At 68.3% G+C, this 42688-nt stretch carries 45 protein-coding genes and 1 pseudogene; 18 read left to right on the top strand and 28 right to left on the bottom strand.

What is annotated here, in order from left to right:
• Window positions 1-487 precede the first annotated feature (487 nt).
• Both ACQ0O7_RS35890 and ACQ0O7_RS35885 read left to right on the top strand, forming a co-directional pair.
• On the top strand, window positions 488-730 hold the full coding sequence (locus tag ACQ0O7_RS35890; RefSeq protein ID WP_430789121.1) for a hypothetical protein: 243 nt from the start codon (window positions 488-490) through the stop codon (window positions 728-730).
• Window positions 723-1082 (top strand): hypothetical protein, encoded by a 360-nt coding sequence (locus tag ACQ0O7_RS35885; protein ID WP_430789119.1) that lies wholly within the window; start codon window positions 723-725, stop codon window positions 1080-1082. The genes ACQ0O7_RS35890 and ACQ0O7_RS35885 overlap by 8 nt, the downstream gene beginning before the upstream one ends.
• 277 nt (window positions 1083-1359) lie before the next feature.
• Here the strand turns inward: ACQ0O7_RS35885 and ACQ0O7_RS35880 are convergent, their stop codons facing one another.
• The 4 genes from ACQ0O7_RS35880 to ACQ0O7_RS35865 all read right to left on the bottom strand — a co-directional run bounded on the left by ACQ0O7_RS35880 (window position 1360) and on the right by ACQ0O7_RS35865 (window position 6049).
• Entirely contained in the window at window positions 1360-2181 is an 822-nt protein-coding gene (locus ACQ0O7_RS35880) for an SAM-dependent methyltransferase (protein WP_430789117.1), read from the bottom strand.
• Window positions 2182-2282: 101 nt separating this feature from the next.
• Window positions 2283-3845 (bottom strand): diguanylate cyclase, encoded by a 1563-nt coding sequence (locus ACQ0O7_RS35875; protein ID WP_430789115.1) that lies wholly within the window; start codon window positions 3843-3845, stop codon window positions 2283-2285.
• A gap of 157 nt (window positions 3846-4002) precedes the next feature.
• The gene (locus tag ACQ0O7_RS35870) at window positions 4003-5556 is read right to left on the bottom strand and encodes an MDR family MFS transporter (RefSeq protein WP_430789113.1); all 1554 of its coding nucleotides are present in this window, start codon (window positions 5554-5556) and stop codon (window positions 4003-4005) included.
• A 73-nt stretch (window positions 5557-5629) separates the two neighbouring features.
• Window positions 5630-6049: a MarR family winged helix-turn-helix transcriptional regulator gene (locus ACQ0O7_RS35865; protein ID WP_430789111.1), complete on the bottom strand. Its 420-nt coding sequence runs from the start codon at window positions 6047-6049 to the stop codon at window positions 5630-5632.
• A 105-nt stretch (window positions 6050-6154) separates the two neighbouring features.
• Here ACQ0O7_RS35865 and ACQ0O7_RS35860 point away from each other — a divergent pair, with 105 nt between their 5' ends.
• Window positions 6155-6760: a TetR/AcrR family transcriptional regulator gene (locus ACQ0O7_RS35860; protein ID WP_430789109.1), complete on the top strand. Its 606-nt coding sequence runs from the start codon at window positions 6155-6157 to the stop codon at window positions 6758-6760.
• On the opposite strand, the gene ACQ0O7_RS35855 is transcribed toward ACQ0O7_RS35860, so the two are convergent.
• On the bottom strand, window positions 6757-7317 hold the full coding sequence (locus ACQ0O7_RS35855) for a TetR/AcrR family transcriptional regulator (protein WP_430789107.1): 561 nt from the start codon (window positions 7315-7317) through the stop codon (window positions 6757-6759). The genes ACQ0O7_RS35860 and ACQ0O7_RS35855 overlap by 4 nt on opposite strands.
• Window positions 7318-7408: 91 nt before the next feature.
• On the opposite strand from ACQ0O7_RS35855, the gene ACQ0O7_RS35850 reads away from it, so the two are divergent.
• Window positions 7409-8170 carry a dienelactone hydrolase family protein gene (locus ACQ0O7_RS35850; protein WP_430789105.1) on the top strand — a complete coding sequence of 254 codons (762 nt, stop codon included), beginning with the start codon at window positions 7409-7411 and terminating at the stop codon, window positions 8168-8170.
• On the opposite strand, the gene ACQ0O7_RS35845 is transcribed toward ACQ0O7_RS35850, so the two are convergent.
• The 13 genes from ACQ0O7_RS35845 to ACQ0O7_RS35785 form a co-directional block, all read right to left on the bottom strand.
• The gene (locus tag ACQ0O7_RS35845; protein WP_430789103.1) at window positions 8163-8585 is read right to left on the bottom strand and encodes a VOC family protein; all 423 of its coding nucleotides are present in this window, start codon (window positions 8583-8585) and stop codon (window positions 8163-8165) included. The genes ACQ0O7_RS35850 and ACQ0O7_RS35845 overlap by 8 nt on opposite strands.
• A gap of 37 nt (window positions 8586-8622) precedes the next feature.
• The gene (locus ACQ0O7_RS35840; RefSeq protein WP_430789101.1) at window positions 8623-8985 is read right to left on the bottom strand and encodes a hypothetical protein; all 363 of its coding nucleotides are present in this window, start codon (window positions 8983-8985) and stop codon (window positions 8623-8625) included.
• Entirely contained in the window at window positions 8985-10574 is a 1590-nt protein-coding gene (locus ACQ0O7_RS35835; protein WP_430789099.1) for a DUF2334 domain-containing protein, read from the bottom strand. Before ACQ0O7_RS35835 ends, ACQ0O7_RS35840 begins: the two co-directional genes overlap by 1 nt.
• Window positions 10574-11764: a non-hydrolyzing UDP-N-acetylglucosamine 2-epimerase gene (wecB, locus tag ACQ0O7_RS35830; protein ID WP_430789097.1), complete on the bottom strand. Its 1191-nt coding sequence runs from the start codon at window positions 11762-11764 to the stop codon at window positions 10574-10576. Before wecB ends, ACQ0O7_RS35835 begins: the two co-directional genes overlap by 1 nt.
• Before the next feature lie 26 nt (window positions 11765-11790).
• A complete protein-coding gene (locus ACQ0O7_RS35825; protein WP_430789095.1) occupies window positions 11791-13119 on the bottom strand; it encodes a glycosyltransferase in 1329 nt (442 codons plus the stop codon).
• A 301-nt stretch (window positions 13120-13420) separates the two neighbouring features.
• Window positions 13421-14188 (bottom strand): hypothetical protein, encoded by a 768-nt coding sequence (locus tag ACQ0O7_RS35820; RefSeq protein ID WP_430789093.1) that lies wholly within the window; start codon window positions 14186-14188, stop codon window positions 13421-13423.
• Between the two features lie 124 nt (window positions 14189-14312).
• A complete protein-coding gene (locus ACQ0O7_RS35815) occupies window positions 14313-14939 on the bottom strand; it encodes a GTP-binding protein (protein WP_430789091.1) in 627 nt (208 codons plus the stop codon).
• Window positions 14917-15378 carry a DUF742 domain-containing protein gene (locus ACQ0O7_RS35810; protein ID WP_430789089.1) on the bottom strand — a complete coding sequence of 154 codons (462 nt, stop codon included), beginning with the start codon at window positions 15376-15378 and terminating at the stop codon, window positions 14917-14919. The genes ACQ0O7_RS35815 and ACQ0O7_RS35810 overlap by 23 nt, the downstream gene beginning before the upstream one ends.
• A complete protein-coding gene (locus ACQ0O7_RS35805; protein ID WP_430789087.1) occupies window positions 15375-15821 on the bottom strand; it encodes a roadblock/LC7 domain-containing protein in 447 nt (148 codons plus the stop codon). The genes ACQ0O7_RS35810 and ACQ0O7_RS35805 overlap by 4 nt, the downstream gene beginning before the upstream one ends.
• Entirely contained in the window at window positions 15818-18811 is a 2994-nt protein-coding gene (locus tag ACQ0O7_RS35800; protein WP_430789085.1) for a nitrate- and nitrite sensing domain-containing protein, read from the bottom strand. The genes ACQ0O7_RS35805 and ACQ0O7_RS35800 overlap by 4 nt, the downstream gene beginning before the upstream one ends.
• Window positions 18798-19937: a hypothetical protein gene (locus ACQ0O7_RS35795; protein ID WP_430789083.1), complete on the bottom strand. Its 1140-nt coding sequence runs from the start codon at window positions 19935-19937 to the stop codon at window positions 18798-18800. Before ACQ0O7_RS35795 ends, ACQ0O7_RS35800 begins: the two co-directional genes overlap by 14 nt.
• Before the next feature lie 477 nt (window positions 19938-20414).
• The gene (locus tag ACQ0O7_RS35790; protein WP_430789081.1) at window positions 20415-22085 is read right to left on the bottom strand and encodes a DUF885 domain-containing protein; all 1671 of its coding nucleotides are present in this window, start codon (window positions 22083-22085) and stop codon (window positions 20415-20417) included.
• Window positions 22086-22104: 19 nt separating this feature from the next.
• Window positions 22105-23160 carry a PHP domain-containing protein gene (locus tag ACQ0O7_RS35785; protein ID WP_430789079.1) on the bottom strand — a complete coding sequence of 352 codons (1056 nt, stop codon included), beginning with the start codon at window positions 23158-23160 and terminating at the stop codon, window positions 22105-22107.
• An 86-nt stretch (window positions 23161-23246) separates the two neighbouring features.
• Here ACQ0O7_RS35785 and ACQ0O7_RS35780 point away from each other — a divergent pair, with 86 nt between their 5' ends.
• Both ACQ0O7_RS35780 and mtnA read left to right on the top strand, forming a co-directional pair.
• Entirely contained in the window at window positions 23247-25094 is a 1848-nt protein-coding gene (locus ACQ0O7_RS35780) for a M48 family metalloprotease (RefSeq protein WP_430789077.1), read from the top strand.
• 4 nt (window positions 25095-25098) lie between these two features.
• The gene (mtnA, locus tag ACQ0O7_RS35775; protein ID WP_430789075.1) at window positions 25099-26064 is read left to right on the top strand and encodes an S-methyl-5-thioribose-1-phosphate isomerase; all 966 of its coding nucleotides are present in this window, start codon (window positions 25099-25101) and stop codon (window positions 26062-26064) included.
• A gap of 1 nt (window position 26065) precedes the next feature.
• On the opposite strand, the gene ACQ0O7_RS35770 is transcribed toward mtnA, so the two are convergent.
• The 3 genes from ACQ0O7_RS35770 to ACQ0O7_RS35760 are packed head-to-tail and all read right to left on the bottom strand — an operon-like array spanning window position 26066 to window position 28358.
• Window positions 26066-26638: a DinB family protein gene (locus ACQ0O7_RS35770; protein ID WP_430789073.1), complete on the bottom strand. Its 573-nt coding sequence runs from the start codon at window positions 26636-26638 to the stop codon at window positions 26066-26068.
• A 33-nt stretch (window positions 26639-26671) separates the two neighbouring features.
• On the bottom strand, window positions 26672-27607 hold the full coding sequence (locus ACQ0O7_RS35765; protein ID WP_430789071.1) for a prephenate dehydrogenase: 936 nt from the start codon (window positions 27605-27607) through the stop codon (window positions 26672-26674).
• Between the two features lie 10 nt (window positions 27608-27617).
• Complete coding sequence (locus ACQ0O7_RS35760) at window positions 27618-28358, bottom strand: M23 family metallopeptidase (protein ID WP_430789069.1); 741 nt, start codon at window positions 28356-28358, stop codon at window positions 27618-27620.
• A gap of 82 nt (window positions 28359-28440) precedes the next feature.
• Between ACQ0O7_RS35760 and ACQ0O7_RS35755 the strand changes: the two genes are divergently transcribed.
• On the top strand, window positions 28441-28842 hold the full coding sequence (locus tag ACQ0O7_RS35755; protein ID WP_430789067.1) for a hypothetical protein: 402 nt from the start codon (window positions 28441-28443) through the stop codon (window positions 28840-28842).
• Window positions 28843-29004: 162 nt separating this feature from the next.
• On the opposite strand, the gene ACQ0O7_RS35750 is transcribed toward ACQ0O7_RS35755, so the two are convergent.
• A complete protein-coding gene (locus ACQ0O7_RS35750) occupies window positions 29005-29346 on the bottom strand; it encodes an STAS domain-containing protein (protein WP_430789065.1) in 342 nt (113 codons plus the stop codon).
• A 186-nt stretch (window positions 29347-29532) separates the two neighbouring features.
• The gene (locus tag ACQ0O7_RS35745) at window positions 29533-29742 is read right to left on the bottom strand and encodes a hypothetical protein (protein ID WP_092551478.1); all 210 of its coding nucleotides are present in this window, start codon (window positions 29740-29742) and stop codon (window positions 29533-29535) included.
• A gap of 822 nt (window positions 29743-30564) precedes the next feature.
• Between ACQ0O7_RS35745 and ACQ0O7_RS35740 the strand changes: the two genes are divergently transcribed.
• Window positions 30565-31344 carry a DUF5677 domain-containing protein gene (locus ACQ0O7_RS35740; protein ID WP_430789063.1) on the top strand — a complete coding sequence of 260 codons (780 nt, stop codon included), beginning with the start codon at window positions 30565-30567 and terminating at the stop codon, window positions 31342-31344.
• Between the two features lie 121 nt (window positions 31345-31465).
• Here the strand turns inward: ACQ0O7_RS35740 and ACQ0O7_RS35735 are convergent, their stop codons facing one another.
• The gene (locus tag ACQ0O7_RS35735) at window positions 31466-33208 is read right to left on the bottom strand and encodes a hypothetical protein (protein WP_430789061.1); all 1743 of its coding nucleotides are present in this window, start codon (window positions 33206-33208) and stop codon (window positions 31466-31468) included.
• 257 nt (window positions 33209-33465) lie between these two features.
• Between ACQ0O7_RS35735 and ACQ0O7_RS35730 the strand changes: the two genes are divergently transcribed.
• Both ACQ0O7_RS35730 and ACQ0O7_RS35725 read left to right on the top strand, forming a co-directional pair.
• Entirely contained in the window at window positions 33466-33960 is a 495-nt protein-coding gene (locus tag ACQ0O7_RS35730) for a nucleoside-diphosphate kinase (RefSeq protein WP_430789059.1), read from the top strand.
• Window positions 33960-34295 (top strand): hypothetical protein, encoded by a 336-nt coding sequence (locus ACQ0O7_RS35725; protein ID WP_430789057.1) that lies wholly within the window; start codon window positions 33960-33962, stop codon window positions 34293-34295. The genes ACQ0O7_RS35730 and ACQ0O7_RS35725 overlap by 1 nt, the downstream gene beginning before the upstream one ends.
• Here ACQ0O7_RS35725 and ACQ0O7_RS35720 read toward each other — a convergent pair.
• The 4 genes from ACQ0O7_RS35720 to ACQ0O7_RS35705 form a co-directional block, all read right to left on the bottom strand.
• The gene (locus ACQ0O7_RS35720) at window positions 34292-34702 is read right to left on the bottom strand and encodes an NUDIX hydrolase (protein WP_430789055.1); all 411 of its coding nucleotides are present in this window, start codon (window positions 34700-34702) and stop codon (window positions 34292-34294) included. The genes ACQ0O7_RS35725 and ACQ0O7_RS35720 overlap by 4 nt on opposite strands.
• On the bottom strand, window positions 34699-35376 hold the full coding sequence (locus tag ACQ0O7_RS35715) for an NUDIX domain-containing protein (protein WP_430789053.1): 678 nt from the start codon (window positions 35374-35376) through the stop codon (window positions 34699-34701). Before ACQ0O7_RS35715 ends, ACQ0O7_RS35720 begins: the two co-directional genes overlap by 4 nt.
• 74 nt (window positions 35377-35450) lie before the next feature.
• Window positions 35451-35804 (bottom strand): GntR family transcriptional regulator, encoded by a 354-nt coding sequence (locus ACQ0O7_RS35710; protein ID WP_430789051.1) that lies wholly within the window; start codon window positions 35802-35804, stop codon window positions 35451-35453.
• 245 nt (window positions 35805-36049) lie between these two features.
• Window positions 36050-36391: a helix-turn-helix transcriptional regulator gene (locus ACQ0O7_RS35705; RefSeq protein WP_430789049.1), complete on the bottom strand. Its 342-nt coding sequence runs from the start codon at window positions 36389-36391 to the stop codon at window positions 36050-36052.
• Window positions 36392-36442: 51 nt separating this feature from the next.
• Between ACQ0O7_RS35705 and ACQ0O7_RS35700 the strand changes: the two genes are divergently transcribed.
• The 8 genes and pseudogenes from ACQ0O7_RS35700 to ACQ0O7_RS35665 form a co-directional block, all read left to right on the top strand.
• On the top strand, window positions 36443-36682 hold the full coding sequence (locus ACQ0O7_RS35700) for a DUF6284 family protein (RefSeq protein WP_430789047.1): 240 nt from the start codon (window positions 36443-36445) through the stop codon (window positions 36680-36682).
• A 13-nt stretch (window positions 36683-36695) separates the two neighbouring features.
• Window positions 36696-36920 (top strand): hypothetical protein, encoded by a 225-nt coding sequence (locus ACQ0O7_RS35695; protein WP_430789045.1) that lies wholly within the window; start codon window positions 36696-36698, stop codon window positions 36918-36920.
• Window positions 36921-36976: 56 nt separating this feature from the next.
• Window positions 36977-37513: a DUF2637 domain-containing protein gene (locus tag ACQ0O7_RS35690; RefSeq protein WP_430789043.1), complete on the top strand. Its 537-nt coding sequence runs from the start codon at window positions 36977-36979 to the stop codon at window positions 37511-37513.
• 17 nt (window positions 37514-37530) lie between these two features.
• Window positions 37531-37869 (top strand): hypothetical protein, encoded by a 339-nt coding sequence (locus ACQ0O7_RS35685; RefSeq protein WP_430789041.1) that lies wholly within the window; start codon window positions 37531-37533, stop codon window positions 37867-37869.
• A gap of 95 nt (window positions 37870-37964) precedes the next feature.
• On the top strand, window positions 37965-40139 hold the full coding sequence (locus ACQ0O7_RS35680; RefSeq protein WP_430789039.1) for a cell division protein FtsK: 2175 nt from the start codon (window positions 37965-37967) through the stop codon (window positions 40137-40139).
• A gap of 4 nt (window positions 40140-40143) precedes the next feature.
• Window positions 40144-41346 carry a YfjI family protein gene (locus ACQ0O7_RS35675; RefSeq protein ID WP_430789037.1) on the top strand — a complete coding sequence of 401 codons (1203 nt, stop codon included), beginning with the start codon at window positions 40144-40146 and terminating at the stop codon, window positions 41344-41346.
• Window positions 41347-41507: 161 nt separating this feature from the next.
• Complete coding sequence (locus tag ACQ0O7_RS35670) at window positions 41508-41747, top strand: helix-turn-helix domain-containing protein (protein ID WP_430789035.1); 240 nt, start codon at window positions 41508-41510, stop codon at window positions 41745-41747.
• 11 nt (window positions 41748-41758) lie between these two features.
• Window positions 41759-42553, top strand: a pseudogene (locus ACQ0O7_RS35665) (tyrosine-type recombinase/integrase); the annotation flags it as partial.
• Window positions 42554-42688 lie beyond the last annotated feature (135 nt).

The raw sequence follows: 42688 nt of genomic DNA, 5'->3' as shown, positions 1-42688 counted from the left end.
GCAACCTCGTCATCAGCCTCCTGCGCCTGGCCGGCGCCACGAACGTCGCCAAAGCTCTCCGCCACAACAGCAGAAAGCCGCACCGATCCCTACAACTCCTCGGAATCGCTTGAAACGGTCAAACCTCTACCTTGCAAAGGCCCTGGGGTTGCTCCGACCGCTCTTCTGCCAGGTCACTCCCTGGAGATCGCCGGCCGGCATGCCGTTGACCACGTAGGCCATGTGAAGCTCCCTAGATTTGCCCCGGATCGCCCATCGATCCGGGATCGGTGGTGGTCTCCGCGTGCCTAAATCGGGCGGCGATGCAAATGCACGTGCATCTGGCCTTGCGTAGTCACGGGATTCTGAGCATGATAACGCACGTACTACTCCCTTTGGGTGTCACTGAGGGTGACATCTTTAGGTGATGGGTCGGTCGCGGAGCGACAGTCTGCGGCCTCGGCGCGAGGCTCCCTGGCGGGGGCGTCCTTAGCGAGAGGTGACGAGTATGTCGGTACCAAACTTCGGCCCGGAACACCCCGAATCGGGTGGTCCCGGCGCGGTCGACAGCCCGCGCTGGGGCAACTCCCTGGTCTACCGTGGCGAGCCGGACGAAGTCTTCGCGGCCTCCACCCGGGCGACCATGGTCAGCCACCGGTTCGGCGGGGTCAGGTATGCGTTGAGCCGGCCCGGCGGGACGACCGTCCGGAGGCCGCCTGCCGAGGAGGATGAGTCCGACGCGCGTGATTGAGCTCGTTCGTTGTCACCGCAGGCAGCGACAGGCCCGAGACCCGCGGCCCCGCGGCCCGCACCTGCGCGACAGTCGTCTGCGGCAGAGCGGGCCGGACTGGCCGGTGTACGAGTTCGCGGAAGCGGACTACTGCTACGGCGTCGGCCCCATCCGTTTCCGGCTGGAATGGGTGAACTGGGCGCAACCCATCCCGCACGAGGGAGACACCTGGCTGGCCGTGCGGGGAGTGGTCATCGATCGAGCCGGTCGTGACGGCGTCGTCCGGGAGATGCTGGTGCGCGCGTCCCGCGTGCCGCTCCCGCCGGCCAGCCGCCGCCCACGGATGAGGGCGCTGCGAAGCACGCCCGTCTGACACCGGGTGGGCGGCGCGGTTCCCCGTGCTGGGCCGCCCACCCGGCTCCACCCCCGCGGCCCGCGCCAAGCCGCAACAGTCCACGCAAGGTACCCCCACCCCGCGTGGACATCTGCGGCCCATTTCGGGCCGAAAGTGTCCACGCGGGGTGGCGCCGGGGTTTGCGTGCCGATTTGTGGGGCGTTTCGGGCTGTAAGTGTCCACGCGGTGTGGCCGCCACGCGGGGCGGCGGCGACGTTCGCGTGCTGAGTTGTGGCGCGGTTTGGACCGTGGGTGGTCAGGGTTTGCGGGCCACGCCTGCCCAGTAATATGCCGCCTGCGGATCGGCGACCGGCGCGTCCGGGCGCCACGCCGACACCGGCGACAAACCCGGCTCGAGCAGCTCCCAGTCACCGAAGAAGCGGCTCACCGCCTCCTTCGTGCGAGCCACCAGCGTCATCCCGGCCCCGGTGGCCGCTGCCACCGCCGCGTTGACCTCGTCGGGGTTGAAGTCCGCGGTCGGATGGGTGATGGCCAGGCAGCTGCCCGACGGCAGGGCGTCACGCAACTCGGCGACCAGCGACCACGGGTCGTCGGCGTCGGACAGCAGCATCAGGATGGCGATCAGGGTGAGGCCGACCGGCTGTTTCAGGTCGAGCGTGTCACGCAGTGCCGGATCGTCCAGGATGGACCGGGGTTCGCGGATGTCGGCCGCGATGTACTCACTACGGCCGGCCGGGTTGCTGATCATCAGGGCGCGGGCGTGGACCAGCACGATCGGATCGTTGTCCACATAGACCACTTTGGCGGACGGCTTGTGGCCCTGGGCGATCTCGTGCAGGTTGGGCCGGGTGGGGATGCCGGTGCCGATGTCCAGGAACTGGGTGATGCCCTCGTTGACGACCAGGTCGCGGGCGACCCGGTGGACGAACTTGCGGTTCTCGCCGGCCATGTAACGCATCCCGGGGATGGCTTTGATCATGGCCTCGCCGACCTGCCGGTCGATGGCGAAGTTGTCCTTGCCGCCGAGCCAGTAGTCGTAGATGCGGGCGGAGTGGGGCACGTTGATGTTGACGCCGGGTGGCGCGACCTCGGTGGGTGCGGAATTGCCGTCTGCCACGACCGCCTCCTAGCGTTCGACCCCTCGGCCAAGACCGATCCAGATTAGCCGGAACGATCGACCGGCTTCACCCCCGGCGACCGAATCCAGCCGGACGGCTGTCAGGCTGCCGAGGCGTAACCTCGGGAGGCTGTCGAGACGACACGGTCGCGGCCGGCATGTTTAGCAGCGTACAGGTGACTGTCCGCTGTGGACAGGAGTGCCGGTTGGGTGACCGCCGGAACGTCGGAGCAGGCGGCCACCCCGACACTGACGGTGACCGGCAGGCCGCGGGTGATGTCGCGCCAGTCGTGGTCGCGGATGGTGCGGCGGATGCCGTCGAGCAGCGCGGTGGCCCGGCCGGGGGTGGTGCCGGGGAGCACGATCAGGAACTCCTCACCACCCATCCGGGCGGCGAACCCCTCCGGGCAGGCGGCCGCGACACCCTCGGCCAGGAGCGCGGCGACCCGGATCAGCACCTGGTCGCCGACGTTGTGCGAGAGCCGGTCGTTGACCTGCTTGAAGTGGTCGAGGTCGATCAGTGCCACGGTCAGTGCCGGGTCGGTCTCGATCAGGTGGGGCAGGCTCTCGTCGACGAAGCGGCGGTTGTGCAGGCCGGTCAGCGGGTCGCGGCGGGCCTGCTCGCGGAATCGCTCGGCCTCCTGCCGGGCCTCCATCGTCTCGAACATCGCCTGCCGGGTCCGGGTCCGTGCTTCGCGCTGGAGCGAGTGCAGATTCTGGTACGCCGTGAAGAAGGTCTTGTGCACGGCGAACGCCTCGGCGAACTCACCCCGGGCGGCGTGCAGCTCGGCCTGCTCCTGGTGCAGCCGGACCAGCATGTCCAGAAGGTGGCGGTCGACGCACAGCTCCCGGCACTCGTCGAGGCTCTGCTGCGCGGCGTCGTAGGCTTTCAGGCCGCGCTGGGCCTGGGCGATGGTGAGCAGATAGCCCGCCAGCGCGTCGGCCCGGTCGTGTTGACCCTCGCCGTGTCGTGCGATGCAGAGCCGCATGGTGTCCTCGGCCTCGGCGTAGCTGCCGTTGCCGACCTGAATGGAACCGATCGTGTCCAGGTAGTCCGGCTCGAGAAGGATGTCCCACTCGGCGGCGAGACTCTGCAGCCGGTTGGCGACCTGCTCGGCACGCTGCCGGTTGCCGGTGTCGAACTCGGCGAAGGCCTGGTTGTTGAGCAGGCAGAGCAGGGCCGGCGAGCCGGTCATCACGGCCAGCTCCTCGGCCTGGGCGTAGCGCACCCGGGCGGCGTCCATCGAGCCGGCCGCCCAGAACGAGTCGGCGAGCTTGGTGCGGTGCCAGATGTGCATGTGGGTGGTGGCGTCGTCGTCGAGCAGCTCGACCGAGAGCAGCGCGTGCTCCAGGGCCTGCTCGGCGTCGCCGAGATGCTGATGGATGTAGGACCAGAGGACGTGCATCCGGGCCATCAGGACCCGGGCGTCGTTGGCCACCGCCCACTCGTGGACCTGCCAGATCTGCTCGGTGGCGGCGGCGATGTCGCCGTCGCGCATCCGCATGTTGGCCTGGCAGAGCCGTGCTCGTGCGATCAGCAGCGGATCGCCCAGAGCCTGGGCGGCCTGCTCCAGCAGGATCGCCCGCGCCAACTCGGCGCGGGCGTCCCAGGAGCGCTGATCCTCGATGTCGAGCAGGGCAGCCGAGAGCGTGTCGGCATCCACCGGCAACTCCATCAACCGCCTCCAACTCCGAGTGTGTGTCATCCCTCAGTGAGTCGTCATCGGCTCGGGGGAGCCGAGGTTGAGGGAAACCACCCGGACCCCCGAGGCTAGCTCTGTGTGAGCGGCCGACCCCAGGGAGTGCGAGGTGATGTCCGCCCTATTCGACCGAGACCTTCTCGGAGGGCGACGAGACCGGCGGCTTGATGTCGACCGTCGACCGCAGTGCGGCCGGCCGCATCGCGATCGCCGCGATCACACCGATCACGGCCACCGCGGCCGAGATCAGGAAGATGTGCCCGGTGGCGTCGCCGTATGCGATCCGGACCACGTGCTGGATCGCCTCCGGCATGGCGCTCAGGTTGAGGCTGCTGCCGCTGCCGGCCGCGTCGGCGGGCACCCCCATCGCGCTGAGCTGCGAGGTCATCGAGTCGGCGACGTGCCGGGCGAGGACCGCGCCGAGCACCGAGACGCCGATCGTGCCGCCGAGCGAGCGGAAGAAGGCGACGGTGGAGCTGGCCGCGCCGATGTCCCGGAGCGAGACGGTGTTCTGCACGGCGAGCACCAGGTTCTGCATCGACATGCCGACCCCGACGCCGACCAGGGCCATGCAGGCGCCGATGTACCACAGGGAGGTGTCGTGGTCGAGGAAGGAGAGCCCGGCGAACCCGGCGACCAGGATGATCGTGCCGGCCACCACGTACGGCTTGATCCGCCCGGATTTGGTGATCGCCTGCCCGGCCAGGGTGGAGGAGACCAGGACGCCGGCCATCATCGGGATCATCAGCAGGCCGGCCTCGGTGGGGCTGTAGCCGCGGCCGATCTGGAAGTACTGCCCGAGGAAGACCGAGCCGCCGAACATGGCCATGCCGACCGCGAGGCTGCCGATGATCGCCAGGGCGGTGGTGCGCTCCTTGAGGATGGGCAGCGGGACCACCGGCTCGGCGACCCGGGACTCGACCCAGACGGCCAGCGCGAGCAGCACCAGGCCGCCGCCGACCATGGCGAGGGTCTGCCAGGAGATCCAGCCGAACGCGTCGTCCACGAAGGAGACCCAGATCAGGATGACGCTGACGCCGGCCGCGATGAGGGACGCGCCCAGGTAGTCGATCTTCACGTCGTCGCGGCGCATCACCGGCAGGTGCAGAGTCTTCTGGAGGACGAGCAGGGCGATCACCGCGAACGGCGCGCCGATGAAGAAGCACCAGCGCCAGCCGAGCGCGTCGGTGTCGACGATCAGGCCGCCGAGCAGCGGGCCGCCGACGGTGGCCAGGGCCATCACGCCGCCGAGGTAGCCGTTGTAGCGGCCGCGCTCCCGGGGCGGGATCATCGCGGCGATGGCGACCTGCACCAGCGCCTGCACGCCGCCCATGCCGAGGCCCTGGAAGGCGCGGGCGGCGATCAGCTGCTCGGTGTTCTGGGTGAAGCCGGCGATCAGCGAACCCACGATGAAGATGATGATCGAGATCTGGACCAGCAGCTTCTTGCTGTAGAGGTCGGCCAGCTTGCCCCAGATCGGGGTGGACGCGGTGGCGGTGAGCAGGGTGGCGGTGACCACCCAGGTGTACTGCGTCTGGGTGCCGTTCAGATCGCCGATGATCTTCGGCAGTGCGGTGGAGACGATGGTGGAGCTGGCCATCGCCACGAAGAGCACGAGCAGGAGGCCGGATAACGCCTCCAGGATCTCGCGATGGGTCATCGGGCGCTCGGTCATCGCGCCACCTCCGCTGCGCTCCGGCGCCGCGATGACCTGCAAACGGTGCTGGATGGTTCGCTCGCAAGCTCGCTCACTGCGTGACCTCTTCCTGGGTGATCAGATCGTGGGCCATCCGGCTCAGCGAAGTGGTGAACGTGTTGATCTCCTCGGGTGTCCAGTCGCGCAGTGCCGCCGCGATCCGGGCCTCGTAGAAGGTCTCGGTCTGGTCGAGAAGGGCATGGCCGGTCTCGGTCACGTGCAGGATGCTGGCCCGGCCGTCGGTGGGGTCGGCGATGCGTTCCACCAGGCCGGACCGGACCAGTGAGGCGACCGCCCGGCTGATCGTCGAGGGGTCGAGCGCGTGGGCGCTGGCCAGCTCCTTCATGTGGCAGCCGGCCGACTCGCGGCGACGGATCGCGGCCAGCACGCCGATCGGCGCCTGCACCGGGTGGGCCTGTTTAAGCAGCCGGACCGCCTTGATGGCGTCGTGCAACGCCTCCACCAGCGTCATAGCCGCCTCCTCGCAATGCTTGGTGCATACAACTATCTTCCCAAAATTGCCCAGTGCGCAAGTTTGCTCATTGGGAACTCAGTCACACGCCGGTACGCTCAGATCATGAGTGCGGCGACCGAGCAGGGGCTTCGCGAGCGGAAGAAGGCGGCGACCCGGCAGGCCCTGCACGACGCGGCGCTGCGGCTGGCCCTGGAGCACGGCCCGGAGCGGGTCACCGTGGAGGCCATCGCCGACGAGGTGGGTGTCTCCCGGCGGACCTTCTCCAACTACTTCGCCAGCAAGGAGGAGGCGCTCTTCTACGGCGACCAGCGCCGGATGCGCCTGCTCGCCGACCGGGTCCGGGACCGGCCGGCCGCCGAGCCGCCGTGGACCGCGCTGACCGAGGCCGCCCGGATCTTCTACGCCGACCTGGGCGATCTCGACCCGGAGTGGATCGCGCGGAGCCGGCTGGTGCGCCGCCACCCGTCGCTGGCCGCCGCGCAGGTGCAGACCTTCGCCGCCAACGAGCGCGAGCTGGGCGAGGCGGTCGCGGTCCGCCTCAAAGACCAGGACCGATTGGGTGTACGCGCGAAGCTGCTCGCCGCGGTCTTCCTGTCCGCTCTGCGGATCGCTGTGAACACCTGGCTGGAGCACCCGTCCGAGGTCCGGTTCTGGGATCTGGCCGGCGAGATCCTGGACGACGCCGGGCGCGGGCTCTCCCAGTTCTAGGGTTTGGCGCCCAGCCCGCCGATGACCAGGGTGAGCTGACGGCGCCAGGCCTGCGGATCGGCGGAGTGCTGGGCCACCCCGGCGTTCGCCATCATCAGCAGATCCATGTCGTGCCTGGTGAAGTCGGCGCGCAGCCGGCCGGCGCGCTGGGCCCGGGCGTACACGTCGACCGCCCGCTGCTGGGCCGCGGTCCGTAGTGCGGCGAGCCGCTCGTCGTCGTCGAAGGCGCTGGTGACCAGCAGTTCGGCGAGCCCCCGGTCGGTGGCCTGGAGTTCGCAGACCCGGGTCAGGTAGCCGACGAACCCGGCCCACGGGTCGGGGTGGTCGAGGGCCTGTTCGGCGAGCCGCACCGCGGCGGTCATGTGACTGGCGAAGACCTCGGCGATCAGATGCCTGCGGCTGGGGAACCGGCGGTAGAGGGTGGCGTTGCCGACGCCGGCCCGGCGGGCGATCTCGTCCAGGGAGGCGTCCAGGCCCTGCTCGGCGAAGACCGCACGTGCCGCGGTGAGCAGGGCCGCACGATTGCGGCGGGCGTCCGCACGCAGCCGGGTGGCCATGCGCCACAGGATACGACGTTCCCGGGGAATCACGGAGATTCGATGTTACGGTCCGCGTGATCAATGCCGAATCGGTACAGGAGGTGCGGTAATGCCGCAGATCGAGATCGAGGTCCCGACCGCGGACGGCGTCGCCGAGGCCTATCTCAGCACGCCGGAGGGCGACGGGGAGGCGCCGCCGGTGCTGATGTTCATGGATGCGTTCGGGCTGCGGCCGAGGATCCGGGAGATGGCCGACCGGATCGCCGGGCAGGGGTACGCCGTACTGGTGCCGAATCTCTTCTATCGCAGCGCCCACGGCCCGATCGTGTCGCCGGAGGAGCTCGCCGACGACGAGAAGCGGGGTGCCGCCTTCGGGCGGATCATGCCGATGATCCAGGAGCTGACCGCGGGCCGGCTGACCGCGGACGCCACTGCCTACCTGGACTTCCTGACCGGGCGGGACGGGGTGGCGGACCGGCCGGCCGGGATCGTCGGCTACTGCATGGGCGGGCGGTCCGCCCTGGTGGTGGCGTCGGCGCTGCCGAACCGGTTCGCCGCGCTGGCCAGTTTCCACGCCGGCCGGGTGGTCACCGACACCCCGGACAGCCCGCACCTGGGCGTGCCGTCACTGACCGCGGAGGTCTATTTCGGACACGCCGACAACGACGGGTCGATGACGCCGGAGCACGTCGCGGCACTGGAGGTGGCCCTGGCCGAGGCGGGCGTGGAGTACACCTCCGAGGTGTACGAGGGCGCGCCGCACGGATTCACCATGAGCGACACGTCGATGTACCACGAGGCGGGCGAGAAGCGGCACTGGGAGGTGCTGTTGCCGCTCTTCGCGCGACGGCTGAAGCCGGCGCTCAGCTGATACAGAACTCGTTGCCCTCCGGGTCGGCCATGGTGAACCAGGAGTGCGGGCCCTGACTGGCCTGCCAGAGGAAGACCGCACCCCGGGCGAGCAGTTTGTCGCGCTCGGCGTCCCGGTTCTCCGCGCCGACCCGGATGTCGACGTGCACCCGGTTCTTCACCGTCTTGGCGGCCTCGTCGAACTGGAAGAGCATCCGCCGCCCGGCCGTCGGGTGATTGATCGCGGCGCCGGTCCGCCACACCAGACGGCCGTGGTGGTGGACGGTCTCGGCGTCGGTGGCGTACCCCTTGGCGAGCATGTCCTTGATGAACGCCTCGTCCTGGGGCTCGACCTCCCAGCCCAGGGTCTCCGCCCACCAGTCGGCGAGCACGTGCGGGTCGGTGCAGTCCACGGTGACCTGGAAGTCGTAAGCCATGACCGCACGCTACCCAGGATTGCGGACAGCATCCGGCCTAATTGGCGTACAGGCCCGGGAAGTAGCGGTCGACCGCCGTCACGTCGTACACATGGCGCACTTCATTGATCTTCTGGTTCTCCACCCCGAGGAACTCGACCATCCGGGCGGTGCCGAACGGGCCGACCAGGTCGTAGATCAGCGCCGCCCCGTCGATCGCGTCGGTCCGGGTCACCACGGTCACCTCGTCGGCGAACGCGGCGATCCGGTGCAGGACCTGGAGCATCTCCTCGTCGTCGACGGGTGCGTCGAAGTTCCACTCGGTCTCCACGTCCGGGGTCAGCAGCTTGCGCGCCCCGGCCAGGTCGTCGCTGGTCCACGACCTGACCCAGAAGTCCACCACGTCCATGCCGGTCCCCATCAGCCGTTGAGCATCGCGTCGGCGCTCACGAACGAGTAGCCGGCTCCGATGATGCCCGGGATCAGTTCCAACAGATAGTCCAGGCCGAGGTACGGGTGGTAGAAGAAGCTGGCCACCCCGTCCCGGACCACCAGGTTGCGCTCGGCGCTGGCGACCAGGTCGGCGGGCAGCCGGACCGGGTGCGTGTTGTACGCCTCCGGCTCCACGTTGCCGATGTTCTCCGGCACCACGACCGAGCCGTAGACGTCGCGGACGGTGTACGGGAAGAACTGCCCGAACTGCCGGCCGTAGTCGTACTTCCCGCCGGTGAGCACGCCGGGGAAGTAGAGGCCCCGGTCGTACCGCTTGCCGAACAGGTTGTGCACCGCCTGGTAGTCGGCCGGGCTGGCGGCGTAGTGCGGGAACTCGAAGATCTTCGGGGTGCCCAGCCCGGTGGTGACGAACAGCGCGCCGGAGGCGACCATCCGCGAGGTGGCCCAGGCGACCGAGTCCTCCTTCACCGGGCCGTCGTAGATCACCCGGTCGGCGTCGTCGACGTGCGCGGTGTAGAACTCGAAGTCGTTGCCGCTGGAGCCGTCGTACGGGTTGTTCACCGCGCCGTACTGATGGGTGTAGCCGTGCATGAGCAGCGTGCCGCCCCGGGACTTCATGTACTTCAGCGCGGACACCACCTGCGGCCGGCGGGCCAGCGTGTAGTCGGTGGTCTTGTCCTTGTAGCGCGGGTAGACGGCGACGCTGAACGGCACCTTCATCGACCACAGGTAGTCGGCGATCGCCCGGAGCTGGTCCGGGTCGGCGTCCGGCCCGACGTCCTCCAGCCGGACCAGGGCCCGGTGGCGTTCCGGGGTGTCCGGGCCGAGCACGTCGAACAGCAGGTCGGCGAAGATCAGGTAGCGGTCGTCGTGGGTGACGTAGGAGTAGGGGATCTCACTGACGTACGTCAGGTTCCCGGACCGGACCGCCCACGGCAGGGTGCCGCCGTCGGCCCGGACCGCGGTGGCCAGGGTGGTGACCTTGGCCGGGTCGGTGACCGTCAGGTTCATCAGGCCGGACTTGTTGTCGTCGCTGCGCTCCAGGACCCGGCCCTTGTAGCCGACCTCGGCGAAGTCACCGAAGTCGAACAGGCCGCTGGTGAAGCCGTACTTCGCGGCGAAGCCGTCCACCCGGGTCAGCTGCCACACGTTGTCGCGCACCCAGAGCACCGGCTTGGTGGTGGCCATCACGTCGGCCAGGAAGGCGGCCGGCAGCGGCTCGTCGTAGGTCGAGCCCAGGTAGATCACCGCGGTGAAGTTCCTCAGGTCACCGGACCGGTAGCCGGCCACCGGAGCGGCCGTCCACGATCCGAAGTGCGAGCCGAGGTTCGCGGTCTGGGTGGCGTAGACCTCACCGAGCCAGCCGTAGTCGCCGGTGGTGTCGTACAGGATCAGGGTCTTGGCCGTACCGCCGCCGGGCGCGGCCTTTCCGGTCCTGGTGTTCTTGGTGGAGACCGCGGCGTCCGCCTCGATGGCGGTGAGGCCGACGCCCGCGACCGCGGTGGCGGCCACGCCGGCGATCAGGACGCTGCGACGGGAGACGACGGTGTTAAGCATCAGGCCACGGCTCCGGTGATGGTGGTGACGACGGTCGAGGTGACGGGCATGGCCTCCGGGGCCGGGGCGAGACCCAGCAGGTTGGCGGTGGCCTGGGCGGTGCGGCGGGCGGCGAGACCATCGCCGTACGGGTTACCGCCGGCCGTCATCGAGTCCCGGCGAACCCGGCTGTCCAGCAGCTGCGACGCCTCGGTGACGATCAGCGCGGTGTCCGAGCCGACCAGCTTGGCGCAGCCGGCGTGCAGCGACTCCACCCGCTCGGTGACGTCCCGCAGCACCAGCGCCGGCACCCCGAACGAGGGCGCCTCCTCCTGGATGCCACCCGAGTCGGTGAGCACCAGGTAGGCCTCGGAGAGCAGCCGGGACAGGTCCGGGTAGGGCAGCGGGTCGGTGACGGTCACCCGCTCCACCCCGGACAGCGCCGCCTCGACCTGCTCGCGGACCGCCGGGTTGGGGTGGCTGGGCAGGATCACGTCGATGTCGTCGTACCGGGCGATCAGTTCCTTGACCGCGGCCAGGATCCGGTCCAGCGGCTCGCCCCACGACTCGCGCCGGTGGGCGGTGACCAGCACCAGCCGGTTGGTGCTGCCGGTCCGGGCGGCGGCCACCTCCGGGTTCTCGAACGGCAGCCGCCGGCCGGCCACTGCGAGGGTCGCGTCGACCACGGTGTTGCCGGTGATCAGCACGTCGCTCGCCGGGATCTTCTCGTCCAGCAGGTTCATCGCGGCCAGCGGGGTCGGCGCCAGGTGCAGGGCGGCGACCTGGGCGACCAGACGGCGGTTGCCCTCCTCCGGGAACGGCGACTCCAGGTCGCCGGAGCGCAGACCGGCCTCCAGGTGGACGACCGGGATGCGCCGCCAGAACGCGGCCAGCGCGCCGGCCAGGCTGGTGGTGGTGTCACCCTGCACGATCACCGCGGCCGGGGTGCGTACCGACCAGAGTTCGTCCAGTTCCCGGATCATCGCGGTGAGCAGTTCGGCCTGACCGCCGGTGACCCGCTCGACCTGGAGGGTGATGTCCGGCGCCAGGCCGAACGCTCCGAGCGCCTGGGTGACCATCGCCGGGTGCTGGCCGCTGGCGAGCAGCACCGGCTCCAGGATCCCGGCCTCCCGCATGGCGAGGGCGACGGGGGCGAGCTTGACGGCTTCGGGGCGGGTGCCGCCGACCAGGTGGACTTCACGACGAGACATGGTGGGGAGCCTTTTCTCGAGAATTGTCAGGCGGCGAGGGCGAGGGGTTCTTCGGCGAGGCGTTCGGTCTTGGCCCAGGCCTGGCGTCCGCTGGCCTGGCGGCCCAGGGCCCGGTAGGTGGCGGCGAGACCGAGGACCAGGAAGGCCGGGTACGCCAGGGCGGCGGTGAACATCCGCCGCATTCCCTCGTCGCCGTGTTTGCGCCGGTGGACCGCGGCCCAGAGCAGTCCGGGGAAGGTGGTGACGCCGAGCCAGACGGCGATGCTCACGGCCAGCGCGGTCCAGGTCGGGATGAAGACGATCGGATGCCCGATCAGCAGGCCGCCGAGCCCGGCGATCCCGGTGCCGATCAGCAGCACCGTGACCATCGCGTTGGCCCACGGGGAGAGCAGGTAGTGCAGCATCTCGGCGAGGGCGATCCGGGCCACCCGCGGTGACGAGAAGAGCCGGCCCAGGTAGCGGGCGCACTGCATGTTGCCCTGGGCCCAGCGGGTGCGCTGCCGGGTGAGCCGGCGGACGTCGACCACGGCCTGCTGGGTGACCGAGGCGCGGGAGGTGTAGCGGATGCCGACGCCGTTCAGGTGCATCCTCAGGCCCAGCTCCAGATCCTCGACCAGGCAGCTGGACCACGGGGCGGTGCCCAGCGCCTGGAGGGTGGACAGCCGGCTGAACTGGCCGTTGCCACCGAGGCCGACGGTGTCCAGGGCGTCGCGCATGTTCTGGCAGGCGTCGACGATCGCGCCGAACTCCAGATCCTGCACGGCGCCGAGCAGGCGGTTGCGGTTGCGGATGCGCACCTGCACCTGGGCCGCGCCGACCCGCTCGTCGCGCATCAGCCGGGAGATCTCCACCAGGATGTTCTCGCTGCCCTGGCCGTCGCCGTCGATGATGCCGACGACCACCTTCTCCGGGGCCACGCCGTCCCGTGCGGTCAGCATCGAGATGTGCCGGTAGGCGGCGTTCAGCGCCTCGCCCTTGCCCTGCCGGGCGTCCGGCAGGTCGCGGCGCATGACGTGCAGGCGGGGATGGTCGATGCCGGCCAGGACCTGCGGCGTACGGTCGTCCGAGCCGTCGTCCACCACCAGCACCCGGGACAGGGTGCCGGCCGGGCCGCGCAGGTTGAGCGCCGCGCCGACGGTGTTGGCGACCACGGCCTCCTCGTTCAGCGCCGGCACGATGATCCAGAAGTGCTGTGGGCGGCCGTTGCCACCGGCCACCGCCCGGTTGACGGTCCGTGGGCGGTGCGTGCCGTGGTAGCGCAGCGCGAACCAGACCAGGACCACGGTGGTGACCGGCCAGGCGAGCAGTACCGCATAACCGGCGACGGCGATCAGCCAGCTCTCCGACCCGTCCATTTCGGCACCTCCCCGCGCTGCTTACTGTCCGTGTAATCCGTCGAGCGAGGTGGGCCGCGCTCGTGGACGTAATAGGACATTAAGTAGCTACCGAGCGTGACTCAAGAGCGCTCAGCGGAACGAGGGCAGAGATCGGCCAAAAGGGCTAACCCAGACATCTCAGACTGTGGATTGCCAGGCGAAACAGGGCGCGTTCATGGGCAATTCCGGCAAAGCATCGCCACGTCGGGATGGAGTCGCGCGATTGCGGAGAGTGACCTTTAGGGTCGGCAAACGGTGACTACTTTGAGTAGTCGGCGACTTACTGCGGGCCGTTGAGCAGAGTGGGGTCGCTGCGCAGCATGGCAGCCAGGCGACGGGCTGCCTGCTCGGTCTCCTCCGGGCGCTCCACCTGCAACGGGATCGGCTCCGGCAGCGGCTCCAACAGCGGCGGTTCCGGATCCGGCTCCGGCCCGGCGGCCTGCGCCTGGGCGTACTCCGCATACTCCGCGTACGGGTGCTGGGCCGGAGCCGGAGCGTACGGCGGAGTCTGGGGTGGCACCTGCGGCGGTGGCGTCGGCGCGAATGGATGCGGGGTGATGTTGCCCTGCTCGGCGTAGCCGGCCGTCTCATACCCGAAGTGCTGCTCCGGGCGCGGCTGCACGAACGGCTGCTCGGCCGTCGTGGGCTCGGCGTAGTCGTAGTCGTAGTCGGTGGGCCCGAACCGGTCCTGATCGTCGTGGCTGGCCCGGGGCGGCGGCGGAGCCTGCTCCTCGGCCGGCTCCTCGACGTCGATCTCGAAATCGGCGTGCCGCGGACCGGCCTCGGTGGCCCGGGCCGCGACGTTGTTGTCGGCGGTCACCTGGACCACACCGTCGGCCATGGCGAAATGGAGCAGCACCGGATCGCCGGCCCCCTCGACACCGACCGTGACGTTCATCTGAGGGTTGCGGGACACCACACCCGCGATCGCCTCGACCAGCTCCGTCACCGCCGGCGGAGTGCCGCCGCCACCGTCCCCGTTGGCTCGGCGTCTCAGCTCGTCCCGCCGGGCGAGCTTGTCGAGCGCGTCGTCCAATCCGCCTCGCACGGTCACCGTCCTCTTTCCAACGCGGTCGCCCGGTACCCCAACTCTGCCCCTCCGCGGGCCGGTTTGGGAACCACCCTGTTCCGCCACCGGTGGGAAACCGTCACCGGGCGACCCGGTCCAAACCCTACGACTTCTGGCGGATCGCCTTGTCGAGAGCCTGGTCGAGAACGACGAGCAGGGCGTCCCGCACGGACGCACGGAAGCGCGCATCGAAGGATATGACCGGCACGTCTTCGCGTACCGCGAGGGCCCACCGCACCTCCTCCACGCTGTAGCTCATCTGCCCGTTGAACGTGTTGATGCCGACCACGAAGGGGAGTCCGGCCCGCTCGAAGTAGTCGACCGCCGGGTAACAGTCGTCTATTCGGTTGGTATCTACCACAACCAGGGCGCCGAGGGCACCCTTGACGAGGTCGTCCCACATGAAGGCGAACCGGGTCTGCCCCGGCGTGCCGAAGATGTAGAGCTTCAGCGTCTGGTCGATGGTCAGGACACCGAAGTCCATCGCCACGGTCGTGCCGGTCTTCATGGTGGCCTGACCGGGGTTGTCGATACCCACCGACTCCGAGGTCATCTCGGCCTCGGTGGTGAGAGGTGAGATCTCGGAGATGGCGCCGACGGTGGTCGTCTTGCCGACCCCGAAGCCGCCGGCCACGATGATCTTTACCGGGACGGGTGCCTTCTTGGGCGCGGCGCCGCCCGGTATGCGCGCGGTACCGACGACGCGGTTAGCTGATGGATCGAAGTCCACGGATCACTCGCATGATGGTCTCGGGGTCTGGTGTGTCGTTTTCCAGCACATGGACGTCGAGCTGGCCGGTGGCCCGCAGGTCACCGACCAGGATTCGCGTCACGCCCAGGTGCAGGCGGAGGCGTGCGGAGATCTCGGCTACCGAGATCGGGCTCTCCTCGCAGAGGGCCACGATCGCCCTGGTTTCCGGGGTCAGCCGGTGAGCCGGTGCGCCTGGCACCAACGTCACCTGCGTCTCCATACCGATGTCGGGGTCTCCTCCATCGGTCCGCCCGGCCGTGATGACGAACGGGCGCAGCGTGTTGGTCGACTGCTCGACCGGCGGCTGTTCCCCGGTGGGGGTGTAGCCGCCGGTCGCGTGCTTGGGACCGGATTGCAGGAAGGGCCGGACTCCGGGGCGCGCCGGAGTCACCGGGTCGTCGGAATCCGGGTACGTCATTGCTGAACGGCGTTCTTCAGCTCGGCGATCAGGCGCGGGCTCAGCGCACCACCGGCACGGGTGGCGAAGAGCGTCATCTCGTACGCCAGCGTGCCCAGGTTGGCGGAACGGTCCGCGATGACACCGAGAACCGAGCCGGCGCTGATCGCGGTGACGAGCAGGTAGCCGTCGGCCATGTCGATGATGACCCGGTTCAGGGCACCGAGGCGGTACCAGCTCGCCGCACCACCGGCGAGGCTGGTCAGGCCGGAGACCACGGCCGCGAGGCGCTCGGCGTTGGGCCGGTCCTTGATCGCGGACATGGCCATCAGCAGACCGTCCGAGGAGACGGCGATGGCTTCGATCACGCCCGCGGTGCCGGAGGTGAACGAGTCCAGCAGCCAGTTGAAGGTTTTGGCTTCAGCGCTGAGCTGACTGGGCGCTGCGGAGTAAGGGGATGTCATCGCGGTTGTCCCTCGTGTTGTGGCTGACTTTCATTCAGTGCGAGTGCGACGCCGTACTCGAACTGATCCATGAGAGCTCGTGCGGCCTCGGGGTCCAGTGTCGCTGGGGCCGGCGGCTGGATCGGTGTGCGCATCTCGTCGTGCGGGAGGCTGGCCCCCGGGACACGACGGGTCAGCGGCGTCGAGCCGTTGCCGTTGGCGGCCGGCGGGGGAGGCGGCGGAACCGGAGCGGCGGGCGGCGTGAAGGAGGCCGGGACCGCCGGGGAGACCGGTGCGGGCGTGTTCCAGGACGGCTGGCTGAAGTCCGGCGCCGGGGTGTGCCAGGACGAGTTGCTGACGTCCGGGGCGGGCATCGAGACGCTGGTGTCACCGGCGTCCCACTGCGCCTTGCTGACACCGGCCTCGAAGGCGTCGAACGCGGCCCGGGCGGCCAGCGCGTCGTCCTGCGACGTCGGGACGGCCAGCTGGTGCGGTCCGCTCTCGGCTGGCATCTGCTCGCCGGGGACCCGGCGGCGCAGCGGGGCGGGAGCGGCCGGGCGGCCACCGTTGTCCTGGGCCGGGACCGGCGGGGCGGCCGGCGTGGCGGGCACGATCGGTGCCTGCGAGACCGGGACTACCGCCTGCGACGGCACGTTCCAGGTCGGCTGGGCCGGCGGCAGCTCCGGCAGCGCGGCCGGGATCCGGCCGGCGATCGGAATGCCCATGTCCACCTGCGGTTGGGCCGGCTCCGGGTAGCCACCGGCCGACGGGTACGACGGTTCCTGGTACGCCCGGCCCGGCGAGTACACCGGCTCCGCGTCGTAGACCGGCTGGCCCGCGTACGGGTCGGCCGGAGCACCGCCCACGGCCGGCGCCGCGGCCGGTCCGAAGGCGTTCCAGGAGTTGCCGGTCTCGACGATCTGCGTGGCGCGGTTCAGCACCACCGGGTCGAACGGCTGCGCGCTGCCCGGCACCGACCGGACACCGGCGCTGGCGATGGCGACCTCGGTGGTGTTGCCGCGCAGCGCCCCCGAGTAGGCCGGAACCTGCTCGGCGGCCTGGATCTGCGGCACCGCGGGCGGGGCCGGGATCGTCGGGGCGTTGTTCGGGAACGGGGCCGGAGCCAGCGGGCTCAGGTTCTCCACCCGGGCCACCAGGTGCGACGGGTTGAGGTCGATCCAGGCGGTCAGACCGCCGTCCGGGGTGTCGGTCAGGGTCACCTCGATGCCGTGCCGGCGGGCGAGCCGGCCGACCACGAAGAGACCCAGCACCTCGGTGGGCGCCAGGTCGAGGCGCTCACGGCGGGTCAGTCGCGCGTTCTCCTCGGCCAGACGCTCGGGTGCCAGGCCCAGGCCGCGGTCGATGATCGCCAGGCGGGCGCCGCCGCGCAGCTCGTCGGCGCTGACCGTGACGTTGGTGTGCGGCGGGGAGAACGTGGTGGCGTTCTCCAGCAGCTCGGCCAGGAGCAGCGTCAGGTCGGCCAGGATGGCCGGGACCACGACGATGTCCTCCGGGATTTCCACCTCGACACGGGTGTAGTCCTCGATCTCGCCCAGGGCGAGACGGACGACGTCGGAGAGGGCCAGCGGGGCCATGTGCTCGTTGGCACCGGCACCACCGGAGAGCACGACCAGCGCGGACGCGTTCCGGCGCAGACGGCTGGACATGTGGTCCAGGCGGTAGAGCTCGCGCAGGCGGTCGCTGTCGGTCTCCTTGCGCTCCAGACCGTCGATCAGCGACAGCTGGCGGCCGACCAGGTTCTGGGTACGCCGGCCGACGTGGCCGAACATCTGGGCGACGTTACGGCGGCCGAGCACCTGGCGTTCCACCAGCCGGGCGGCGGTGGTCTGCACCCGGTCGAACGCGCGGGCCAGGTCGCCGATCTCGTCCTGGGCCTCGACATCGACCGGGTCCAGGCGGATCGGGCGGACCTGGGCCTCGGCCTCGTCGTCGGCCACCCGCTCCAGCTCGGACTCGGCGGCGCGGGCGATGCGGTCCGCGGAGACGGTCAGACGCCGCAGCGGCCGGGCGACCGCGCGGGCCATGAAGATGGAGAGCGTGATCACCAGGATGAGCAGCAGGATCGCGCCACCACCGATGAGGATCGCCTGCTGGATGGCGCTCTCCCGGTTGCTGTTCGCGGTGATGCTCACGTCCTGGGAGACGCGCTTCTCGACGAAGCTACCGAGAACGGTCACCGACTGCAGTGACGGGAACAGCGTCTTGATCGACAGGGTGCCCAGCGCGTCCTGCGGGTTGGTCTCCAGGGCGGTGCTGAACTTGCTGCCGACGCGGGCGGTGAACGCCTGCTGGGTGCTGATGTAGAGCTTGTACTGCGCGTCGGTGAAGTAGATCCGGGACGAGGTGATGAGCGCCTCGATCTGCGCGAAGTCCGAGGTGAACTCGCTCAGCATCTGCGATGCGAACACCTTGTTGGTCCGGTTCACGACCACCGCCGCGGCCAGCCAGCTGGCGGCCTGGTTGATCAGGTCGTCGGAGCGCATGGCGCGGTCCAGGGCGTACACCTGGCGGCCCACGCCGGTGGTGAGGTCGGCGCTGGTGGCCAGGCCCAGACCGTCGATCAGCGGGTCGATGGCGCCGGTGAAGTCCTCGATGACGTCCTGCGGCTCGATCGTCCGGTTCAGCACGTTCTGGCGGGTGCTGTTGAGCCGGCCCGCGGCGGTGATCGCCCGGCGCAGCTCCACCGGCGCGTTCTTGTCGTCGGCGAGGTCGGCCACCGTGTCGGCGGCCTCGGCGCTCTGCACCACCAGGGTCGGCTGGTCGACCAGGTTGAGCAGGTAGCCGACCGAGAGCAGCCGCTCCTCCTGGAGCTCGATCAGCGCCGAACTCACCCGGTTGGCGCGCTCGACGGTGCCGAGGATCTCGCCGGCGGTGCGGGCCGCATCGATGCGCTCGTAGATGACCGGGACACTCAGGCCGACGACGCCGAGCAGCGGTACGAGGATCAGCAGGGCCAGTTTGCCCAGGATGCGGAACTTACCGAAGAGCACCGGAACGCTCCCGCCCGGCCGAGCCGTTGCCGTAGTTGGAGGCGTCGCCGTAACCGGGGACCTGGTCGTAGGGGTTGCCGGCGCCGCCGTAGGTGCCGGCCGCCGGACCGGACTGGCCGGACTGGCCGTCGACGTGCACCGAGACGTCGCGGCTGGTCTGCCCGGCGTCGGCGGAGCGGGTGGCCGGCGCGGAGGCGCTGCCGCGGGCCCAGAAGGTGGCGAGCAGGATCAGCACGACCGCGACCCCGAGCAGCGCCCAGGCCTCGATCTGGCGGTAGTTCAGCTCGTCCATCCGCTCGTCGAGCAGGGTGGACATCTCCTTGAGGAGCACGGTGGCCAGAGCGCTCAGCGCGGTGCTCAGGGTGCTCTGGGCGGTCACCAGGGTGGAGACGTCCGGCTCGCCGCCGAAGTTGGCGCCACGGTTGGCGGCCTCCACACCACGGCGGAACGAGTCCAGGTTGTTGACCGTGTTGCCGGCGAGGGTGGAGCTCTCCGTGTCGTCGGCGGCGGCCTGCAGGTTGTCGGTCAGTTCGGCGACGCCGTCCTGGACCGCGGCGACCTCGATGCCGAGCTGAACCTGAAGCGCGGACTTCGCGGCCCGGCCGGAGGCTGCGGCGACCATGTTCGCCAGGTCGCTCATCCGGCTCACCGCGGTGACCGTCTCCGGCATGTTGACCGTGACGGACTCCTGCAGGTACCAGATGTCGTTCTGGGTGTCCATGTTGAGCTGCGAGTTCTCGCGAACCTCGCTGTAGAGCTGCAGCGCCAGGTCCCCGACCTCGACGTGGGCCTGGTAGATGGTCTGCGAGTTGCCGGTGACGGTCGGCAGGCGGCCGATCTTGTCCCTCAGATCGGTCCAGCGGGTCTCGGTGCCCAGCGTCTGGCCGAGGCGGCCGTCGGCATCCGCCACACGGGCGACGGCCGAGGTCAGCGAGGCGGGCTCGGCGGTGACGCCCTGCAGTGACTGCGACTGCGAGTCGGCCAGCGCGCTGATCAGCGGGGCCAGGGCGACCAGGTATTCCACACCCTGTTGCTTGAGTTCCGTGTCGTCCCGCTGAGTCGAAACATCATCCAGGACGCGCAGGAACAGGGCTGCGGTCGGCAGAACGACGAGAACCGTCAGCACCGCCGCCAAGGCGGAGCGTAAACGGGTTCGCCGGCTGTTCACCGAGACTGACATTGCTTTAGTCCTCCGCCATGCACACGCGATGGGCCAATGGGGGGGCTACGGAGAGTAGCCATGCGGGCGCACCGATCCGGGTCAATCTATCCGAGAAATCCTCAGAAAACCCCTTTCCAAGGGTCAGAGTTCGCTCGGCTGATCGGGGGATACGCGGCACTGCGGACTTGGCTGTACGAACGCCCCTGGCTGGGGCTCCGAGTGTGAGGAATGCCAAGCGAGAGCGCCGCGGGAGATCGTATCCGTACCGTCCTGGGGACGTGAATATGAGTTCTACTTCGGATTTGTTACGTCTTGGCGGCGCTGCATTTACGGAAAGTGTTTGGCTGATCGCACTCAGATTAATAGCGGCACAGAGTAATTGACCGGTCACAGAAAAACGGGCCTCTCCGTCCCGATTTCGGAAGGAGAGACCCGAATGACTCAAATTCTGGCCAGTGCCTTACGCAGCGGGTCGAGCCCGAGCGATCCGAGGTTCAACGCGTCCCGATGGAAGCTCTTGAGGTCGAAATCACTTCCTTTACGGATCTTCGCCTCATCGCGGGCCTGCAGCCAGATCCGCTCACCCACCTTGTAGGACGGCGCCTGCCCCGGCCACCCCAGGTAACGCTTCCACTCGAACCGCAGCACGTCCTCCTGCACCCGGGTGTGCCCGCGCAGGAACTCCCAGCCCAGCTCGGGCGTCCACCGCTCACCGGGGTGGAAACCGAACGGATTGTCCCGCGGGATCTCCAGCTCCAGATGCATGCCGATGTCGACGATCACCCGGGCCGCCCGCAGCGCCTGGCTGTCCAGCATGCCCAGCCGGTCACCCGGGTCGGACAGATAACCCAGCTCCTCCATCAGGCGTTCGGCGTACAGCGCCCAGCCCTCGCCGTGCCCGGAACACCAGCAGAGCAGCCGCTGCCAGCGGTTCAGCGTGTCGGCCCGCAGCAGCGCCTGGCTGACCTGGAGATGATGGCCGGGCACACCCTCGTGATAGACGGTGGTCACCTCACGCCAGGTGGAGAAGACCTTCTGCTCGGCCGGCACCGCCCACCACATCCGCCCCGGCCGGGAGAAGTCCTCACTCGGCCCGGTGTAGTAGATGCCGCCGTCACTGGTCGGGGTCAGGCAGCACTCCAGCTTGCGGGCCGGCTCCTCGATGTCGAAGTGGGTGCCGCCCAGCTCGGTGATCGCCCGGTCGGAGAGCTCCTGCATCCACTCCCGGAACGCCTCCTTCCCGGCGATGTTGCGGGCCGGGTCGGCGTCCAGCAGGGTCACCGCGTCGTCCACCGACGCCCCGGCGCCGGCGATCTCCGCCGACACCGCACGCATCTCCCGCTCCAGGCGGTCCAGCTCGGCGAACCCCCACTGGTACGTCTCCAGCTGGTCCACCCGGGCACCCAGGAAGTACTGCGAGGAGAGGGCGTACCGCTCCTCGCCGGCCGCCTCCTTCGCCCGGCCGCGCGGAGCCAGCTCGTCCCGCAGGAAGGCGCCGAACGCCGCGGTGGCCTCGGTCGCCGCCGCCGCGCCCCGCTCCAGCTCCCCGGCCAGCGCCCCGGAGGCGCTCAGCCGCCGGGCCAGCCCGTGAAAGAAGTCGTCCCGGGCCGGATCGGTCCAGGCGTCGCACTGGTCGGCCACCGCCAGCAACTGCGCGCGGGCGCTCACACGATCCGAGCCGGCCCCCTCCAGCAGGGTCCGCCGGTACTGCCGAAGCGCCTCCGGGAACGCCTGGAGCCGGGCGGCGATATTGCCCACCGCCTCCTCGCCCTCGGCCGGCATCACGTCGAACACCATCCGCATCTCGTGCAGCCCACTGGTGATCACGTTGATGTCGGTGGCCGCGTACCCCGCGTCGTGCTGGGCCAGCTGGAGGCCGAGACGCTCCAGCATCGCGTCCTTGGCGACGTCCTCCGACTCGTGCTCGGGTTCGGTCACGTCCAGATCGTTGATGGTCCGCCGGATCAGCTCGGCACGGGCCTCGAAGCCCTCCGGTGACAGGTCGTCCAGTTTGTCGTCGTAGCCGGAGATGCCGACAGCGGTCGCGCCCGTTGGATTCAGCGCGGACCACTCGTCGACGTATCGGTTCGCGATGTCGTCGATTCGTCCCACGCTGCCGACCCTACGGAAGTCAGACGTGCGACGCAGTCCAGTTCAGCAGGCGCTCCGCCGTCCAGGTGTTGACCACCCGATCGGCGGGAACCCCGCACAGCGCGGCCCGCTCGCAGCCGAACCCCAGCCAGTCCAGCTGCCCCGGCGCGTGCGCGTCGGTGTCGATGCTGAACAGGCAGCCGGCCTCCACCGCCACGGTCAGCATCCGCTTCGGCGGATCCAGCCGGTCCGGCCGCGAGTTGATCTCCACCGCCTTGCCGTGCTCCAGGCAGGCGCCCAGCACCCTCTCCAGATCGAAGTCACTGGGCGGACGGGTCCGGGCCCGCGAGTGCGCGGCGTCGCCCGCCCCGGCCGCCGCCACCTTGCGCCCGGTCATGTGACCGAGCACGTCCAGATGCGGGTTGGCGATCGCGGTCACCATCCGCCGGGTCATCCGGGCCGCGTCGTCACGCAGCTTGCTGTGCACCGAGCCGACCACCAGGTCCAGCCGGGCCAGCAACTCGTCCTCCTGATCCAGCCGGCCGTCCTCCAGGATGTCCACCTCGATGCCGGTGAGGACCCGGAACCCGTCGGGCAGCGCCTCGTTGAGCCGGGCCACGTGATCGAGCTGCCGGCGCAGCCGGTCGGCGGTCAGCCCGCGAGCCACCGTGAGCCGCGGCGAGTGATCGGTCAGCACGAACCACTCGTGCCCCAGATCGGCCGCGGCCAGCGCCATCTCCTCGATCGGCGAACCACCGTCGGACCAGTCCGAGTGCACGTGACAGTCACCGCGCAGAGCCGCCCGCAGCGCCGCCGCCGCGGCCGGCAGATCGGTCCCCGCGGTGGCGGTGATCCGGCGCAGGTAGACCGGCTCCTCCCCGGCCAGCGACTCGGCCACGCAGCGGGCCGTGACATCCCCGATCCCGGGCAGTTTCGCCAGCGTGCCGGCCTCGGCCCGGCTGATCAGCTCGTCGGGCGGGAGCGCCGCCACCGTCGCGGCCGCGGACCGGAACGCCTTGACCCGGTAGGTCGCCTCGTTGGCCCGTTCCAGCAGGAAGGCGATGCGGCGCAGGTCGGCAACCGGATCACGGGTCATACGGCCAGCGTAGGACCTCTAAAGAATCTTGCCTGCCGGATATCGAGATCGGTATCTTCCGACGGCTACATCCACGGGGAGGAACAATGTCCACAGCGCTGCGCGCTGCCATATCGGTGGCGATGCTGGCCGGCTTCTATCTGCTCGGCCTGCTCCAGCTGGCCGTCGCCGGCTTTCTGATCTACGAGATCTGGACCCATCTCAGCGGCCTCGGCGCCGCCAAACTCAGCTGGGTGCTGCTGGCCGCGGTCGGCGCGGTCGCGGCCGGCCTGTGGAAGGCCATCCGCAGCCGCCCGAGCGAGCCCGAGGGCCTGCTGATCGGCCCCGACCAGGCACCCGCCCTCTGGCAGACGGTCCGGGAGATGGCGGTCGAGGCCGGCACCTGCGCACCCGACGAGATCCGTCTCGTGCCGATGGTGAACGCCGCGGTCAGCGAGGACACCAAACTGCTCGGCCTGATCGGCGGCACCCGGCGGCTCTACCTGGGCATGCCGCTGCTGCAGACCCTCACCGTCGACCAGCTCCGCGCCGTCCTCGCGCACGAACTGGGCCACTACTCCGGCTCGCACACCCGGCTGTCCGCGATCGCCTACCGCGGCCGGGCGGCCATGCACGAGACGCTCAGCCGGGTCGGCAGGTGGAACGTGTTCGGCTGGGTCTTCAAGGGCTACGGCCGGCTCTACCTGCTGGTCAGCAACGCGGTCACCCGGCGCCAGGAGCTGGAGGCCGACCAGGTGTCGGTGCGGGTCGCCGGCCTGGACGCCGCGGTCGGCGTGATGCGCGAACTGCCGGTCCTGGACGCCGCCTGGGACTTCTACTTCGGACGGTACGTGGCCTACGGCTGGGAGCACGGCTACGCGCCCGACGACATCTTCGGTGGCTTCGGACAGCTCTACGCGGCCCGTACCGAGGAACTGGCCCGCCTGCGCGACCAGGAACCGGACACCGAGACCTCACGCTGGGACACCCACCCGTCCGCCGGTGAGCGGATCGCGGCCATGCGGGCACTGCCCGCCGTGCAGCACGCCCCCGACCGCCGCCCGGCGGCCGACCTGCTGCCCCGGCTCGACGGCGCCGGCCTCGCCCTGCAGGCCGCGGTCTTCGACTTCGGCGACCGGACCGTCCTGCCCTGGGCCGAGTTCACCGCCGCGTCGATCACCGCGGTCCAGCAGCGCCGCGCCGACCGGATCTTCCGCTCGGCCGCCCGCAGGCTCGACATCCCGGAGGCCGGCCTCGCCGAGATCCTCGAACTGTCCGCCACCGGCAAACTCGGTGAGCTGGCCGCCGAGTTCTTCCCGGACGCCACCCGCAAGGAGGCGGCGGTCGCCTTCGCCGACCCGATGGACGACCTGATCACCCTGGCCGCGGTCCGGTCCGGGGTGGCCACCTTCCGGCACTCCTGGTCGGAGCCGGCCCGGCTGGTCGACATGAGCGGTGAACCGGCCGACTACACCGAGATCGCCGAGCTGGCCGTCGACGCGCGGACCGTCGACCAGGCCCGGCAGCGGCTCGCCGCGATCGGCGTCCAGATCGAGGCGGCCCGGGTGGTCGAGGCCCGGGCCACCGCGTCCGGCGCCGACGTGATGGCGGCGATGGCCAACGTCAAGGTCGACGACCAGGACGCCGACCTGATCCTGCTGAACCGGGGCTTCGTCTTCGTGCCCGCGCCGCACGGCACCAGTGAGGGCGAGAAACGCCTCAAGGAGATGCTGGCCGGCAACGACCCGGCGGTGCTCGCCACGACCTACCGGTTCATCCCGTACGAGGAGGTCACCGGCGCCCGGATCACCAAGACGGTGCCGATCGGCTTCGAACTGACCACACACGGCGGCGCCACCATCGTGGTCAAGGCCCGGTGGGCGGGTGAGGAGATCGGCGACAGCCGTGACACTGTCGAGGCGGTACTGAAGCGGATCATCGAACGGGCGGAGTAGGACAGTGCGGACCATCGACTGGGTCAACGGGGCCGTCGAGATCATCGACCAGACCGCCCTGCCGGGTGAGGAACGGATCCTGCGGCTGCACACCGTGGGCGAACTGATCGCGGCGATCCAGTCGCTGGCCGTCCGGGGCGCGCCCGCCCTCGGCGTGGCCGGCGCCTTCGGGGTGGCCCTGGCGTCCCGGGTGCACCTCGACGACCCGGCCGCCCTCGACCTCGCGGTCCAGCGGATCGAGACCGCCCGGCCGACCGCGGTCAACCTGGCCCGCGGCGCGCGCCGGGCCGCCGCGCTGATCCCGCACGGGCCGGAGGCGGTCTTGGCCGAGGCCCGTGCGGTCCGCGACGAGGAGATCGCCGCCTCCGCCGCGATGGCCCGGCTCGGCGCCGACCTGGTCGCCGAACTGTGCGGCGAGGAGCGACCCCGGCTGCTCACCCACTGCAACACCGGCGGCCTGGCCGCGGTCACCGTCGGCACCGCCCTCGGCGTGGTCGGCGAACTGCACCGGCGCGGCCGGCTCGCCGGGGTGATCGCCAGCGAGACCCGGCCCCTGCTCCAGGGCGCCCGGCTCACCTCCTGGGAACTGACCCGCTGGGGAGTCGAGCACCGGGTGGCGGTCGACTCGGCCGGGCCGTTCCTGATGGCCCGCGGCGAGGTGGACGCGGTGATCCTCGGCGCCGACCGGATCTGCGCCAACGGCGACGTGATCAACAAGATCGGCACCTACTCGCACGCGCTCGGCGCGCACCGGGCCGGCATCCCGTTCCTGGTGGTCGCGCCGGAGTCCACGGTCGACCGGGACACCCCGTCCGGCACCGACGTGGAGATCGAGGACCGTGGCTCGGCCGAGGTCACCGCGTGGAGCGAGGCGGTCAACCCGGCCTTCGACATCACCCCGTACGACCTGGTCACCGCGATCGTCACGGACCGCCGGGTGATCCGGGTGGACCGGGGCGAGAAGCCCTGACTCACCGCGCGGGCGTCCACGGCTTGAGCCAGTCGGTCGCCGGCCAGCCCTCGGCGGCGGCCATCAGCGGGTACGCGGTGGCCCCGTCCACGGTCTCCCGGATCACATCCGCGTGACCGGTGTGCCGGGCGGTCTCCTGGATCAGGTGCAGCAGCACCCACCGCAGCGACCAGAAGTCCTCATCCTTCGGGTTCCACGGCACCGAGTGGTCGATCGGCACCTGATGATCCAGATCCCCGATCTCGCGGACCGTCCGCTCGGTGGACTCGGCGACCCGGTCGTACCACGAAAGGATCTGATCCAGGGTCTCGTCGTCGGCCATCCGGAAATTGCGCTCGTACGCCCCGTAGTCGATCGGTTGTGCCTCGCCCCGGACCGTGGCCAGCCAGCCCTCCTCCGTCGACGCACAGTGCTTGACCAGCCCGGCGACGCTGAGCGCGCTGGCACTCGGGGTGGCCCGCAACTGCTCGGGGGTGAGCCCGAACGCGGTCAGCCGCAGCACGTAGCGCATCTGGGCGAGATAGGCGAGCAGACCGTCCTGCTCATCGGCGACGGGGCGGACCTGACCGGGCATGTTCGGCTCCTCAGCGTTGGGTACCCCCTCACGCTAGGAAGGATTGCGGCCACTTTCCGGCCGGATGGTGACAACCTCGTCGTCCCGCACCGAAGTCACCCATCCGCCGGACCGGCCCAACTCCAGCAGCGCCGAGACCCCGGACATCTCGGGCCTCGGGTCGCCCGCGACCGCCGGCCACCCCCGCCGGGCCACCTCACCCCGCCGCAGCAGAGGAACCAGCGCACCCGGATCGTCCAGCGCCGCGTCCAGCGCCGCCAGCTCGCCGACCAGCCGCCGCAGCTCCGCCCGCACCGCGTCCCGGTTGCCGCCACACATCGCCGCGGTCAGCTCGGCCCGGGTCGCGGCCACCCGCGTGCCATCCCGGAACGAACCGGCGGCCAGCGCCCCGGCCAGCCGATCCGCCCCGACCTGAGCGGCCAGGACAGCGGCGAACAGGTGCGGTACGTGACTGATCCGGGCCACCGCGGTGTCGTGCTCGGCGGCGGTCACCGGCACCACCCGCGCGCCCAACCCGGTGAACAGCCGGGCCAGCAGCAGCCAGTCAGCCGGCACCGTCTCGTCCTCTTCCAGGCAGAGCACCCACGCACAGCCGTCGAAGAGATCAGCATCGGACGCGGCGAACCCGGACGTCTCCTTGCCGGCCATCGGGTGCCCGCCCACGTACCGGCGGCCCCGCATGACGTCCCGGACCGGGCCCTTCACCGACGTCACATCGGTCACCAGGCCGTCGTAGCCGTCCAGATCCGCGACCACCCCCGGCAGCACCGGCAGTGGTACGGCCAGCACCACCACGTCGGTGCCGGCGATCGCCTCCGGCACCGAGCCGGCCACCCGGAAACCGGCCTCCCGGACCGCCGAACAGGCCCCCGGATCGGCGTCGAAACCGACCACCCCGTGCCCGGCCCCAGCGAGCGCCCGCAGCAGCGAGCCGCCGATCAAACCCAGTCCGATGACAGCGATACGCACGCGTACGACATTAGGCCTTGCAGTTGTTCTTCCGCTCCCAGGCGGTCACCGCGGCGACCGGGCTCTTCTGGCCGTCCTTACGCCACGAGGCGAGATACGAATACGGCCAGACCACGCCCCGCCGCACCTTCCAGTCACCGGTCTCCGCACACGGCGGGGAGATGCCGTAGTGCACGTGGCAGACGTTGCTCGCGTTCCCGGTCCGGCCGGTCAGGCCGAGCAGCTGGCCCGCCTTCACCCGCGCCCCCGGCTCGATGCCGGACTGCACCTTGCTCAAATGGGAGCCGTAGTAGCGCACCCCGTCGTCACCCAGGATCGCCACCGACAGACCGCCGTTGAACGGGCCGTCCGGGTTGCCCTTGACATAGCGGTCGCGCAGGCTCACCTCCAGCACCTTTCCGCTGGTGGTGGCCACGAAACGGGAGCCGCAGTCGACGAAGAGGTCGGTGCCCGGGTATTTCGAGTGGGTGTTGTGCCAGTCGACGTTCGAGGCGTCGACCGGGAAGACGTACCGCACGCTCTCGGTCTTGCTCTCGTCCTGGCTCCTGCTCGGGGTGGGCTTCACCGACGGGCTCGGCGCGGCCGTCGTCGGCGTCGGCACCGTCGCCGGGGACGCCTCCGCCGACCGGGTCGCCGGGTCCACGAACTGCGGCGTCGTGGCCGGCGAGGCCGACCCGCCGGTCACCGACCCACAGCCGGCCAGACAGGCCGCCGCGATCACCAGACCGGAGAGGGTACGGAGGATAGGCACCGCGCCATCCTGACAGAAGACCGGAAATCGTGCAGACCGCCAGCGGCTACGCTGATCGTCGAGTGTGACGAGGGGAACGAGGATGACCGACCGGCAAGTCTCCTGGCCCGCGGCCGAGCCACCGCCGCCGGGATATGTCCCGCCGCGTGGCATGCCGCATTCGCCGATGATGTTCTCCGGGCTGCCGCCCCGCCCGGTCTACCGCGAGCCGCACCCGGTCACGGCCGGGCCGGTGGTTGCCGGGCTGACCGCCACCGCCGCCTGGTTCGTGCTGTTCGGCAGCCTCGGCGGCAGTCTGGGGTCGTACGCCTGGTGGACGATCGGCGCCGCCTTGGTGGCCTGGGCCGTCGCCGGTGTGCTGGCGGTCCTCGGCGACCGTGGGGTGGCCGTCGGGGTGGCGGTGGCGAGCGGGCTGGCCCTGGCGCTGTCGATGGGCCTGGTGGTCTGGCGGTGGACCGACACCCTGGACTGGCCGCTCTGGTGACGGGGTCTATTGTCTAGCGTGAAAACAGTGCGGGCGAAGGCCGGCTTCCGATCGGAGCCGGCCTTCGCCTTTTTCGTCCCGCGGACCTGGATCTATGCCGCGGCTCCAGACCTGTGCCGCGGTTCTAGATCTGTGCGGCGGCTCTAGATCCGTGCCGCGGCTCTAGATCTGTGCGGCGGCGATCGCGTCGTCGATCTCCGGGAAGATGGCGAAGTAACGGCCCAGGCCGACGGTCTCCATCAGCTGGGTGAGGAACTGGTTGGCGCCTGCGAAGCTCAGCCAGCCACCCCGGGACGCGATCACCTGCTTGCTGATGATGAAGGCGCTCAGGCCGACCGAGTCACAGAACTTGAGGCCGGACAGGTCCACGACGATTCTCGGCACCGGGCGCTCCAGCAGGTCGGAGAGCACGGCATGCAACCGACCCGAGGTGTCCGCGTCCAGTTCCCCCCGAAGATGGAGCACCGCGACCTCGGCGCGATGGTCGGTGACTGTTGCTTGCATGGTGATCCCCCGTGTGTATGGAGTATCAGCCTAGATCCCGACCATAACGACACATCGGACACCACGTGCGTCCCTGCTTCCACACAGAACGGGCCGGACCCTGGAGTGGGTCCGGCCCGTTCGGAAGGCTGTGCCGGGATCGGTCAAGCATGTGCGGCGCAGCCGGAGGGGGCTCCTGGCGCTGCCTTACAGCTCGCGCCACCGCCAGCGTGGACCGCGCCACGCGTCGGCCAGGATCATCGCTGATGCCTTGCCGGGACACTGCTGCACCTTCGACTTGCCCTCGGGGCCGCCCATCTGGGCCTCGACCTCCCATTGCGCGCCGTCGGTGCGGACGTAGACGTCCCGGCGCGCGAGCCGGACGTCGCCATTCCACCAGTGATGCTCAACTCTCACATGTCGAATCTAGGACAGACATCGACGAACCTGCGTAGGGCGATTCTGCGAAAGTTGCACGACTCTCGGTCGGAACCACATTGTCTGATCCGGTGGATTTGAGCTGCGTGACTTGCGCGACACCCTATGTATTTGGGCGGTTCGCACCTGACTACAGAGCGTGTTTCTGGGCTCTGACGTGCGACGAAACACCACCGTTACACGTATGGCAGCTGATCATGGGGAACAACCGAACGGACTAGCCGTCATGTGGATGGTCGGTGGACCCCGCTGTTGGCGACGGAGCGTAACAGGACTCGGCCCTTGGAAACGTCGCAAAAGCAGAGAGCCCGGTCACATGGACCGGGCTCTCCCGTGGCGGTGGCGGCGGGATTTGAACCCGCGGAGGGCGTAAACCCTCACACGCTTTCGAGGTCTGAGATCCACTATCCGGCAGTGTTCCTCACCGTGCGTAACGCCTACCCGACCTCCACCGATGAAGATCCGAGACCGATCGCGTACACCTCCGGACAGAGGTGAACGAGACCCCGGGCGGCGTCGAACGAGACCATAACTGAGACCACATGGTTGAGCGGTCGCGCGTTCGCCAGAGGAGTACGCGCATCGCGTCTAGCCATCTCGAAACCGCAAGCCCGAGGGAGGCTGTCCTCGCGGCAGCGCCCCCAAGAGGTTAAGCCGATGGCCGCCGCACGCAGCGTGCAACGGCGAAGGATGCCTCCTATGGCTGGCGTCCCACGGTGGCAGCCGGCGACGAGGAGACCGAGCCTGGGGGCGCTGAAAATCATGCGACAACCCGATTGAGGGCGGGCAGGCTGTTGCGGCATGAGCCGCAAGGGCAAGCCGCACAGTCTCCCGGTCGAGGTATACCGGGAGACTGTTGATGAACTCCTCTCAGCCTGGGATCGCTTCGAGGGCTTCGACACGCGAACGAAGGACTTGCCAATCGCACGCGTCGTCTTCGCGCTCACGGCCAATGCCCATAGTTCGGCGAGGGCGGCCGTGACGCTTTGGGATGCCGATCTATGGGTGGAGTCGATGCCTATCGTTCGCTCATGCTTCGAATCGGCAGTAATGGCTGCCTGGACTCAGCAGACCGGCAAATCTGGCGTGGAGGCCACGTTGTTCGAGCGGACTCGCCAGTCCGTCAACATGATGAGGACGGCAGACCAGGCACTGGTTGCCGTTCCTCAAGATCTCCGCGATCACATCACCGCTCGACACGACAGTGCCCCAAGGCCCTCACGCGCGGCACAGGCACGCAACTTCGAGAGGATGTGTGCGGACTTGGAGGCCGGAAACAGCCTGTATCTCATGTATCGCCATGCCTCGGATGTCGCTCATGCTTCGAGCGCGCTAACCCGCCATTTGGTTCCCGGGCAGCGTGACAGTCTAATCCAGGTGAAGGAGCCGGCGCCGTCATCAGGAACCCAGGCCGTTGCTGGACTGACCGTCGCTTACGCGCTTGTTTGGGCTGGACGAGCATTTATGGAGGTTGGCCTCAGCAAGCCTGGGAAGCAAGCCCTGCGCAAGATTGCCATGCGCCTTGGGATCTCACCAATCCTGGTGGCGCACGGCAATGCGAAGATGAGCCCTCCCCGGTGAAGAGATATTCAATCGATGTCGACGCCGAACCAAAATCCGTACTGATCCAATCAACGAACGGCGGACGCAACGACGAATAGGGCCTCGTATCCTTTTGGCGGATATGGGAAAGTAATACATCTCAGCTATCATCGTCCGCCCATTCGGGAATTCCATGCGCGTAGCGTTGGTCGGACATCGACCACTGAGGCGACATGGGCGACCACTCCATGCCGGGATTGACTTTTGTAGAGTTACGCCCTTTTGGCAATCGAATGGCAAAACTAACGAATAATATTGTCACCAGCAAGGTCAAGGCCCCTGCGTATAGAGCCATGACGGAAGAGGGGCCATTCTTGGCCCATTCGATGACAGGGTCTGCGATCGGCTGAATGAAAGTTGGTGGTTTCCACTGTGATATCAGCCCGAGCGAGTCTCGAAGCGCAGGAATACCCAGGAGAACTGTCGCGGCAGAGCCAATCCCGGCAACGATATAATTTCGCCGCACGCTGGCGCGCACCTGCTGAGCGCTAATAAGTTGCTGCATCATATTCGAGCGCTCTAATAGACGCTGGTGAAGTTCATTGGCTTCAAGCTGCACAAGTATGCTTTTCGCAATTTCACGTGTAGTCCCATAAGACAAGGCTGAAGCGCGGTACTCTTCAATTCCCTCAGCGAGTCTGCGTTGGACATTCAGAAGATGCTTGAAAGTGTTCGGACCGATCGGCAGGCTGTGATCGAGCGAGTGGATTTGCCAGTACTGCAATATCGCGTGCTCGATAACAGAAACGGTGCTGACAAGACCGGTAAAGTCGGGAGAAAGGGCTCCCGTAGGCGAAAAATCCCAATCAAGTATGAAAGCATTTCCGCCGTAGTAGAAGCGCGACTCTGATTCGAATAGTGTAATGCTGCTGTCGAGATTCTTCTCAACCGTCTTGACGCTTAGTCCGTCGTAGGCGGCAAACCTCATGGCAATGCCAGCAAGCTCGGCAGTATGCGATTTCAGCCAGGTCTTCTTGTCGCGGCAGCAATGTAGGCCGCCCGCGACGACTGTCGCATAGCAGAAGTAGTCGCTAGCCCCCTTCCTTCCACCCGCCATCCAGCCAATACGATTTTGGTAGATGAAGTAGGCGTCAGTGATCGAGAAATGCCCCTTCCAGCGAATCTTCCGATCAGGCACATTTCCGATGTTCGGCTCAACCCACTCGTCTAAGTCTGCTTCGTGCTCAAGCTCAGCAGCACCTACTACGGTCCCAGGAAATGTGCAAGTGTCCAGCTTTAGCTTCGGCGGCCTCGATAGCTCGATCAAATCGTCGGTGCTTCGTTCATTGCCAGCTACAACATAGAAAGTAATCAGCGCTACTCCAGATCGATGGAGTACAAGAGTGGCTAGAACAGTGTCGTCAGCAAGAAGGCGAGAATCAGCTCGAAAGTCTCGCAACTGCAGTCGAATGAATGGCGACTTGGCTAGGTATATGGGACTAAGTATGTCATTGTCGTTCGCTGTTAATACGCCTAATATTTTAGTAGACTCTACAACATTGTCGTCTATCTCACTGACAGATGATGCCAACTTTCCAAGAAGTTCTTCGAATTCGGGTGGCAACGCCTGCGGCGGATCGTCCTTCTTTCCGAACAGGTCTAGCTTGAATAACCGATTTCGGACGGCAAAGAGCGCTGATCGCGGATACTTAGCCGCCCAATTCGTGAATTTAGTACTGCCGTCCACAACTCTTGGGATCTCAGCCATTCCGGCCATGAATTGCCGACCTTCTAGGATGCTGCGATGCTTGCTAGAAATTCGAACTTTCCTGGAAGGTGGAACGTTTACAGAATCCGCAACACCCTCCTGCAGGAGTTCGTCGGCTAGCTTATATATATCCACCCCTGAGGGGAGCGTAAAAGCAAAGCTATAGGTTGCTCCGACAGTGGCGAAACGAGCCTGGTGTCTACGCGATCGTTGCCAATTGATTTTTGCCAATGTCCCCTCCGTCTAGCAGGTCATGGTAGTTGGAGCGCGCCACTCGACCCCATAGGTAGCGTTTTCCACTCCATGATCATTTCCGGCTTCGCGTGCTGTTCCGAAGCCGAGTAGCCTATGTTGTAACCTGTCGATACTTGTTCTTGAGATTGAGGTGTCGAGTGGGCGCAGTCGAGCGAACGCTAGTCCTGTTGAAGCCGGATGCTGTAGCGCGTGGCCTGATCGGTCGGGTGCTTCAGCGGTTCGAGGATGCCGGATTGAAGGTTGTCGGCAGTAAGATGGTGCTGATTGACGCCGAATTGGCGCGTAAGCACTACTTCGATCTCGAAGAGCGGTTCGGCAAGTCGGTCTTCGACGTGACGGCCAACTTCATGCAAACCGGGCCGGTTATCGCCCTGGTCCTCGAAGGCGTTGAGGCTGTCGCGAACGTTCGGCGCCTGGTGGGCTCCACGTTCCCGAACCAGTCTGCTCCGGGCACGATCCGTGGGGACTTTGCGCACACGTCGAAGGCTTACACCGAGGCGAAGCACATCGTTGCTGCCAACCTCATCCACGCCTCGGGCAACGTTGAAGAGGCCAAGTACGAGGTTGACCTGTGGTTCGACTCGTCTGAGCTGTTTGACTACCAGACCGTCGCTGAGAAGTACGTCTTCTAATGGTTGACGAGCAGGTCGAGCAACTGCCGGCGCTCAGTGAGGTCCGGCAGAACTACGAAGAGGCGCGCGAGCAGGGAGACCACCGCGCGGCGGCTGAGTATGCCTACGCGCTGGCGATCCGGCTGAAGTGGATCGGGCTCTTCTCGGAGGCTGAGCACTTCGCTGCTGAGTGCCTGGCGCTCGCCGAGATCCTGCCCTCGGCGACGCTCGACGATGTGGTCTCGACCCGCTCGTCTGTGGGCGGCGTACCGCTCCCGGACCACTTCCATGACGACGTGGTCCGGTGGCGGCTCTCCAACCTTCTCGATCCGGCTGAGGCCGGTCGCCGGCTTTAGCGGAGGTTCGCGTCCAGGTGCTCTTGCACCGGGCCGAAGAACGGATATGGGACGTACGCGGCAAGGGTGGCGCGGTCGCACCACGCCACCTCTGCCAGTTCCTCGGGATCGCCGACGTGGGCCTCTCCGCTGACGACGTCGCACGCGATGTAGACCATGGTCCGGCCGGTGTTCGGGTGGACGCGTTCGCCGAGTTCCTTCGTCGCGCGCACGGTGAGGCCGGTCTCCTCCAGCGCCTCGCGGACCGCGGCGTCCTCGCCGGTTTCGCCGGCCTCGACCTCGCCGGCCGGGAACTGCCAGGACAGCTGGCCTTCCTTGACGTTGCGGCGGGCCATCAACACCTGGCCGTCCTGCACGATGATCGCTGCGGCGATCGGCGGACGTTCGGTGCTGTCGGTGTTGCTCATTGTTCCCCTTCCAAGGCGCGCAGAATCGGCGCGTATATCCGTTCTTCTGGGATGAAGCGAGTGATCCTCTGGCTCGGCACCCATAGGGCGCTCGCGTTCTCGACGGCGTCTCGGTTCTCGACCTCACCGGCGAGGTAGTCGCAGAGGAAGTAGCGGGCGTTGACGCCCGTGAGCGGGTGGATGCGGGCGCCCAGCTCGGTGCGGACCGAGCAGTGGATGCCGGTCTCGGCGAGGGTTTCGCGGGTCGCCACGGTGGCTGGCTTCGCGCCTGGCTTGACGATGCCGGCGGGGAACTGCCAGTCCAGTCCCCCGGGGTCGGCGTCGCGGCGGCAGACGAGCAGGACTTCCGCGTCCTTCACCACGATCGCGATGGCGACCGTCAGTGAGACGGCGCTGCTGACGGCGTGGGCTTCGGCGTCGTCGTCGGCCTTGAGCTGGCGGGCGAATCGGAGCTTCACCTGCTCGTCGGCCCGCTCGTAGGCAGTGTCGAGCGCCCGCTGTAGTTCCGGGCGGATCACGATCTCCGGGCGTTCGTTCCAGGAGGCGATCGTGCGTTTTGCGACGCCGATCAGGCGGGCAATCTCGTCCTGGGACATGCGCAGTGCGGCTTGGAGAGCGACGGCATGGCGGCCGGTCCACTGGTCGATCACGATGCGCCGGGCTGGTTGACTCATGACACCGACCTCCGGCCGGGTGTCGTGAGCAGACCTGTCCTCGCCGACTGAGTGAGGTGCAGGTCAACCGGCATCTATCCGTCGGCGACCGTCAGGGTTGTTCCGGCGGGATAGATCTCGGTCGAACCGTCCGCGCGCGTGACAGTCAGGGCTGTCGATGAGGTCGCGGTGTCGCCGGGACTGAGTTGGATGCGGGCGGGCGTGTCGACCACGAACGTCCCGTAGCCATGCCGGACCTCGATCAGGCCCTCGCTGCGCAGGATCGCGAGTGCGCGGCGCACGGTCTCGCGGGCGAGACCGAACTCGTCGTGGAGGTCCTTCTCGGAGGGCAGTCGCTGCCCGGCGGAGAATGATCCACTGGTGATGCGCTCACGCAAGACGCTGGCGAGCTGCCGGTAGGCAGTGCCCTCGCGGTCCGGCGTGATCATGTGGTCACGCTAGGTCGAGTGCTATACCCCTGCGGACGTATATACGTCTAGACGTGCCGCAAATCTGGCAACTACGGCATCAGCGGCATTCCGGCACCTCGGGAGCATCGTGCATCACCGATGCATCAGTCGTGCATCGGTGATGGGTTCCTGCCTCATCGGCAGTGCGCGGAAACCTCGGTTTACTTGGCCTTACCGAGAAACGGCGCCAGCGAAGGAGGTGAGGAAACGATGTCCGGAGGCGCTTACGCCGAGCCGCGACGGGGGCGGGAAGCCTGCCACTCGCGGATCGTCGCCGGACGCCAGGCCGGCGAACGGCCGAACATGCGGTCAGGTGCCGGCGCCTGGCCGCGCGAGACGTAAGCAGCCCACGTCGGGCGAGTGATCTCGGCGCCAACTGAGCGCAGGTAGTCCAAGACGAGGTCAGTCGTCCACCAGTCGTCCGGCAGTTCGCCGCTCGTCTCGTCCATCGCCGGTGAGACTACGCGATCTGACCACCGCATCGCTGCGTGCGATGTCCCCTCGAATGCCCAGTTCAGAGTGATTGCCTTGCCTGAATACAACGTCAAGTTGTAGCGTGCGCTCATGACTACAACGAAACGTTGTATTCGGCGGGGCATCAGACCGGAAGGACTTCCGTGTACCGCGATTCGATGCCCGAAGAGCCGACCCCTGCCCACCTCGACGCCATCGAGCGTGAGAACCGCCTCCTTGAGGCGGAACTCGCGCTGGTCGACGCCGAGATCCTGTTCTTCACCGCTGAGCCGAAGCCGACCCAGCTCGACTACCGCCGGCTTCGCCGGGCTCAGAACCGTGTCCTCCGCGAGATGGTCGCTCTGCTGGAGCGCTACCTCCGCTCGATCGACGACGCAGCCTGAGCGGGGGCCGGCCATGAGTCTCGGCGTCTTCTCGACGATGCTGCTCGCGGCGATCGGGATGCTCCTGATCGACCGCAAGACGCGGGGACGGATCGTCTTCGCCGTCATCTGTGCCCTGATGCTCGGCCTGGTCATCGCCGGAAGTGACGGCGTCCTGGCACAACCGGCTCATGCACTGGTCGACGGCGTCCGTGACGGTCTGACCTCGATCGGCCGCTCGCTGGGCGGCGGCAAGTGATGGCCGGCCGACTGTCCCGGATTCGGTGGGGCGTACGTGCTGTGTTGCTCCTCGGCGTGGCCACCTCGGTGGCCGCCAACATCCTGCACGCCCAACCGAATCCGATCAGTCAGACCATCGCGGCGTGGCCGCCGCTGGCGCTGCTCCTGACCGTCGACCTGATCTCCCGGGTTCCGGTTCGGAAGGGCTGGCTCGCGGTCGTACGGCGGACGGCGACGGGCGCCCTGGCGGCTATCGCTGCGTTCGTGTCCTACGGACACATGGTCGGAGTCGTGTCCCGGTACGGCGAGGTCGGAGCCGTGCCGTACCTGATCCCGCTGTCCGTTGACGGCCTGGTCGTGGTCGCGTCCGTCTGCTTGGTCGAGCTGAACACGTCGGCTAAGCAGGCGGACACCGAAGCGGACACGGTCACGGACATCGCGAAGGCACCAACTGTCCGCGCCAAGGGGCCGGCGACCAGCGCAAACAAGACGGCCAAAGCGGTCGCGCGACTTCGCTCCCGGCATCCCGATCTCGGGACCCAAGAGATCGCTCAGCGGATCGGCGTCACTGACCGCACCGTCCGCCGCCACCTGTCCGCCACCACGACCTGACCGATCGGAGAACCCTCATGTTCGAGATCCCGTTGGAGCACCACGCCAAGGTCGCTCTGCACGTGCTCGGCGACAACGCCGAGGACATCGCCGAGACGCTTCCGAACGGCAACTGGCTCGGACGGCGTCACAACTCGGGTGCCTGCCCGATCGCCGTCTTCCTGACCGCGATCCTGCCCGGTGTGCGTGGCGTGGTCGTCGGTAGCAATCAGTTGACCATCCACCCGGTTGACGACAACGAGCCGGACATTGACGTCGACCTCCCGCCGGCCGTTGCCGGGTTCGTCCTCGCCTTCGACATCGGGGCGTTTCCGGAACTCATCGCACCGAGCGACGACGCGGAACCCGAGATCTGACTCTGCCCGGGGCGCGGCCTCCTGGCCTCGCAAACCTCCGGCCGCGCCCCGGCCTCACCCCATCGGTCTTCAGACCTCCTGGAGGAATCTCCATCATGGCAACCCCTTCGCCGGACGGCGAGTTCGACTGGACAGCCGCAGAGGCGCAGGTCGGCGACATCGTCGACCTCGGGTCGGCGCGGCGCCGGCGACAGCCCGACGGCTGGACCGCGGACGTTGACGACGAACACGACGAACTCGGAGACGAGCCGATCCTCGTCGACCCGCCCGACTCGAATTCTCGAGTGTCGTGGGCTGAGGCGGCCGCGGGCCGGCGCCCGATCGTGCCTGCCTGGCTCCGCTCGAAGAGTGAGGCGCTTGCCCTCGCCCGCTGGATCGTCGGCCACTACACCCACGTGAGCGCCTACCACCTGCTTCGGGCGCCCCTCTACATCGGCCGTCTCGTCGTCCGCGCTCCTCGTGGAGCGGTGCGGGCGGTTGCGGGCACCGCTCGGTGGGCCTCGGACGCCGAGGGCCGGTCGGGGCGGCTCGCTGCGGTCCGACGTGAGGACGCCGACGAATACCTCAAGCTGTCCCGCCAGCGCGACGCTCGCGTGCGGCTGCGGTCGCTGATCCTGACCTTCGGCTTTTCGCTGGGCACGGTCGGCGGGGCGCTCTTGGTTCTTTCAACGACACAGGAGATTCGGTACGCCGTTCTCGCGGCCCTTGTCGGGCTGCTCGGAAGTGCCGGCTCGCCGGCGGACAAGCCGCTGATGGACGTCGCTGCCGTGAAGCCGCGCGTCCGCAAGCTCACGGCTGACGTCCTCACCAGGGCGTTCCTCGCCGCTGGGCTGTGCAAGCCGGACGATCTGATCACCTTCCCGGCGCCGATCATGCGGGACGGGCCGGGATGGCGTGCCGTCATCGACCTGCCGTTCTCGGTGAAGGCGGACACGGCGATCAAGAAGCGCAACGATCTCGCCGCTGGTCTCGACCTCGATGAGGTTCAGGTATGGCCGGAGCGGGTCCGCGGCTCGGCGGGTTCGGCGCGGCGGCTGGCGCTGTGGGTTGCCGACGAGGACCCGTACGCGAAGCCCTCTGGTCTTTGGCCCTTGATCTTGAAGGGTGTGGTGGACGTCTTCGAGCCGTTCCCGTTCGGGGAGGACCAGCGTGGGCGGATCGTGATGCTGCAGCTCATGTTCACGTCGCTGCTGATCGGGGCGATCCCGCGGATGGGCAAGACGTTCGCCGCTCGTCTGCCGGCCCTCGCCTGTGCGCTTGATCCGATCGTTGAGCTGCACATCTATGACGGCAAGGGTGGGCAGGACTGGCGGGCCTTCGAGCGGATCGCGCATCGGGTCGGCTTCGGGGTGCGGGATGAGGTCGTGATCGGCCTGGTCGAGGACCTGCGGGCGCTGGTCGTCGACATGAACCGTCGGTACGACACGATTGCGACCCTGCCGGCGGACATCTGCCCGGAGTCGAAGGTGACCCGGGCGATTGCCGAGCGGCGTTCGCTGAAACTGTGGCCGGTGCTCGTGTCGATCGACGAGTTCCAGCGTTACAGCGGACACCCGGCCTACGGCGACGAGATCGTGAGCCTGCTGACCGAGCTGTGCAAGGTCGGGCCGTCCGTCGGGTTCATGATCTCGCTGGCCACTCAGAAGCCGGACGGCAGGGCCGTGCCGACGGACCTGCGGGACAACATCGGTACGCGGTTCGCGCTCAAGACGATGACGTGGCAGTCCTCCGAGGCCGTGTTGGGTGCGGGGTCGTACACGGCGGGGCACGACTCGTCTCGGCTCCAGCGAGCCCACAAGGGAGTCGGCATCCTGCTCGGTGCCGACGACTCGGGCGCGGTCGAGGACGCCGTGACCGTCCGGACGAGCCGCACGCCGCTTGCTGAGATCGACGCGGTGATCACGCGGGCTCACGCGGTTCGTCAGGCTCGCGGCACGCTTACCGGGAGCGCGGCAGGGGAGGCGCTGGCGCTTCCTGGTCCGGCGTCGTCACTGCTCGACGACGTGCTGACCGTGGTTCCGGCCAGCGAGCCCAAGATCTGGTCGGAGACCCTCGCTGCGCGGCTCGCGGAGCTTCGGCCTGAGACGTACGCCGGGTGGAAGCCCGAGCAGGTTGCGGCGGCTCTCAAGCCGTTTGGGATCCCGGTCGGGCGGCAGGTGTGGGGCAGTGATCCGGTGACCGGTGAGAAGGCGAACCGGAAGGGCGTCCACCGCGAGGACATCGCGACTGCGGTCGCCGAGCGTAACCATCCGGCCCCTGCTCGCTGCTGAGGCCGTGCTGATCGAGCGCACCCGACCGGCGATCGTCGAAGCCGAGTTGGCGCTCCGCGTCGCCGCAAAGGCCGCTGACCGGGCTGCGAATGCTGCGGCGGCCGCGGTTGACGCGGGAGGCCGGGATCGGCTCCTCGCGGATGCGACCGCGGCCGCAATGGCTGTCGAGACGATCACCGTGCCGTCGCTGCCGCGCCTGGTCGCCGATGACGTCACCAGCGAGCAGGCCGCATCGCTGCTGGCCGAGCAGGGCGGGCGGCTCGCCGTTCTCTCGCCCGAGGGCGGGATCTTCGCGACACTGGCCGGCCGGTACTCGGGTGCGCCGAACCTGGAGGTCTTCCTCAAGGGCCACGCCGGCGACATGCTCCGCGTCGACCGGCGTTCGCGTCCCGCCGAGCACGTCGACCGGCCCGCTCTCACGCTCGGCCTCGCCGTCCAGCCCGAAGTGTTGCGGGACATCGCGCAGATGCCCGGGTTCCGGGGCAAGGGTCTGCTCGCCCGGATCTTGTTCGCCGTTCCCGAGAACACTGTCGGGCGCCGGCGGATCGGTGCCGACCCGATCCCGACGGCCGTCGCTGAGGCGTACGCCGAGAGGCTGACCGCCCTGGTCGTCGGCCTCGCCAGCCTCGACGAGCCTGCTGTTCTGCCGCTCAGCCCTGAGGCCAACGAGCGCATGTTGGCGATTGAGCGGGACATCGAACCCCGGCTGGCGCCATCCGGGACGTGGGCGCACATCGTCGACTGGGGCAGCAAGTACGCCGGAGCCGTCGCCCGCATCGCAGGGCTCCTCCATCTCGCCGAGCACCTGCCCAACGGCCAGGGCGGGGTGATCGATGGCGGAACGTTCGACCGGGCCGCGACGATCAGCGCCTACTTCGCCGAGCACGCGCTGACCGCCTTCGACGACATGGGCGCCGATCCACTGGTTGACGACGCCCGCCACGTCCTGGCCTGGATCGAACGCTCGCAGACCGAACGGTTCACCAAGCGCGACCTGTTCACCGCGCTGTCGCGCGGCCGGTTCCGCAAGGCCGCCGACCTCGACCCGGTGCTCAACCTCCTAGTCGCGCACGGCTACCTCCGGTCGGCGCCGGCCCCCGAACGCCGTGGCGCCGGCCGCGCGCCGTCGCCGGGATGGCTCGTCCACCCGCAAGTCCTCCGGCCCGCTGGCACGGTCCAGCCGATCAGCGCCGGACGGGTCTCATGATCCGGCCCTGCCGTCCGCAGAATCCGCGGAAACCGCAGAACGACCAGCCCGGAGCCATTGCGCGGATATCGCGGATTCTGCGGAGCGCTCCGCGAGGTCCGCCGCTCGGCCTGTCCTCCCCAGCGACTACCCCCGATCACCTCTCGAAAGGCACTCGCAGGATGACAGCCGATCCCAGCGGCGAAGCCGCCGAGATCCCCACCGAACCCATTCGACTGGTCCTCACGATCGAGCAGGCCGCCCGCCGGCTCGGCATCGGCAGGACCCTCATGTACTCGCTCGTCATGGACGGCGAGATCGAATCCGTGACCATCGGCCGGCTCCGGCGAATCCCGGTCGAGTGCCTCACGGAGTACGTCAACCGACTCCGCGAGCAGAACGCTCAACTACCGGCAGCCTGAAGGGATCTGAGATGGCGAAGCGCAAAGCGAACGGAGAGTCGTCCATCTACTTCGGTGCTGATGGGCGCTGGCACGGTCGCGTGACTGTGGGAGTCAAAGACAACGGCACCGAGGATCGCCGCCATGTGACCGGCAAGACGGAGTCGATCGTCAAGGCGAAAGTCAAGCAGATCGAGAAGGACCGAGACAACGGAACCCTTCGCAAGGCCGGCGAGAGCTGGACCGTTGCGAAGTGGCTCACGCACTGGCTGGAGAACATTGCAACGCCGCCGAACGTCCGCGAGAACACAGCCTCGGGCTACCGGGTCGCCGTACGGGTGCACCTGATTCCCGGCATCGGTGCTCACCGCCTCGAAAAGCTCACCCCCGAGCACATCGAGAAGCTGACCCGAAAGATGCAGGAGAACGGCAGTAAGCCCGCCACGGCGCACCAGGTACACCGGACGCTGCGAACGGCACTCAACGAGGCGATGCGCCGCGGGCACCTCGGCAGGAATCCTGCGAGCCTCGCGAAGGCACCACGACTCGAAGAGGAGGAAGTCGAGCCGTACTCAGTCGAGGAGGTTCAACGACTCTTGATCGCCGCCGCCGAGCTGCCGCGCAATGGCGCCCGGTGGGCTGTCGCACTCGCGCTCGGGCTTCGGCAGGGCGAAGCCCTCGGACTGAAGTGGTCAGATGTCGATCTGACGACCGGAACAGTCTTCGTTCGTCGGTCTCGACTCCGGCCGAGATGGCAACACGGGTGCACAAAACCGTGCGGCCGGAAATTCGGCGGCCATTGCCCGGATCGGCTGTCGCTCCGGGCCAGGGATGTTGCGTTCTCGGTCTGTGATCCGCTGAACAGGGATTTCGTGAGATGACCGGCCTTTGTGGAGGTGGTAGAAGCGGGTGAAGCCCTCAAGGTGATCATGGAGTTCTTCACGCTGCACGATCACCGAGGA

It is taken from the genome of Actinoplanes sp. G11-F43 (assembly GCF_050589265.1).
Taxonomy (GTDB): Bacteria; Actinomycetota; Actinomycetes; order Mycobacteriales; family Micromonosporaceae; genus Actinoplanes.
The sequence above is the reverse complement of the archived record's forward strand: the minus strand, read 5'-3'. Positions and strand labels throughout refer to the sequence as shown.

What these genes read in the sequence shown, in the direction of transcription:
- ACQ0O7_RS35890 (WP_430789121.1), top strand. Translation starts at nt 488, where the DNA reads ATGTCGGTACCAAACTTCGGCCCGGAACACCCCGAATCGGGTGGTCCC.
- ACQ0O7_RS35870 (WP_430789113.1), bottom strand. Translation starts at nt 5,556, where the DNA reads ATGACCGAGCGCCCGATGACCCATCGCGAGATCCTGGAGGCGTTATCC.
- ACQ0O7_RS35865 (WP_430789111.1), bottom strand. Translation starts at nt 6,049, where the DNA reads ATGACGCTGGTGGAGGCGTTGCACGACGCCATCAAGGCGGTCCGGCTG.
- ACQ0O7_RS35860 (WP_430789109.1), top strand. Translation starts at nt 6,155, where the DNA reads ATGAGTGCGGCGACCGAGCAGGGGCTTCGCGAGCGGAAGAAGGCGGCG.
- ACQ0O7_RS35855 (WP_430789107.1), bottom strand. Translation starts at nt 7,317, where the DNA reads ATGGCCACCCGGCTGCGTGCGGACGCCCGCCGCAATCGTGCGGCCCTG.
- ACQ0O7_RS35850 (WP_430789105.1), top strand. Translation starts at nt 7,409, where the DNA reads ATGCCGCAGATCGAGATCGAGGTCCCGACCGCGGACGGCGTCGCCGAG.
- ACQ0O7_RS35845 (WP_430789103.1), bottom strand. Translation starts at nt 8,585, where the DNA reads ATGGCTTACGACTTCCAGGTCACCGTGGACTGCACCGACCCGCACGTG.
- ACQ0O7_RS35840 (WP_430789101.1), bottom strand. Translation starts at nt 8,985, where the DNA reads ATGGGGACCGGCATGGACGTGGTGGACTTCTGGGTCAGGTCGTGGACC.
- ACQ0O7_RS35835 (WP_430789099.1), bottom strand. Translation starts at nt 10,574, where the DNA reads ATGCTTAACACCGTCGTCTCCCGTCGCAGCGTCCTGATCGCCGGCGTG.
- wecB (WP_430789097.1), bottom strand. Translation starts at nt 11,764, where the DNA reads ATGTCTCGTCGTGAAGTCCACCTGGTCGGCGGCACCCGCCCCGAAGCC.
- ACQ0O7_RS35825 (WP_430789095.1), bottom strand. Translation starts at nt 13,119, where the DNA reads ATGGACGGGTCGGAGAGCTGGCTGATCGCCGTCGCCGGTTATGCGGTA.
- ACQ0O7_RS35810 (WP_430789089.1), bottom strand. Translation starts at nt 15,378, where the DNA reads ATGACGTACCCGGATTCCGACGACCCGGTGACTCCGGCGCGCCCCGGA.
- ACQ0O7_RS35805 (WP_430789087.1), bottom strand. Translation starts at nt 15,821, where the DNA reads ATGACATCCCCTTACTCCGCAGCGCCCAGTCAGCTCAGCGCTGAAGCC.
- ACQ0O7_RS35785 (WP_430789079.1), bottom strand. Translation starts at nt 23,160, where the DNA reads ATGACCCGTGATCCGGTTGCCGACCTGCGCCGCATCGCCTTCCTGCTG.
- ACQ0O7_RS35780 (WP_430789077.1), top strand. Translation starts at nt 23,247, where the DNA reads ATGTCCACAGCGCTGCGCGCTGCCATATCGGTGGCGATGCTGGCCGGC.
- ACQ0O7_RS35770 (WP_430789073.1), bottom strand. Translation starts at nt 26,638, where the DNA reads ATGCCCGGTCAGGTCCGCCCCGTCGCCGATGAGCAGGACGGTCTGCTC.
- ACQ0O7_RS35755 (WP_430789067.1), top strand. Translation starts at nt 28,441, where the DNA reads ATGACCGACCGGCAAGTCTCCTGGCCCGCGGCCGAGCCACCGCCGCCG.
- ACQ0O7_RS35750 (WP_430789065.1), bottom strand. Translation starts at nt 29,346, where the DNA reads ATGCAAGCAACAGTCACCGACCATCGCGCCGAGGTCGCGGTGCTCCAT.
- ACQ0O7_RS35740 (WP_430789063.1), top strand. Translation starts at nt 30,565, where the DNA reads ATGAGCCGCAAGGGCAAGCCGCACAGTCTCCCGGTCGAGGTATACCGG.
- ACQ0O7_RS35725 (WP_430789057.1), top strand. Translation starts at nt 33,960, where the DNA reads ATGGTTGACGAGCAGGTCGAGCAACTGCCGGCGCTCAGTGAGGTCCGG.
- ACQ0O7_RS35720 (WP_430789055.1), bottom strand. Translation starts at nt 34,702, where the DNA reads ATGAGCAACACCGACAGCACCGAACGTCCGCCGATCGCCGCAGCGATC.
- ACQ0O7_RS35715 (WP_430789053.1), bottom strand. Translation starts at nt 35,376, where the DNA reads ATGAGTCAACCAGCCCGGCGCATCGTGATCGACCAGTGGACCGGCCGC.
- ACQ0O7_RS35710 (WP_430789051.1), bottom strand. Translation starts at nt 35,804, where the DNA reads ATGATCACGCCGGACCGCGAGGGCACTGCCTACCGGCAGCTCGCCAGC.
- ACQ0O7_RS35705 (WP_430789049.1), bottom strand. Translation starts at nt 36,391, where the DNA reads ATGAGCGCACGCTACAACTTGACGTTGTATTCAGGCAAGGCAATCACT.
- ACQ0O7_RS35695 (WP_430789045.1), top strand. Translation starts at nt 36,696, where the DNA reads ATGAGTCTCGGCGTCTTCTCGACGATGCTGCTCGCGGCGATCGGGATG.
- ACQ0O7_RS35685 (WP_430789041.1), top strand. Translation starts at nt 37,531, where the DNA reads ATGTTCGAGATCCCGTTGGAGCACCACGCCAAGGTCGCTCTGCACGTG.
- ACQ0O7_RS35680 (WP_430789039.1), top strand. Translation starts at nt 37,965, where the DNA reads ATGGCAACCCCTTCGCCGGACGGCGAGTTCGACTGGACAGCCGCAGAG.
- ACQ0O7_RS35670 (WP_430789035.1), top strand. Translation starts at nt 41,508, where the DNA reads ATGACAGCCGATCCCAGCGGCGAAGCCGCCGAGATCCCCACCGAACCC.